Genomic DNA, 54,398 nt, shown 5'->3' with positions numbered 1-54,398 from the left:
CGTTGCAGCAGGGCGTGCGCAACCAGGGCGGTGGCCATGCCAACCACGCCCTGTTCTGGGACGTGATCGGCCCGAACGCCGGTGGCGCTCCGGTCGGCGCGCTGGCCAAGGCCATCGACGAGCAGCTCGGCGGCTTTGAGAAGTTCAAGGAAGAGTTCACCAAGGCCGCCACCACCCAGTTCGGCTCCGGCTGGGCCTGGCTGAGCGTGACCACCGACGGCAAGCTGGTCATCGAAAAGACCGGCAACCAGGAAAGCCCGCTGATGGAAGGCCGCACCCCGGTGCTGACCATCGACGTGTGGGAACACGCCTACTACCTGAAGTACCAGAACCGTCGCCCGGAATTCATCGGCCAGTTCTACAACCTGATCGACTGGAACGCCGTGGAAGCCCGCTACCAGGCCGCCATTGCCTGAGTTGCAGGTGCTGCGTAGTTGAGGACAAGGCCGGGATTTCCCGGCCTTGTTGTTTTGCGGGCCGGCTTTTGCCGTCAATCGCACGCGCTGGCTCAGGGCGCGGCCGGCAGTTCCAGCTCGACCACGATGCCCAGCATCTGTGGCGGCTGTGCGGCCGGCGTGTTGGCCGGGTCGTCGCCGGGCGGGGCCGGGCCATGCAGCTCGAGCACGGTGCTGGCCTTCAGGCGCAGGCGCTCCGGCGGGTACAGCACATCCAGGCCATGGGCCTGTTCCGGCCCGAGTGACTTGCGCGCCGTGCCCAGCCCGGGCATCAGTTGCAGCAGTTCGGCATGGCGCGAGCCAAAGCGTGCAACGACCACGTTGGCCAGGGCCGGATCATGGCTGGCCATCCAGTCACGCAGATCGCTGGCCTGGCGCTGGCGGCGCTGCTGCAGACGCTGGCCGCTGGCCAGGCTGGCGCTGTACAGGTTGATGGCCTGTGTGCCGATTTGCAGGCGCCAGTAGCCGGCCGCCACCGGCGCACTGCCATCCTCGCCATGCAGCAGGCTGGCACCGTCCTCGACGATGGGCCGGCGGCTGAGCATGGCCAGGCCCTGGCGCGTGGCCAGGCTGGGCGGGTCGGCACTGACAAAGTCACAGTGCATCTGCAGCGGCACGGCCAGGTTGCAGATTTCCGGCGCTTGCCGGTCATGGCTGCGCACCTGCTGGATCAGCACCACATCAACGCCGGCATGGCCGAGCAGCTCGATCACTGCCTCGCGCTGCCCGGGCCAGACGCTGGCCGGCAGGGACAGGTTGGCCACGACCAGTGAATCTGGCTGGGCAACGGCCGGCAGGCTGGTCCACAACCAGCAACTGGCCAGCAGGCAGGTGAACGGGCTTGGGCGCATGTGGGAGCAGGGCAGACAGAGGCGGGCAGTATCGGTTTTGCCGGGTGCAGGCAATGTGCAATCGGCGGCGAAGCCGGTGCCGATATGCGGTAGTCTTTGCAGCTTCGAATTTCCAGGATCGCCAGTTCCATGACGACCCCCGCAACCGTGCCGGCCGCAACCGGCAAGATGCCGCGCCAGATCCCGTACATCATTGGCAATGAAGCCTGCGAACGCTTCAGCTTCTACGGCATGCGCAACATCCTTGTCCAGTTCCTGATCACCTCGCTGCTGCTGCAGGAGATCACCGCCGAAGGCCGTGCGGCCGAGGCCAAGGACATCATGCACAGCTTCATGATCGGCGTGTATTTCTTCCCGCTGCTCGGTGGCTGGCTGGCCGACAAGTTCTTCGGCAAGTACCACACCATCCTCTGGTTCTCGCTGATCTACTGCGCCGGCCATGCCGCATTGGCCTTGTTCGAGGACTCGCGCACCGGTTTCATGGTGGGCCTGGGTCTGATCGCGCTCGGTGCCGGCGGGATCAAGCCGCTGGTGGCCTCGTTCATGGGTGACCAGTTCGACCAGTCCAACAAGCACCTGGCCAAGGTCGTGTTCGATGCCTTCTACTGGATCATCAACTTCGGCTCGTTGTTTGCCTCGCTGCTGATCCCGCTGGCCCTGAAGCATCTCGGCCCGGCCTGGGCGTTCGGCATCCCGGGCATCCTGATGTTCATCGCAACCTTGATCTTCTGGCTGGGGCGCAAGAAATACGTGCTGGTGCCGCTGCCGCCCAAGGACCCGCATTCGTTCGGCAATGTGGTCCGCACCGCGCTGTTTGCCCAGGCACCGGGGCAGGGCCGTGCCGGATTGTGGCTGGCCGTGGCCGGCGTGCTGGCGGCGATGGGCTCGATGCTGCTGGTGCCCAAGCTGGGCATCGTGATCTGCCTGTGTCTGGCCCTGGTGGCGATCCTGGCCGGCATCGGCGGTGGCGCCATGCTGCAGCTGGAACGTGCCCGCGGCGTGCACCCGGCCGAGGCGGTCAATGGCGTGCGCTCGGTGATGAAGGTGCTGGTGATCTTCGCCCTGACCACCCCGTTCTTCTCCCTGTTTGACCAGAAGGCCTCGACCTGGGTGCTGCAGGGCCAGCAGATGGTCATGCCGTCCTGGTTCACCGCCTCGCAGATGCAGGCGCTGAACCCGTTGCTGGTGATGATCCTGATCCCGTTCAACAACCTGGTCCTGTACCCGATGCTGCGCCGTTTCGGCATGGAGCCGACCGCGCTGCGCCGGATGACCGCCGGTATCGCCTTCTCCGGCCTGGCCTGGATCGTGGTCGGTGGCATCCAGGTGGTGATGGATGGCGGCAGCGCCCTGTCCATCTTCTGGCAGATCCTGCCCTACGCACTGCTGACCTTCGGTGAGGTGCTGGTCTCGGCCACCGGCCTGGAGTTCGCCTACAGCCAGGCCCCGGCGACGATGAAGGGCGTGGTGATGAGCTTCTGGAACCTGACCACCACCATCGGCAACCTGTGGGTGCTGCTGTCCAATGCGGCCGTGCGCAACCAGGGGGTCACCGACAAGATCGCCAGCACCGGCCTGAGCGAGGCGGCCTTCCTGATGTTCTTCTTCGCCGGCTTTGCCTTCATTGCCGCCATTGCCTTCGGTCTGTATGCACGGACCTACAAGGCCGTGGACAACTACCGCGCCGCGTAAGGAAGCCGAGCATGCAATCCCCGTTTACCTGGCTGATCATTGCCATCACCGCGCTGGTGAGCTGGCAGGCATTCAACAACCGCCGGCTGGTTGACCGCCTGATCCTGTGGCCGCCGGCGATCAGCCGCCACCGCCAGTACGACCGTCTGATCGGCTACGGCTTCATCCATGCCGACTGGATGCACCTGATCTTCAACATGATCACGCTGTTCTTCTTCGGCGGCCTGATCGAGCAGGTGATGACCCGGCTCAGCGGCTCGATCCTGACCTTCCCGCTGTTCTATCTGGCCGCGCTGGTGGTTTCCATCCTGCCCACCTACCTGAAGAACAAGGACAACCCCAACTATTTCAGCCTGGGCGCGTCCGGTGCGGTGAGTGCGGTGCTGTTTGCCTACATCCTGCTGGCGCCGTGGACCTGGATCTTTGTCATGTTCATCCCGGTACCGGCCATCGTGTACGGGGTGTTCTACGTTGGTTACAGCATCTGGATGGACAAGCAGGGCCGGGACAACATCAACCACAGCGCCCACCTGGCCGGTGCCGCTTTCGGTGTGCTGTTCATGCTGTGCATGGAGCCGGGCATCTTCGCCATCTTCCTGCAGAGCCTGATGAGCCCGCAGCTGCCCCGTTTCGGCTGAGAGCCTTCGCCTCCGGTCTGAAAAAGCACAAGGCCTCGTCTCTGACGAGGCCTTGTTGCAGGGGGCGACGATGTCAGCGCGGATCGGCCGGCGGGTAGGTCTCAAGCAGGCGGGTGTAGACCTCCTGGTCGATCAGCGCAAAGTCCTGGCTGTCCGCCGCGCCGCTGACGGTGAGCTGGAACAATCCCTCCAGCAGGCTATGGTTGTGATCGGGCAGGTGGGTCTGGTTGCTGCTGTCCATGGCATCCCCGGTTCGGCGGTGGTCGGGAAAATGGAGCAAGAAGCGTGCCAGCCATCCAAAACGTTGAAACAGCGACTTACGGACGCGCACACTGGGGCAAACGTCCAAAAGTGACGCAGCACGGCTGCCAACTGGACTGTGTCGGTGTTCACATCGTGGCGCAGGTCCGGGGCAGATACTGCTGCGATCCACCCACTCCCACCTGTGTATTACCCGGCCATGAGCGATATCGAGCACGACTTGGAGCAACACCGTTTCAGCCTGCAACACCAGGGGCATCAGGCCTGGGTGCAGTACCAGCTGCACGGCAGCCAGATGGACATCACCAGCACCCATGTGCCGGACGCGATTGCCGGCCAGGGCATTGCCGGGCAACTGAACCGGCACGCGCTGGAGCATGCGCGCAATGCCGGCCTGTCGGTGGTTGCCAGCTGCAGCTACACCCAGGCCTGGGTGCGTCGGCATCCGCAGTACCAGGACCTGCTGGAAGACTGATCCACAACGTACACGGAGGTTGTATGAACAAGTATGCAGGGGCAGGGGTCGGGCTGGTCAGCGCATTGCTGCTGATGGCCTGCAATGGCCGCGATGAAGCGGCCGACAGTGCCACGTCCGCTCCGCCGGCGGCCGGCCCGGTGGCGGCCACGCCGGCCGAGGGGCAGATGGTGGATGTCATCCAGACCTCGCCCACCCAGATCATCGGCATCAGCTATCCGCATGATGCGGCTGTGCCGGCGGGCCTGGTCAAGGTCATGCAGGACTATGCCGACCACGCCCGGGCCGAGCTGCAATCGGCGCTGGATGGCCTGGGCAATGACACCCCGCGGGTGCCGTACGAGTTGAGCCTGAGCTTCACCGTCAGTGCCGACACGCCTGATCTGATGGCCATATCGGCCGATGGCAGCCGTTACACCGGGGGCGCCCACGGGCAGCCGTTGGTGGCCCGTTTTGTCTGGCTCAAGCAGGAAGGGCGTTTGTTGCCCATCGACGAGTTGATCAGCCAACCCGACAGCCGCACCGCGATCGCCGACTATGTGCAGCAGCGGCTGGTGGAGCAGATGGAAAGCCGTCTGCAGGCTGACAAGCTGTCGGCAACGGAGCAGGCCGAACTGCTGCGCAGTGCGCGCCGGATGATCAGCGAGGGAACCGAGCCGGAGGCTGAAAATTTCAGCCAGTTCCTGCCGGTGATGGATCGCCAGGGCCGGATCAGCGGCCTGCGCTTTGTGTTTCCGCCCTACCAGGTCGGCCCGTATTCGGACGGCACCCAGAGCATGGAAGTGCCGGTGGACGTATTGTTGCCGCATCTGGAGCCCAAGTACCGGCACCTGTTCGCCAACAGCCCGGCCCCGGTCTGAGGCCGCCAGCGGCGGGCCCGGTTGCAGTGGCGCAGTTGCACGCTGGGCAGGCCGGATGAGCGCCACATGCAAAAGGCCACCCGCGCAGCGGGTGGCCTTTTTGTTTGCTGCCTGACGTTGGCTCAGTTGCCGCTGGTCAGGCCACGCTTTTCCAGCAGCGGCTGGATCTGCGGCTCGTGGCCGGCAAAGTCGCGGAAGATCTGCATCGCATCGGCGCTGCCACCACGCGAGAGCAGGGTCTTGCGGAAGTGGTCACCGTTGGCGCGGGTCAGGCCGCCGTTTTCCTTGAACCACTTCTGGGTGTTGGCATCGAGCACTTCAGACCAGATGTAGGCGTAGTAGCCGGCCGAATAGCCGCCCATGATGTGGCTGAAGTAGGTGGTGCGGTAACGCGGCGGTACCGGGGCGTAGTAGATGCCGGCATCTTCCAGGGCCTTGCGCTCGAAGGCAATCACGCCATCGGCAGCCGGCACCTGGTCGGCGCTGATCTGGTGCCAGGCCTGGTCGAGCATGGCCGCGCCCAGGTATTCGGTGGTGGCAAAGCCCTGGTTGAACTTGGCCGCGGCCACCACCTTGTCCAGCAGTGCCTGCGGCATCGCGGCACCGGTCTGGTGGTGCTTGGCGTAGTTGGCCAGGATGGTCGGCTCGTCGGCCCACATCTCGTTGACCTGGGACGGGAACTCGACGAAGTCACGCGGCACCGAGGTGCCGGAGAAGCTGGGGTACTTCACGTCGGAGAACATGCCATGCAGGGCATGGCCGAACTCGTGGAACGTGGTGGTCACTTCATCCCAGGTCAGCAGGGTCGGCTGGCCGGCCGGCGGCTTGGGAATGTTGAGGTGGTTGGCCACCACCGGCAGGTCGCCGGTCAGTTCGGACTGGCTGACATACGAGTTCATCCAGGCGCCGCCGCGCTTGGAAGCACGGGCATACGGGTCGAACAGGAAGATCGCCAGCTGGCTGCCGTCCTCGTTGAACACGTCATACACGGTGACATCCGGGTGGTAGACCGGCAGGTCGGTACGCTGCTTGAAGCTCAGGCCGAATTCCTTGCCGGCGGCGAAGAACACGCCGTCTTCCAGTACGGATTTGATCTCGAAGTACGGCTTGAGCTGGGATTCGTCGAAGTTGTACTTGGCCTGGCGCACCTTCTCGCTGTAGAAGGCCCAGTCCCACGGCTGCAGCTGGAAACCCGGCTGGCCGGCAGCCTGCTGCTCGGCATCGATCATGGCCTGCAGGTCGGCGGCTTCACGCTGGGCATTGGCCACCGCGGCCGGGGCCAGCTGGCCGAGCATGGCGTTGACCGCTTCCGGGGTCTTGGCGGTCTGGTTGCCCAGGCCGTAGGCGGCAAAGTTCGGCTGGCCCATCAGGGCGGCCTTTTCTGCGCGCAGGGTCATGATGCGCGAGACCAGGGCGGTGTTGTCGAACTCGCCACCCTTGGCGCCACGGTTGACCGAGGCCTCGTGGATGCGCTGGCGCAGGGCGCGGTTTTCCAGGTTGCTCAGCAGCGGCTGGCCGGTGGTGTTGAGCAGGGCGATGACATACTTGCCCTCCAGGCCACGGGCCTTGGCCGCTTCGGCGGTGGCGGCGATCTGGCCCTCGGACAGGCCGGCCAGTTCGGCCACATCGTCGACCACGATGTAGGAGGCATTGACCTCGTTGAGCACGTTGAGGTTGAACTTGGCCCCCAGCTCGGCCAGCTCGGCGTTGATGGTGCGCACCTTGGCCTTGTCCGCTTCGGACAGCTTGGCACCGCCGCGCTCGAAGTTCTCGTAGTAGCGCTCGACCAGGCGCACGCCTTCGGCATCCAGGCCCAGTTCGTTGCGCTTGTCATACAGGGCGGCAATGCGCTCGAACAGCTTGCCGTTCAGGCCGATCGCATCGCGGTGGGCGGCGAACCTGGTCGCGTACTGGGTCTGCAGCGCCTTGCGGGTGTCATTGGTGTCGGCACCGGCCAGGGCCGAGAACACGGTCATGGCACGGTTGAAGATGGCGCCGCTGTTTTCCAGCGCAATGATGGTGTTGTCAAAGGTCGGCGCGGCCGGGTTGTTGACGATCGCATCGATCTCGGCCAGTTCCTGGGCCATGCCGGCGTCGAAGGCCGGGGCGAAGTCGCTGTCGGCGATCTTGTCGAAAGCCGGGTAGTGCAGCGGCAGGGTGCTTTCGGCGAAGAACGGGTTGGCGGCCGGTGCGGTGGCGGCGGTCGGGGCGGCCAGGGTGTAGGCCGGGGCCGACAGGCCCAGCGACAGGGCCAGGGCAAGCGCAAGACGGGTGGTCAAGGCGGAATCCTCGAATGACTGGACCGTCGAGGTTACCCGATGGCGGTGGACGTCTCATCATGACCGATGGCACAGTTTGCCGCCCGATCGCCCGCCGCGCCGACAACGGCCATCTTCCGCACAGGTACCGACAATGGCCATTGCCCACGATTTCACCCTGACCGCCCTGGACGGCACGCCCCTGCCGCTGTCGCGCTGGGCCGGCCAGCCGCTGTTGCTGGTCAATGTCGCCAGCCGCTGCGGTTTCACCCCGCAGTACACCGCGCTGGAGGCGCTGTGGCAGCGTTACCGCGAGCGCGGTCTGGTGGTGATCGGCTTCCCCTGCAACCAGTTCAGGGGCCAGGAGCCGGGCGATGCGGCGCAGATCCAGCAGTTCTGCCGGCTCGATTACGGTGTCAGCTTCCCGCTCAGCGCCAAGATCCAGGTCAACGGCCCCCAGGCCGATCCACTGTGGCAGTGGCTCAAGGACCAGCGTCGCGGCGTGCTGGGTACCCGCTCAATCAAGTGGAACTTCAGCAAGTTCCTGATCGGCCGCGATGGTGCGGTGGTCAGCCGTCATGGCCCGGCCACCACCCCGCAGGCGCTGGAAGCACGCATCCAGGCCTTGCTGGGCTGAACCTGGCCACCCGGCGGGATACAACAACGGCGCCCTCGGGCGCCGTTGTTGACTGAGTCGTGACCCGGGCCGGCCTGATCAGGCCGGTGTGGCCAGGCCGAATTCGCAGGCCAGGTCCTGCGCGGTGATCTGCACCTTGGTCGGGTCGCCGTGCTCGATCATCGCCCGCTGCAGGGCCAGGCGGGTGGCGGCGGTCACCTGCGACTGCAGGTCACGGCCGGACTTGCCTTCGCTGGCCGCGGCCAGCGCGGGCAGCAGGGTGTCCAGCTCGAAGTCCAGCGGCTTGCCGGCCAGCTGCAGGCGCAGGATGGCCTGGCGTGCGTCCAGGTCGGGCAGGTCGATCATGATCTTGCGCTCCAGGCGCGAGAGCAGGGCCGAATCGATGCTGTCCGGGTGGTTGGACGCGGCCAGCAGGAATACCTGGCCCTTTTTGGTGCTGATGCCGTCCATTTCCTGCAGCAGCTGGGCCACGATCTCGGTGGTCATCACATCGCCGCGGTCACGCGAGCGGGCAATGGTGTCCAGCTCGTCCAGGAACAGAATGCACGGGGCCTGGGTGCGCGCCTTTTCGAACAACTGCTTGACCTTCTGCCCGGAGCTGCCCAGGTTGCCCGACTTGATGTCCGAGGACGAGGCGGCCATGAACGACAGCCCCGACTGGCTGGCCAGCACGCGCGCGACCTGGGTCTTGCCGGTGCCCGGCGGCCCGTACAGCAGGATGCCGCGCGGCACCGGCATGTTCATCCGGGCCAGTTCCTCGGCATGCACCAGTTCCTTGCCCAGGCTTTCAAACTCGCGGCGGGTGGCAGCCGGCAGGATGATGTCATCCCAGCCCAGTGCTTCCACCGAGGTGGAGGACTTGCCGCGCAGCTGGGCCACGGCGGCAATGAAGTCCTCATAAGCCGGCTGGCCACCGGTGTGGGTGGACATCACCTTGGCCACCAGGGTGGCCAGGTCACGCCCGGACATGCCGCTGGTCTCGCGTACCAGCTGGGCATCGGTCGGGTAGGGCAGGCGCGCCTTGGCGAACTCGGCATTGAGGATGCGCTCGCGGGCCTCGGCATTGGGCGCGGGCAGTTCGATGGCGGTGGTGAAGCGCGACATGACCGCATCGTCGATCAGCTCGCGGCGGTTGGTGGCGCCGATCACCAGCACATTGCCGCTGCCCTGGTTGAAGCCATCCCATTCGGCAATGAAGGTCTGCACCAGCTCGTTGCCGAAGGCATCGGTATCGCCACCGCCACGGCGGGCAAAGGCGCTTTCGCATTCGTCCACGAACAGGATGGTCGGTGCCTTGCTGCGGCACTCCTCCCACAGGCTCTTGACCTTGGGCCCGGTCTGGCCGATGTATTCGGCCTTCAGGTCGGCAATGGTCACGGCCTTGAAGTGGCAGTCAACGTGCTCGGCCAGCTTGCGCGCGATCAGGGTCTTGCCGGTGCCCGGCGGGCCCCACAGCAGCATGCCCTTGGGCAGCGGCGGGATGCCGGCGGCAAAGCGGTCCACCAGCTGGATGATGGTTTCCAGGGTGTCGGCCGGCATGGCCACGTCCTGCCAGTTCTTCTCCACCTTGAGCAGCGATTGCAGGCGGGTCTGCACCACGGCCAGGCGCTGCTGCTCACGCTGCAACGGTACGCAGGCCTGCTGCAGGGCGGCGATGGCCCCGGCATGGGCGTTCAGGCCGGCGCTGGCCAGCTCGGCCACGCCGCCAGCCACGGCAGACAGCTCATCGATCTGACGGATGGGGCACAGATCAGCGGGCTGGTTGTTGTAGGGCAGGCAGACCAGGGCCAGCGGGTCCTTGTCCAGCTCGTCGGTGAAACCGACGAACACGGCATTGGAATAGTCGTGCTTGTTGTTCAGTGTCCAGGACAGCGAGGGATCGGCCGGGTTGGATGCCGGTACCCGCACCGCCGGGTAGGGGTGCTTGCGGCCATCGGTGTACTTGTCGCCAAAAGCCAGGGCCTGCAGACGGTAGCCGGCCAACTGCCGCAGCTGGGCCAGGCTGCTGGAGGCGCGGCGCTTGATCAGGCGCGAACGGCCCAGCCAGACCAGGCCGGCATAGGCCAGCAGCGGAATCAGGGCGTCGATGTAATACCCCGGGGCATACAACAGCAGGTCCAGCTGGAGCAGGCGCAGTGGCGTGCCGAAGAAGTACATCGCCGCGGCCAGGGCAATCCACAGCAACAGGCTGCGCTTGCCACTGACGGCGGCGGTCAGGGTCAGCGCCGGCAGCAGGCTGTTCCTGCTGGCGTCCTTGCGGATTTTCTTTTCCTGGTCGGCCAGGGCGGCATCCCAGGGCGCGCGCATGGCCACAACGGCCTGCTCGGCGGCGCGATAGGCGGCATCCACGCCGGCCTGGGCCTGATGGATGGCCTGCTCGCAGCGGGCTTTTTCTGCGTGGAGTTCAATGCGCTGATTTTCGACAAAACCGGCGCGGGAGCTGCTCGATCCCATGACAACTATCCCCTGAAGAAAATGGGCCGGGTCTTCATGACCCGGCCCATTCACTATAAGAGGTGCGGCGATTTTCGTTAAGCGGCCGTTGGTCTTACTTTTCGACGAAGGCGCGCTCGAACACATAATGGCCGGGCTGGCCGATACGCGGGGAAACCTCGAAACCGCGGGCATCGAGCACACGGCGCAGGTCGGCCAGCATCTGCGGGCTGCCGCAGATCATGAAGCGGTCGTTGGCCGGGTCAAAATCCGGCAGACCCAGCGCACGCGGCATGTCGCCATTTTCCATCAGCGTGGTCAGGCGGCCCTGGTTGATGAAATCCTCGCGGGTGACGGCCGGGTAATACAGCAGCTTGTCGCGCACGATGTCGCCCAGGATCTCGTCATCGGGCAGGGTCTTTTCAAAGTACTCGCGGTAGGCCAGGTCTTTTTCAAAACGCACGCCGTGGCAGATGATCACTTTTTCAAAGCGCTCATAGGTTTCCGGGTCCTTGACGATGGACAGCCACGGCGCCAGACCGGTACCGGTACCCAGCAGGTACAGGTGCTTGCCCGGGTGCAGGTCGGTGATCAGCAGGGTACCGGTCGGCTTCTTGCCCACCAGTACCTTGTCGCCGGGCTTGAGGTGCTGCAGGCGCGAGGTCAGCGGGCCGTCGGCCACCTTGATCGAGAAAAAGTGCAGCTGCTCTTCCCAGTTGGCACTGGCGATGGAATAAGCGCGAAGCAGCGGGCGGCCGCCTTCGACCTCGTTGTCCAGGCCGATCATCACGAACTGGCCGTTTTCGAAACGGAAGCCGGTATCGCGGGTGGTGGTGAAGCTGAAATAGGCATCGGTCCAGTGGTGGACCTCAAGCACGGTCTCGTAGCCGTAAGCAGCAGACATGGTTTGATTACACGGTGAGTCAACCCGGGGATTCTACCCCAAGCCCTGCACCAGTCCTTGCCAGCCGTTCAGCGATAGCCCTCGGCCTGCAGCTCGAACAGTTCGGCGTAGCGGCCACCGGCGGCCATCAGCTCATCGTGGGTGCCCGACGCCTCGACCCGGCCATCGCCCAGCACCAGGATGCGGTCGGCCATGCGCACCGAGGAAAAGCGGTGGGAAATCAGCACCGCGGTACGCCCGTCGGAAAGCTCCTTGAAGCGCTGGAAGACCTCGAATTCACTGCGCGCATCCAGCGCGGCGGTGGGTTCGTCCAGGATCATCACCTGGGCGTCGCGCATGTAGGCACGGGCGATGGCGATCTTCTGCCACTGCCCGCCGGACAGGTCCACCCCCTGGCGGAAACGGCGCCCGACAATCTGCTCGTAGCCATCAGGCAGGCCGGCAATCACTTCGTCGGCCATGCCGCGATGCGCCGCCGCCTCGATCCGGGCACGGTCATCCATGGCATCGACCTGGCCGACGCCGATGTTCTCGGCCGCGGTCAGGTGGTAACGCACGAAGTCCTGGAAGATCACCCCGAGGCTGGCGCGCAGGCTGTCGATGTCATAGTCGCGCAGATCGCGGCCATCGAGCAGGATGCGACCCTCATCCGGGTCGTACAGGCGGGCCAGCAGCTTGACCAGGGTGGTCTTGCCGGCGCCGTTCTCACCGACCAGGGCCAGCACTTCACCGGCGTGCAGCTCGAAGCTCAGGTGGCGCACCGCCCACTTGCTGGAGCCGGGGTAGCAAAAGCCCACGTCCTGGAACACAAAGCCTTGCCGGATCGGCGCCGGTACCGGCAGCGCATCGGGCCCGGAGTCGATTTCCGGCTGGATCGCAAAAAACGAGAACAGGTCATCCAGGTACAGGGCCTGGCTGGCCACCTGGGAAAACCCGACCAGCAGTCCTTCCAGCAACTGGCGCAGGCGGGCGAAGCTGCCGGCCAGGAAGGTCAGGTCGCCGACCGAAAACTCGCCACGCACGGTGCGCCAGGCGATATAGGCATAGGCCAGGTAGTAACCGGCCGTGCCCAGCGCGGCCAGGGCGCTGCCCCACAGGGCGCGGCGGCGGGCCAGGGCGCGGTTGGCCAGGTAGAAGCGTTCGGCCAGCACCCGGTAGCGCGCGATCAGGAACTGGTGCAGGCCGAAGATCTTCACTTCCTTGGCCGTTTCCACGCTGCCACCGGTCTGGCGGATGTACTCCAGCTGGCGGCGCTCCGGGGTCCAGTGGAAATTGAGCGAATAGCCCAGGGTGTTGAAGTGCGACTCACCGATGAAGGCCGGCACCAGGGCCAGGGCCAGCAGCACGATCAGCCACGGCGCGTAGACCACCAGGCCCACGGCCAGGCTGATCACCGTGATCACATCCTGCACCTGGCCAAACAGCTGGCTCATCAGGCTGGAACGGCCCAAAGTCTGGCGCCGGGCGCGCTCCAGGCGGTCCTGTTGTTCCGGGTCTTCCAGGTCTTCCAGGTCCAGGCGGGCGGCGTGCTCCATCAGCGCCACCGAGCTGGTATTGGTGAACAGCTCGCCGAGCATGGCATCGGCATAGCTGACCAGGCGGCCGAGCAGGTCGGCGGCGATGGCCAGGCCGAATTCGGCGGCCAGCAGCCACAGCAGCGGGGTCAGCAGGCCGCTGGCCAGGGCCTGCTCCAGCGCCGGGAAGTCACCGGGCAGGCCGGCCAGGCGCACCGCCTCGTCGATGATCAGCTTGCCCACATACAGCATGCTCACCGGCAGCAGGGCGCGGATCAGGCGCAGGCCCAGGCTGGCCAGGGTCAGGCCGGCACTGGTGTTCCAGATCATGCGCAGGAAGGGCGGGATGTTGCGCAGGGCGCCGAAGCGCTGGCGCAGGCTGGTGCGGTCGTTGCTGGCTGTACTCATGGTCCCGATGATAAGCAGATGCCCCGCTCAGTTGCCCGGTACGGCACGCTTGCCGCTGCGGCGCGGGGTTGTCACTGGAGCCGGGGCCTGTTTGTTGCTGGCCAGAGCGGGGGCCTGCAGGGTGATCAGGTCGGTGATCGCACTGACCCCCTCCACGTCACCGACCAGGTCCTTGATCGTGCGCCGGGTCGCCGCTTCGGCCACCACCCCGCGCAGGGTCACCCGGCCGTCATGGACCAGCACGCTGATCTGACGCCCCGGTACCACGGTGCTCAGCGCCTGCAGGATTTCATCGGCAATGCCGGTATCGGACAGATAGGCAGTCATGAAACGCTCGCTGGCCACTGGGGCGGCAACCATCCCGCAGCCGGTGTGAGCATGTTGTCGCCATGCTGTTGCCGTGGTTTAACGCGCCGGTCCGTCCGGCGTGGGGGGCTCGTCGTTGTTGCCCTGCAGGGCAATGGGTAGATGCCATCCATAGTGCATGGCCATCACCCGCAGGCCAAAACACAGGCCCGCGCCGGCCAGGGCGCAGGGCAGGGCGGGCAGGTTCAGCCAGTAGCCCAGCGCCACCACCGCGGCGCCGGCCAGGGCGGCGATGGCATACAGCTCGGCCTGCAGCACCAGCGGCACACGGGCCATCAACACATCGCGGGCGATGCCGCCGCCAATGCCGGTCAGCATGCCCAGGGCGGCGGCCATCGGTGGGGCAATGCCGTAGTCCAGCGCCTTCTGGGTGCCAGCCACGGCGAACAGGGCCAGGCCCATGGCATCGAACAGGCGCACCGGGTAATCGATGCGCTCGATCAGCGGTGCCCAGAAGAAGGTGACGATGCCGGCCACCAGGGTCGTGGCCGGATAGCGCCAGTCGCTGATCGCCGCCACCGGGGTGGCACCGATCAATACGTCACGGGTCATGCCGCCGGCCACGGCGGCGGCAAAGGACAGCACCAGCACGCCGAAGATGTCCAGTCGCCGGCGCACGCCCAGGGTGGCACCGGAAAGGGCAAAGGCGAAGGTGCCGATCAGGTCCAGGGTCAGTACGAGGGTTTCCATCGCGCCATTGTGCCCGCGCCGCCGCCCGCCGGCAGTGGACAGGCGTCCAGCCGCCAGATCCGGCCAGCCGCTGCGGCGCAGGCCGGCGATAGGGCGCAGTGATCGTGCTGATCAGCCACGGTGCGGGCAAGTGCTGGCAATCAGGCGTAGAATCAACGGGTTTTCCACTGCAAGCCTGATGCCCGCCGTGAGCCAGACCAACGCCAACCGCGACCCCCACCTGCCGGTTTCGATCAAGCAGGAAGACCTGATCCAGTCCATTGCCGACGCCCTGCAGTACATCTCGTACTACCACCCGGTCGACTACATCAAGAACCTCGCCGCCGCCTACGAGCGCGAGGAGTCCCCGGCCGCCAAGGAGGCGATGGCCCAGATCCTGATCAACTCGCGCATGTGCGCCGAAGGCCACCGGCCGATCTGCCAGGACACCGGCATCGTCACGGTGTTCCTGGAAATCGGCATGAACGTGCGTTGGGACGACGCCACCATGGGCGTGGAGGACATGGCCAACGAGGGTGTGCGTCGTGCCTACAAGCACCCGGACAACAAGCTGCGCGCCTCGGTGCTGGCTGATCCGGCCGGCAAGCGCACCAACACCAAGGACAACACCCCGGGTGTGGTTAACGTCAAGATCGTCCCGGGCAACACCGTGGAAGTGATCGTGGCAGCCAAGGGCGGCGGCTCGGAAGCCAAGACCAAGTTCGCCATGCTCAACCCGTCCGATTCGATCGTGGACTGGGTGCTCAAGACGGTGCCGACCATGGGCGCCGGCTGGTGCCCGCCGGGCATGCTGGGCATCGGTATCGGCGGCACTGCCGAAAAGGCGATGCTGCTGGCCAAGGAAGCGTTGATGGAGCCGATCGACATCACCGAGCTGCAGGCCCGTGGTGCCTCCAATCGCGCTGAAGAGCTGCGCCTGGAGCTGTATGAGAAGGTCAATGCGCTGGGTATCGGTGCCCAGGGCCTGGGCGGCCTGACCACGGTGCTGGACATCAAGGTCAAGGATTTCCCGACCCACGCGGCCAACCTGCCGGTGGCGATGATCCCCAACTGCGCAGCCACCCGCCATGCCCACTTCACCCTGGACGGCAGCGGCCCGGTCATGCTGGACCCGCCGTCGCTGGAAGACTGGCCCAAGCTGACCTACGACGCCTCCAAGGGCACCCGCGTCGACCTGGACACCATCACCCCGGAAATGGTTGCCAGCTGGAAGCCGGGCCAGACCCTGCTGCTCAACGGCAAGCTGCTCACCGGCCGTGACGCCGCGCACAAGCGCATGGTGGACATGCTCAACAAGGGCGAAGCCCTGCCGGTGGACCTGAAGGGCCGCTTCATCTACTACGTCGGCCCGGTTGATCCGGTGCGCGACGAGGTGGTCGGCCCGGCCGGCCCGACCACCGCCACCCGGATGGACAAGTTCACCGAGCAGGTGCTCGAGCAGACCGGTCTGCTGGGCATGGTCGGCAAGGCCGAGCGCGGCCCGGCCGCCATCGAGGCGATCAAGAAGCACAAGTCGGCCTACCTGATGGCCGTGGGTGGTTCGGCCTACCTGGTGTCCAAGGCGATCAAGGCCGCCAAGGTCGTCGGCTTCGCCGACCTGGGCATGGAAGCGATCTACGAATTCACCGTGCAGGACATGCCGGTGACCGTGGCCGTGGATTCGACCGGTGAATCGGTGCACCAGACCGGGCCGAAGACCTGGCAGGCCAAGATCGGCAAGATCCCGGTGGTCGTTGTCTGAGCCTGACTGCTGCATCAAAAAAGCCCGGGCATGCCCGGGCTTTTTTGTACGCCTTGATTGGCCGCCGCAGCCGACTCAGATGCCGGAAAAGTAGATGTCCACGTAATCGGTACCCGACCCGCAAGGGCTGTCCATCTGCTGCAGGCGCCAGTACTGGCGGATGCCGCGGGTGGTGAAATGCATGCGGCCGCTGCGCACGCAGGTGCCGCTGCCCGGCCCGTCCATGTCCTGCAGGGTGATGGCCCCTTCAAACACAAAGCCATCCTCGACCAGGGCGGTAATGTGGCCGGCAATATCCAGCCGTTTGTCTTCGCCCAGCTGTGTGCCCATCACCGACAGCACCCCGTCAGCCGGATCGATCCGGACCGTGCCGGCCTTTTCCAGATCATCCCAGCCGATCCATTGCACGCTGAGTTTGTGCTCGCCCAGCAACTGCTGGCGGGCATAAGCATCCAGCGGCCGCGAGGCCGGCACCGCCGGCTCCAGGGCCAGTGCGGTCAGCGGGGACAGGGCCAGGCCCAGGGCAATCAAGGATCGGTAAAAGCCATTCATCAGACACACTCCTTGTGACAATGCCAAACAACCAGGAAGCGCTGGGCAGTTGCCCGGCGCCGTACTTCAGAACCACTCCAGCAGCGATACGCCCACACCGACATAGGTGGCCTTGTGGTTGTAGTCGATCAGGCTTTCGCCGTAACCGTCGAATACCTGCACATGCCCACGCAGCAGCCGGTTGATCGGGAAGCCGTAATCCAACTGCAGCGCGCCATGCGAGCGGTCGCCGCTGCGCAGGGAGTGGCGCGCCATCAGCGAAACTTCGTGGCCGTCCTTGTGCCAGGTCAGGGTGGCGTCGCCGCGGCCCATGTAGTCTTCCATGTCACGGTTGTTGTCATCGGCCGCATCCTCCTTCAGCCGCCACCACGGGCGCAGGGTGAGGGCCCAGTTCTCGCGATCCAGGCCGACGTTGAGGATAGCGCGGTTCCACGAGCGCGACAGCGGGTCGGAGCGGCCGTTGGACTGGTGGTTGAAGTGCAGGGCGGTCATCCGCCCCTTCCAGCCCAGCAGCGAATAATTGTTGCGGAAGGCCAGGATTACTTCCGGTTCGTAGTTGGTCTCGCGGAAGGGGCGCGAATCATCGCTGTTGTAGGACTGCCAGCGCGAGGACTGGGTATAGCCAACCCAGAGGTCGCCGTTGTCGTCGAACAGGTTCTCGGCCACCTTGGTCTTGAAGGAGAGCTGGAACTTCAGCTCGGTGCTGTCCACTACCTGGGCCTGGGGCACCGTGTTGTTGGGATTGGGTGAGGAGGGCCGGGTGTTCTTGTCACTGGTCCAGAACGCCGGCAGCAGATAGACCGGCTTGTAGGCGCGCAGCTGGAAGGTGCCCAGCTTGGAATCACGTGCCAGTTCCCAGCGGCTGTCCAGCAACGAGCCCTTGCCGGCATTGGCCTCGGCATCACTGAGCCCGATGTCGTTGGCAAACAGCTCGCGCACCCGTTCACGGGGCGTGGCCGGTGTCTGCGGTGCGGTGACCTGGCGCTCCTGGCGGGCCTGTGCGGCGGCCAGATCGGCCTGCTCGGTGGTGTTGGCATTGCGCCCGAACACCGTGTCATAGCAGGCCAGGCGCGCGGCATCGGCGGTAAGCGAATGACAGGCTTCGGCCGAGGCCGGCAGCGGGGCGGCCTCCTGGGCGTTGGCCAGACAGGAGGTGGCAAGCAGCAGGGCAGTGGCAAGCGGGGCGGGGCGCAGGAGCATAGGCAGGATTTCCATATTCAAAGCTGGGATTTCAGTGGGGCGACCACGGTTTCCATGAACTTCTCGCGCAGCGGGCGGCGCTCCCACATGGCCAGGTCGTATACCTTGCCATGGGACCAGTCACGTTCAAATACCGCAGTCATCTGTGCGGCGAAATCGTGGTCGTAGATGTTCAGGCTGGCCTCGTCATTGAGCCGGAACGAGCGCACATCGAAGTTGGTCGAGCCTACCGACACCAGCTCGTTGTCGATCACCAGCATTTTGACGTGCAGCATGGTCGGCTGGTATTCGGCAATCTGCACCCCGGCGGCAAGCAGTGGCCCCCAGTCGGCGCGTGAGGACAGGCGCACGGTGTCCGAATCGATATGTTCGCCGGGCACCAGGATGCGGATCTTGACCCCGCGCCGGCGGGCTTGGAGCAGGGCGTGGATCAGCAGTTCATCAGGAACGAAGTACGAGGCCTCCAGATCAATCGAACCGGTGGCCGCAGTGATCGCCATCAGGTACATCAGGTGCATGCTCTCGCTGCCGCCTTCCGGCGAGGCCAGGAACAGGTGGGCCGGGCTGTCGCCTGCCGCTGGCAGGGTGGGAAAGAAGGCCTCGCCGGTCAGGGTGGTGCCGGTCATCTTGATCCAGTTGTCATTGAAAGCGGCCTGCAACTGGGCCACGGCCGGGCCTTCGATACGGAAATGACTGTCGCGCCAGTGGTCCGGGTCCTGGCCCTTGCCACTCCATTGATCGGCGATACCCACCCCGCCGGTGTAGCCGATGCGTCCATCGATCACCAGCAGCTTGCGGTGGGTGCGCTTGTTGACCCGGTCCAGGTTGTACCAGTTCAAGGGGCGGTACTTTTCCACCCGCACACCGCCTGCGCACATCTGATCGACCAGCGCATCGTCCATTTTCACGCTGCCCAGCCAGTCCACCGTCACCAGGACACTGACCCCGGCGCGGGCGCGCTCGGTCAGGGCGTCGGCAAACTGCTGGCCAACCGCACCGGACCAGTAGATATAGGTCTCGAAGGTGATGCTGCGCTGGGCCGAGGCAATGGCAGCGAGCATGTCGGGGAAGATCTCATCACCATCCTGCAGCGCCGTCACCTTGTTGCCCGGCAGGATTGCCGGGCCCAGCAATACCCCCATCTCGCGCTTGAACTGCGCATCGGCCACCGCGTGGGTATGTGGCATCAGGCTGATCAGCGCTTTTTCGGAGGTGGAGAAATTGCGCGCCAGCAGCATGGCCACGATGGCCGCTGCCGCACTGCCCAGCACGATCTTCCAGCGTTTGCGCAGCACCTGGCCGATACCCATGGACGCCATCCCGGTAGTGGAGTGGCCACACTCTAGGGAGCGGTGCTGCGCCAGCAATGTGAAAGCGGTGGCCTTACAGCCACCAGGCCAGGGCAAAGATGCCGAGCATGGCCATGACCAGGCCCAGCTTGAGTGCCACCGCAATCACCAGGCCCAGGAAGGTCGCCAGGCCAACCTTGGTGGCCAGGCCCAGACGCCGGCTGTGCAGGTATTCACCGGCCAACGCGCCCACAAATGGCCCGATCAACACCCCCCACGGCAGGAACAGCAGGCCCAGCAGGCTGCCCAGCAGCGCGCCGGCCATGGCCAGACGGCTGGCTCCCAGCCCCTTGGCTCCCAGTGCCGAGGACGCCACATCGACCACGATCGACAGGATCGTCAGCACGCCCAGTACCACCAGGGCGACCCAGCCGACATGGGCAAAGCCATCGACCCAGGCGGCCAGCAGCAGGCCGGCAAACACCAGCGGCACGCCCGGCAGGGCGGGCAGTACCACGCCGGCAATGCCCACCAGGACCAGCAGGCCGGCAATCAGATAGAAGATGAACGAAGTATCCATGATGGAACCTGGTTATGCCCAAAGGGGGTTGACAGATTGTGATCGAAATTATTGCTTTTTGAATTTAGCGCTGTTAATTTTTTGGCGCTGGGCTTGGTCGGGGCGTTTCACACGACCCGGGTGGGGGCCGGAATACCGAACTGCACGATCGATTCCTCCTTGCAGTAAGCCGCAGTCGATGTATCTACAACACTTGTTCGCTTAATACTGGAAGTTGGAGAGAGAGAGATGGCAGATCGTGAGACGGGGACGGTGAAGTGGTTCAATGATGCCAAGGGTTTTGGCTTCATCAGCCGCGAGAATGGCGAAGACGTGTTTGTGCACTTCCGCGCCATCCAGATCCAGGGCTTCAAGAGCCTGAAGGAAGGCCAGAAGGTTTCCTTCACCGTGGTCCAGGGCCAGAAGGGCCTGCAGGCTGACGCTGTGCAGCCGGCCTGACATACCCGGATGCTTGCAAAAACAAGGCCCGCATTGCGGGCCTTGTTTGTTTGCCTGTGTGCTTGATCGATCAGCGCGGGACGACGCGGCCGTTGACCACGCGTACCTGGCTGTTCTGGCCAAAGCCTTCCACCGACTTCTGGTTGACCACTACCACGCGGCCATCGTCCATGCGCACGGTGACGTCATAGCTGGCACCGGTGGTGTTCTGCTGGATGCGGTTGCCGGCCACGGCGCCTGCGGCGGCACCGGCCACGGCGGCCACATTCTTGTTGCCACGGCTGCCGCCGGTGTGGTCGGCAATTTCATGCGCGGCCACCGCACCCACCAGCCCGCCCAGCACCGCGCCGGTGGCGGTCGGGGCGCTACGGCCGGAGTCGAGCACCATGATCCGGGTCACCGTGCCGCAGTCATTGCAGACCTGGCTGCTGTAGCCACCGTTGTTGCCATAACCACTGTTGCCGTAGCCGCTGTTGTAGCCACCACCGCTGGCACAGCCGGCCAGGGCGACTGCCGCCAGGGCGGCCGGAAAGAATACGGAGAGCTTCATGATGACTCCTTGGCAAAGCGGTGCAGGGGGGATGGCTGCATGGTGTCGACAAGCAGATGAATGCAGGGCGAATTTGTCTGTCAGGGCTTGAAGACCTGGTGGCAACCGCTGCAGGTCTGGCCGATGGTCTGGGTCAGCTTGGCCAGGTCCTGGCAATTGGACGGCGGCGCCTGCAGGGCGGTGTTCAAGGTCGAGCGCAGGTCCGAGGCATGCTTCTGGAACTGGGCATCGCCCTTCAGGTCCGGGAAGGCGGCATCGATGTCATTGGTCAGGGCGCGCAGGGTCTGCAGCGGCTGCAGCACGTCGGCCGGGGTGCAGCGGTTCTGTTCCTGGGCCTGGCGCAGCGCGGCGCTCTGCTTGGCCATGATGGTCATCAAGGCGCCCGGGTAGGGATCCTGCCGCTCCTGCCAGGCACGCATGATCATCACCGTGGCAATGATCCCCAGCACCAGGCCGAAGATCAGCACGAACAGGTAGCGCGAGGCAGCGGAAGGGGTCTTTTTCGGGGTGGTGGCGTCGGCCATGGCAGGGTCTCCGTGAATGTGCGCCGATGGTACTGCGGCAGGCCGACATCGGCACGTTAAAATAGATCGATGAACGAGATTTTGCGCGAACGCTTTGCCGGCATCGACCGGTTGTACGGGGCTGGCACGGTCCAGCGTCTGGCTGCCTGCAAGGTGGCAGTGGTTGGCATGGGGGGCGTGGGCTCCTGGATTGTCGAGGCGCTGGCGCGTACCGCGGTGGGTCAGTTGACCCTGATCGATGCCGACGATGTCTGTGTGTCCAACACCAACCGTCAGCTGCCGGCACTGGAAGGCGCTTACGGGCGCAACAAGGCGCAGCTGATGGCCGAGCGTTGCCGGGCCATCAACCCGCTGTGCCAGGTTGATGTGGTGGAGTCCTTCCTGACCCCGTCCAACCAGGAGCAGTTGCTGGGCCAGGGCTTTGACCTGGTGATCGATGCCTGTGACAGCTTCCGGGTCAAGGTCGAGGCCATTGCCTGGTGCCGCCGGCGCAAGATCCCCCTGCTCACCATCGGCGCGGCCGGTGGGCGTACCGACCCGACCCAGGTGCGGGTGCGCGACCTGTCGCGCACCGAACATGATGCGATGCTGGCCCTGATCCGCAAGAAGCTGCGCAGCGAGTTCAACTTCCCGGCCAACCCCAAGCGCTATTTCGGCATCCCCTCGGTGTATTCGCTGGAGAATGTGAAATACCCGCAGGCCGATGGCAGCGTCTGCGGCATCCGCCCGGAGCTGGGCCCGGATGGTGCCTTGAACCTGGATTGCGGTGGCGGCCTGGGCGCGGCCACCCACATCACCGGTGCGTTTGCCTTTGCCGCGGTGGGCAAGGCCATCGAGATGCTGATTACCCCGAAAAAGACCGCTTAAGCGGCAGCCGGCAAGCCGAACAGGCGGCGCGCATTGGCACTGGTCAGGCTGGCCAGTGCTGCCGGGCTGGTCTGGCGCAAGCCGGCAGCAAATTCGCAGATGGTGGCCAGGCGCGCCGGCTCGTTGCGCTGGCCCTGGCAGCAGGCGTCAGGCTGGTCGGGGGCGTCGGTTTCCAGCAGCAGCTGCCAGTCGGGCAGGGCGGCCACCAGTTTGTGCAGGCGATTGGCACGGGCGTGGGTCATCGGCCCGCCGATACTCACATGCACGCCCAGATCGGCCAGCTGACGGGCCTGCTCGATGCTGCCCGAATAGCTGTGCACCACCGCGGCCACGCCGCCGGCACGTTTGAGGGCCAGGATCACCGCCTCCACCGCCTTGCGCGCATGGATGATCAGCGGCAGGCCCGTCTGCCGGGCCAGATCGACCTGGGCATCGAAGTAATACTGCTGCTGGACCGGATCCCATGCCGGGGAGCTGAAATCCAGCCCACACTCGCCGATGGCAACCGCATCGCCATCGGCAAGCACCTGCTCCAGCGCGGTGACGTGCGCCTGCCGGTGCGCTTCCAGGAACATCGGGTGCAGGCCGTAGGCCGGGTGGATGCCGGGCTGTTGCCGGCAAGCCGCACGCACGTCGGGCCAGCGCGCTGCCGTGGTGGCCGGCACGACAATCTGCCCGACCCCGGCCTGGCGCGCGCGCGCAATCACCGCCTGCCGATCGGGAGCAAAGCGCGGGTCATCCAGATGGCAGTGTGAGTCGACCAGATCCAGCATGGCTCAACGCTTGGCGTCAATGACCGGGTCCACCGGCGGCTTGCGCTTTTTCCAGTTGGCCAGCAGCAGGGTGCCCAGGCCGAACAGCACCTCATCGAGCAAGGGGATCGGGTCGGGTATCAGCAAGGTGACCAGGAACAGGATGCCGGTCAGGGCGAACAGGGTCGGGAAGCGCAGCTTGCCCGCCCAGCTGAGCAGGCCCAGGGAGAACACGTTTGGCATGCCGGAAAACTCTAAATGGGGAGGGTGGGGGCACTATGCGGCCAGAGCAGCTGTGATTCCATCCACAAATGCGCCAAATTTCTGGCGTCAGTTCAGTTTATTCATGTTGCAATCGGCAGTCTGGATTTCGCTTGTTAAGGTTGGATGAGTATGAGCAACAAGAACACCATGATTCTGGCCGTCGGCGGCGCCTTGCTGGTCGGGGGCATTGCCACCGCCGCCTTTCTTGCCGGCGGTGCCAGCAAGCAGGCTGACCTGGCCGGCACCAGCACCGGCCTGAGCGATGCGGTTGACGGCGTCGACCCCGCCTCGTTGCCGGCCGGGGCCGAGCTGACCCAGGCCGATGTGGTGGCGGTGTCGCCAGTGCGCAAGGCACGCCAGATCACTGCGACCGTGACCGAGAGCACGGCGGTGGTGCAGACGGTCAACAGCACCCGCCAGGAACAGCAGTGCCAGGACGTGGTGGTGCAGGAGCGCGCGGCCGAACGTGATGGCAATGTCGGTGGCACCGTGGCCGGTGCGGTCATCGGCGGCCTGGTCGGCAACCAGATCGGTGGTGGCAATGGCCGCAAGGCCGCGACCGTGGCCGGTGCCGTGGCCGGTGGCGTGATCGGCAACCAGGTCGACAAGCGCCATGTCGGCGGCCGTGTCACCGAGCGCACCGAGCGCCAGTGCCAGACCACCGATGTGCCGGTGAGCGAAGACAAGGTTGTCGGTTATGACGTCACCTACCGTACCCCGGATGGCATCGTGGCCACCCGTCGCATGGACAGCAAGCCGGGCCAGACCATCGTGCTGGATGCCGACAGTGAAGTGACTGCCTACGATGTGACCTACCGCCTGGACGGTGCCGAGCACCAGGTGCGCCTGCCGCAGCGCCCGCAGGGTGACCAGCTGACCCTGGTCGATGGCCAGGTGCCGGGCGCGATCCAGTAAGTGCATCGCACCATTGCGGGGCCGCCAATGCGGGCAGTTGCCGGCAAATCCGGTCACAATGCCTGCCTCCAGTAGCAAGTGGCCTCTGGCCATTGGATGTAAGGCATGTGTGGATTGGCAGGGCTGTGGGCACCGGCCCCGGGATGTGATCAGGCGCAACTGGCGCGCCTGGGGCAGCAGATGGGCGATGCGATCGCCCATCGCGGCCCGGACGATGCCGGCGTGTGGGTGGATGCAGGGCAGGGACTGGTGTTGTCCCACCGCCGCCTGAGCATCCATGATCTGTCCCCGCTGGGGCACCAGCCCATGGCCAGCCGCGATGGCCGCTACCAGTTGGCCTACAACGGCGAGATCTACAACTTCCAGTCCCTGCGCCAGGAGCTGCTGGGGCTCGGGCATCAGTTCGCCGGCCACTCCGATACCGAGGTGCTGCTGGCGGCCATTGTCCAGTGGGGGCTGCAGGCCACCCTGGAGCGCAGCAATGGCATGTTCGCCATCGCCCTGTGGGACAGCCAGCAGCAACGCCTGGCCCTGGCCCGCGACCGGGTCGGCAAGAAGCCGCTGTATTACGGCTGGGCCGGGTCCAGCCTGGTGTTCGGCTCCGAACTCAAGGCCCTGTGGCAGCACCCGGACTTCGACAACCCGGTCAATCCAGATGCGCTGGCCCAGCTGCTGCAGCTCGATTACATCCCCGCCCCGCACAGCATCCATCAGCACTGCTGGAAGCTGATGCCCGGCTGTGTGCTGTGGCTGGATGCCGCTGCCGTGCAGGCCGGCCCCGCCGGGCACCGGCCGCGTCTGGCGCAGCAGCCTTTCTGGTCGGCCAGCGCGGCCATGCAGCAGGCCCTGGCCAACCCGTTTACCGGCAGCTTCGAGCAGGGCGTAGAGGCGGTGGACAACCTGCTGCGCGATGCGGTGGACCTGCGCAGCGTGGCCGATGTGCCGGTGGGGGTGTTCCTGTCCGGTGGCACCGATTCGGCCCTTGTGGCCTCGATGATGCAGGTGCGCGGCCAGGGGCGGGTGCGTAGCTTCAGCATCGGTTTTTCCGGCTCCAGCCATGACGAAGCGCCGCTGGCCAGTGCGGTGGCCGATCATCTGGGCACCGAGCACACCGAGCTGTATGTCGACGGCGCCGATGCCCTGGCCGTGGTGCCGCAACTGCCGGCCATGTTCGATGAGCCGTTCGCCGATGCCTCGCAGGTGCCTACCGCCCTGGTGGCACGCCTGGCGCGCAGCGAGGTCACCGTGGCCTTGAGTGGTGATGGCGGCGATGAACTGTTCTTCGGCTACCTGCGCTACAGCCGTGCCCTGCGCAACTGGTCGATGCTGCGCAAGGTGCCGGCGCGGCTGCGCCGCCAGCTTGGCGGTGGTGTGGGCGAAGCCGGGCGTACCGGTGGCCTGGCCGCGGTACGCGCCGAACTGGATGCCTTCGGTATCGGCGATGTCTACCGGCACCGGGTGCAGCGCTGGCGCGACCCGCTGGCCGTGGTGCGCGGGGCCGGCGCCGATGCACTGGACAGCATCTACCAGCAGGCCGATCCGCTGCACGGCGCCGGAACACCGGCCGATGCGATGATGCTGGCCGATTTCGCCTGCTATCTTCCCGACGACCTGCTGGTCAAGGTGGACCGCACCAGCATGGCCGTGGGCCTGGAGGCACGTGCACCGCTGCTGGACTGGCGTCTGGCGCAGCTGGCCTGGTCGATGCCGCTGAGCTTCAAGCATGACGGCCGGCAGTCCAAGGCCCTGCTCAAGCAGGTGTTGTGCCGCTACCTGCCGCAGGGCATGGTCTACCGCCCCAAACGTGGTTTCGGTGCGCCGGTCTCGCAATGGCTGGGCGGGGCCTTGCAGCCCTGGGCCGATGCCTTGCTCGATCAACAGCGCCTGCAGCGCGAGGGCTACTTCGATGCCGCGGCGATCAGTGCGATCTGGCGCCAGTTCAAGGCTGGCCAGCGCAAATGGCATACCCATCTGTGGGGTGTGCTGATGTTCCAGAGCTGGCTGGAGCACTGGCAGCAGTGCCGTCAACACGTCCGCGATGCCCGTCACCCCGGCTTGTGACCGGCCGCCGGACAATGCCCGCCACCCTTGGAAGGAGCTTGCAGCATGTCAAACCCGAACATCCTGATCATCGTCGGCAGCCTGCGCAGTGCATCGATCAACCGGCGCCTGGCCAAGGCTCTGGCCGTGCTGGTGGCCGATCGTGCAACGATAACCTGGGCCGACCTGGCGACGCTGCCGCACTACAACCAGGACCAGGACGCCAGCCCCACCGCAACGGTGAGTGCGTTTCGCGAGCAGGTACGCCAGGCTGACGGCCTGTTGTTTGTCTCGCCCGAGTACAACCGCTCCATCCCCGGTGTGCTGAAGAACGCCATCGACATCGGTTCGCGTCCCTACGGGCAGAGCGTGTGGGCAGGCAAGGCCGGTGCGATCTGCGGTGCATCCCCCGGTGCCACCGGTACGGCGATGGCGCAGCAGCACCTGCGCAACGTGCTCAACCACCTGGATGTGGATCTGGTGCGTCAGCCGGAGGTGTTCCTGAAGCTGGACGATGCACTGATCACCGACGATGGGCAGATCACCAATCCGTCCACGGAAAAATTCCTGGGCGGTTTCGTGGACAAGCTGCTGACCCTGGTGCAGCGCCCACAGGCCTGATCGGTCTCCGGAGGCCCGGCAAGCGCCGCGCCGGGCTTTGGGCGATAATGACCGGCCGACCGGCGCCTGCGTGGGCCGGTCTTGAGAGCAGCCGGAGGCACCACCACCTCTGGCCGTGCCTCCCATTGCTTCTGCCAGGAAATCCCACCGCATGTCCCGTACCGGATCCCGCTCTGATCGCTTCCCCCGTAATGAACGTGGCAACGACCAGCGCATCGACCAGCTGCGGGTGCCGCCGCATTCGGTGGAAGCCGAACAGGCGGTGCTGGGTGGCTTGATGCTGGCCCCGGAAGCCTATGACCGGGTCAACGAACAGCTCACCGCCGAAGATTTCTACCGCCGCGACCACCAGCAGATCTATACCGCGATCCGTGACCTGTGCGAGCGCGGGCAGCCCTTCGATGCGGTGACCCTGGGGGAATGGTTCTCCAGCCAGGGCAAGCTGGGAATGGTCGAGGACGGCGCCTATCTGGTCGAACTGGCCACCACCACGCCGTCGGCAGCCAATATCGTGGCCTACGCCGAGATCGTGCGTGACAAGGCGGTGCTGCGCCAGCTGATCCAGGTCGGCACCGACATTGTCGACTCCGGCTTCCAGCCCGAGGGGCGTGACAGCGGTGAGTTGCTGGCCACGGCGGAAAAGAGCGTGTTCGCCATTGCCGAGCAGGGTGCCAAGGGGCGTACCGACTTTGTGGCCATGCCCGGCGCGCTGAAGGATGCCTTCGAGGAGCTGCGCAACCGCTTTGAAAACGGCGGCAACATCACCGGCCTGCCTACCGGTTACAACGATTTCGATGCGATGACCGCCGGCCTGCAGCCGACCGACCTGATCATCCTGGCCGCGCGTCCGGCCATGGGCAAGACCACCTTCGCGCTGAACATCGCCGAATATGCGGCGATCAAGTCGAAGAAGGGGGTGGCCGTGTTCTCGATGGAAATGAGTGCCTCGCAGCTGGCGATGCGCCTGATTTCCTCCAACGGCCGCATCAATGCCTCGCGCCTGCGTACCGGCCAGCTCGAGGACGAGGACTGGGCGCGCGTGACCGGCGCGATCAAGATGCTCAAGGAAACCAAGATCTTCATCGACGACACCCCGGGTGTATCGCCGGAAGTGCTGCGTTCCAAGTGCCGCCGGCTCAAGCGCGAGCACGACCTGGGCCTGATCGTGATCGACTACCTGCAGCTGATGAGCGTGCCGGGCAACAGCGAGAACCGCGCCACCGAAATTTCGGAGATTTCGCGATCGCTCAAGGGCCTGGCCAAGGAGTTGAACGTGCCGGTGATTGCCCTGTCCCAGCTCAACCGCTCGCTGGAAACGCGTACCGACAAGCGCCCGGTGATGGCCGACCTGCGCGAATCCGGCGCTATCGAGCAGGACGCGGACATGATCGTATTCATCTACCGCGACGATTACTACAACAAGGAAACCTCGCCGGACAAGGGCCTGGCCGAGATCATCATCGGCAAGCACCGTGGTGGCCCGACCGGCTCGTGCAAGCTGAAGTTCTTCGGCGAGTACACCCGCTTTGACAACCTGGCCCACGACTCGGTCGGTTCGTTCGAGTAAGCACGGCTGCTCAGTCGGCCTACAGGCTGGCGGTGCATTGCTGCAGCGAGAACTGCAGTTGCAGAACCGCTTGTTCCACCTGATTGCGCACCTGGCCGATGCGTTGTGGGCTGGCATCCGGCTCCAGTACGGCCAGTACCGCCACCTCGTACCGCTGCGGCGGTTGGCTGAAACTGTGTGCCTGGGCAACTGTCAGTGACTTTTCGCTGTCGTAGAAATTGCGCTGTAGCGGAAACAGGGCCTCTGCCGGACCGCGCGGGGCGACATTGGTGAAAAACTCAGCGACCACCGGCCCCATCGTGCTGGTGGTGGCCGCGGAATAATGGCGCAGATCAATGGCGGCGTTTTCCACGCGTGCCAGTTGCCGCTGATGCTCCTGCTCCGCATCCCGTCCCGCGGGCATGATGGAACTGGTTACGTAAGCAGTCAGCTGCGGTGGCTACTCAACGCGTGCCAGGGCGATGGTGCCGTCAGCCAGCAGGGAGGTGGTTACACTCGCAGCCTGGTCCGGCTTGTCAAATTGCACGCAATAAATCCCGGGAAACTCCAGCCGCCCGTTCCAGCCGCCCGGCGCCAGCTCGGCGCGGGCATTGTCGATGAACTGTACCGATTGCCTGGCTGCTGCTGCGATGTAGGGGTTGCCGACGGCGTTCAATGGCAGGGCAAGTGCAAGGGCAAGGACGAGTAGATCAGCACGTCCTATGTGGTTGTCCTGGCTTGAAGTTAACATGGCCTGCCGTGCCCGCCCCTCAGGCTTGATCAGCGCAATGTCTCACGCACCGACTGCAATCATCTGGTTCCGGCGCGACCTGCGCCTGGCCGACAACCCGGCCTTGCAGGCCGCACTGGATGCCGGGCTGCGGCCATTACCGGTCTACATCCATGCGCCGGAAGAGGAGGGGGCATGGGTGCCCGGGGCAGCATCCAATGCCTGGTTGGCACGCTCACTGGCTGCACTGCAGGCTGAGTTGCGCCAGCGCGGCAGTGACCTGCTGATCCTGCGCGGCAGCAGTCTTGCCTGCCTGCAGGCACTGCTTGCTGCAAGCGGCGCGCAAGCGGTGTACTGGAACCGTCGTTACGAGCCGGCCATCAGCAGCCGCGATACCGGCATCAAACAGGTGCTGCGTGACACCGGCTGCCAGGTGCGCAGCTTCAATGGCCGCCTGCTGGCCGAGCCTTGGCAGCTGATGACCGGGCAGGGCACGCCGTACAAGGTATTCACCCCGTACTGGAAGGCGCTGTCAGCACAGTTGCGTTTGCCAGTGTCGATGACCGCGCCGGACTTCTTGCCCGCAGTGCCGGCATTGGAACTGCCGGCCGGCCTGCACTGTGCGCTTGAGTCCCTGGGGCTGGCCCCGTCCTTGGGCTGGGACCGCGGATTCTGGGAGCGTTTCCAGCCCGGTGAGGCGGGGGCCATGGAAGCACTGGAAACCTTCACCGATGGTGCTTTGGCCGGCTATCTGGGGCAGCGGGATCTGCCGGACCGGACCGGTACCTCACTGCTGTCGCCGCACCTGCATTTTGGTGAAATTGCCCCCTGGCGAATTGCGAATTCAGTCAGTGAATTACGTAATTCGCATGCTGAGGCCGATGCAGCAGGCTATATCCGCCAATTGGCGTGGCGCGATTTTGGCCATTACACCCTGCATCATTTCCCACACAGCAGCCAGACAGATCTGAACCCGCGTTTCCAGCGCATGGCCTGGAACCCGGCAGAGCAGGATTTCCTGCAGGCCTGGCAGCAGGGCCGCACCGGGGTGCCGATTGTGGATGCCGGCATGCGCGAGCTCTGGCACACCGGCTGGATGCACAACCGGGTGCGGATGATCGTGGGCAGCTGGCTGTGCAAGCACATGCGCCTGCACTGGCTGCACGGCGCACGTTGGTTCTGGGACACGCTGGTTGATGCCGATCTGGCCAACAACAGCCTGGGCTGGCAGTGGATTGCCGGCACCGGGGTGGATGCTGCGCCGTATTTCCGCATCTTCAACCCGGTGACCCAGGCGCAGAAGTTTGATCCGCAGGCGCGTTACATCAGCCACTGGGTGCCTGAACTGGACCGCCTGCCAGTGACCGGGCGATTCGCGCCGTGGCTGCACGGGGGTGTTGCGGGTTATCCGCGCCAACCCATCGTGGACCTGGCGGCGGGCAGGGCGCAGGCCCTGTCGGCGTATCAGGCCACCGCCCATTCATAATTTCGCCCGGAGAAATATGAACGGGCGCCTGAGCGTTTCCTGATCATCACTGGACGATTTCACCTACATGATTATTCTGGCTGCCTGACTGAAAGGGCCGAGGCCCGTGGAGCGCACATGAATACTGCAATTCGCAACATCACCTTGGCCCTGGCAAGCGCCGCCGTGCTCTCGGCTTGCGCCACCACCGGCGGCTCGTACACCTACAGCGATGCCAGCGGCAACCAGACCCAGCAGCAGAACAAGACCGGCCGCAATGCCGCCATCGGCGCCGGCCTGGGTGTCCTGGCCGGCCTGCTGTCCGGCGACAGCGCTACCGAGCGTCGCCAGCACGCCATGGTCGGTGCCGGTATTGGTGCCCTGGGTGGCGCGGCCATCGGCCAGTACCAGGACCGTCAGGAGCGCGCACTGCGTGAGCGCACTGCCAACACCGGTATCGAAGTGGATCGCCAGGGCGACAACATCACCCTGAGCCTGCCGGACGGCATCACCTTCGATTTCAACAAGACCACCCTGAAGCCGCAGTTCTACGGTGCCCTCAACGGTGTGGCCTCGACCCTGAGCGAATACAACCAGACCATGATCGAAGTGGTCGGCCATACCGATTCGATCGGTACCGATGCCGTGAATGACCGTATCTCCAAGGAGCGTGCTGACGCGGTGGCCAACTACCTGCGTGGCCAGGGTGTGCAGAGCGCCCGCATCGAGACCTTGGGCGCTGGCAAGCGTTACCCGATTGCCGACAACAACACCGATGCCGGCCGTGCTGCCAACCGTCGTGTTGAAATCCGCGTGGTACCGTTCACCGGGACCTGATTGCCGCCCCGGCGCAATCGCATCGCATGAAAGGGCCGCCAGCGTGCGGCCCTTTTTGTGTGCCGGTCTTTCTGAGAGCCGTGGCAGCAGCTTTATCCACGCAACATTTGAGCAATGGGCGAGGGTGGTAACTGGTTGCTGCCGAGTTGACCAGTGCCGGGACGCAATCCATGGAGCGATGTGCCGGGATCAAAGAACACTGAGGCCTGCGACAAGGGTGAGGCCTCAGTGTGATTGGCCATCGGATTGCTCGGCTTCATCACTGACTACCGGTGTCTTTCCGCGCTCGCGGGACTATACGGACTAGAGGTGGGCAGACCCAACCTTGGCAGTCTGATCTGATAGTCTCGCCATAACAGGGGGGGATCATGGAACGATTCGTTGTCATGTTGCTGCTTTGCATTGCGCCAGCAGCTCAAGCCCAGCACGTCTACAAGTGCACGCAGGGCAAGTCGGTGTCTTATCAGTCCGAGCCATGCGCTGGCGCGGCAGATCGGGTCTGGCACGCGCCACCAGAGGTCATCGACCCGGCAATCCAGCGTCAGAACCAGTACACCCAGCAGGAGATGGATAGGCGCGCCCGCGAGCAGCGCAGCGGCTACCGGGCTCCGTCCCGGGCAACGGGTGCTTCCATCGGCGTATCCCGTAATCAGTCCGCTTGTGACAGTGCCAAGGCTCGGCGTGCTGCCGCTTACGAGCAGCTCGGCACCCGGCGCACGTTCGAACAGTCCCGATTCTGGGACAACCAGGTCTATGACGCGTGCAAGTGATCCTGGGTCTAGAGGCGCGGCGCCCATGCAGCACACGCAATCCCAGCGTGGCCTTTCGGCCCCGTTGTCATATCCGTCAGCCGGATCGGCCGAACCGTTGCTCGTGCCAGTTGGCCAGGTCAACGATGACACCTTGACCTTCTGGCCGCCGAAAGCTGCGCGTTTCGTGCCGGTGGTGTCGGCTTTCTGCCTTGACGCGAAACCTGCGCGGCGCAGCTCCAGGGAGTCTCGCTACATGAGACCAAGCAGCCGCTGGACCGTGTTCTTGTTCATTCCTATCAACGCGGCCACCTTGCGATAGCCAAACGATGGCTCTGCCTCGGTTATCTCCTTGATTGGCTCAGCCAGTTCGGCGTTGACCTTTGCTGGCGCTGGGGTGGGCTTGTAGTACGTCGTGCGACGGGCTACCCCAAAACCAGTGGCATAGCTTGGTCATTGGTACTGTCAGGCCTTCTTCCTACAGACCCTGCTGGATCGAGCGCATCAGCTCTCGTCCTTTCCCAGCAGGGAGGCCAACTTTTTCGGGCGCGGATCTCCAACATGGCCTCGCCGTACGCTTCCTGCAGGTCCTTGAGCTGGCGCTCGTATTGCTCGCGCACATCCTCCGGCTTGGCCCGCAGTGCGTTCTCCATCCGGCGTTTGCCATCCTCGACCCAGCTTTCGATCTCGGCCGGGGTCAGATCGAATTGACGGTTGGCTGGCCGCCGCCACCGTCGTCTTGCCTTGGATGATTTCAAGGACCAGCGCCGACTTGCGCCGGGCCATCCAGCGCTTGATCTCTTCTTCAATCATTTCGCTCATCGGTGTCTCCGTCGGGAAAACTAACGCCTGAGCAGGTTTTCAGTGGGTCATCACAGATCCAACTACATCCCCAACAGCGAAGCAGACTCTTTCTACTTAAGTAGCGCTGTGAGCAATCGGACAAGAGCTTCTTCATATGTACGTGTCTCATGGTCAGCGTCGCAGGCGAGTGCGGCGCGGTCGAACATCGCCGAGACAAGATCGCCCAGTGCATTGACTTGTGCCGGATCGAGTCGTGCGCCGACGGCATCCTGGATCCCGGCACGAAGTTCATGGCCACCGGCTTCGAGGTCGATGCGCCGCATTTCCTTCGGGCCGAGCACGGCAGGGCCGTCCAGCAGCAACAGGCGCACCCGGCCGGGTACACGCATGGCCATGAAGTAGGCATGCGCGCCCTTTAGCAGAGCATCAAGGGGGGACTTTGCGTTGACTGAACCCCTCGCGATTTCGGCGGCGACATCTGCTGCTTCCTGCTCCACCACCCCCTGGAAGACTGCCAGCTTGTCCTTGAAATGGTGATACAGCGCACCACGGGTCACGCCGGCCCGTTCCACCAGTTCCGGTGTTGCAGTAGCCGCGTACCCATTCTCAAGGAAAAGGACACGGGCGGCAGTCAATAGGCTGCCCCGGGTTTCCTGTCGACGATCAGCATTGCTCCGCCTTATTTGCATGCATGCAGCCTGTATGTTACTTAGCAAGGTGCGTACACAATGTATGTATTTGCCACAGGAGGCAAGTGATGAAGATCTCCCAGTTCTATCCAGTCCTTATGGTCAGCGATGTCGCCGCCGTGGCGGCGTTCTATCAGATGCACTTCGGATTCAAGCCGCTGTTCACGGCGGACTGGTACGTACACCTGCAATCAGTTGATGAGCCGGCGATAAACCTAGCCATCCTCAATGGGGGGCACGAATCAGTTCCCCAGGGATTCCGAGGTCGGACAGCAAATGGGATGCTGCTGAACTTCGAGGTAGAGGATGTGAATGCCGTCCACGCGAGGTTGCTGGCGCAGGGGCTTCCGATGCTGTGCGAACTCAGGGATGAGGCTTTTGGGCAGCGACACTTCATCACGCAAGATCCCGCCGGAACCCTGATAGACGTCATTACGCCGATACCGCCTTCGGCCGAATTCCTCGATGCTTATATGGAGGAGGCAGTGCCGCGATAGGTGGTGTGCCGGCTGGTCGTGGCTTGCCGCCCAGCCGGCGTAAAGTTCATAAAAGCTTTGGAGGCGCGAACGTTCCGACGATCATGGCTTTTCAGTGGCGTGTTGATCCTCACGACATTGGGCAGCCCGGCATTAGGTAGGGCGCAGAGCGTCATGCGACCCAAAGCGGACATCGTCAATCGCCAACACTGCAGTGCTCGACCATCGGTACTCCCAACCAGATAGCCCGCGGGGTATGGCGTTGCGGGTCTTCGACCGCAGGAGCCCATCCGTTGTCTTCAGCGAGGTCGCTCCCCGTTGGACAGTTCCGATTCCAGGAGCAGAAGATATCTTTCCTTCAGACCAGAAAGTTGGCACCAGCAACCAGGATGCTCGGTGTTCAAATCACCGTGTCACTGTACGTGGCCTGTTCCTTCAGCCAGGTGATGACCGTCGATGCCCCACTGCGCACATTGCGGTGCAGTGGAAGCACGATCCAGTACGCTGCTTCGAGCGCTACAACAGCATTTTTAATCGGTCTTACGAGTGCGCCCGAGGCGATGTCATCGAGTGCAAGCCGATGACGCGCCAGCGCGACGCCCTGACCCTGCACCGCAGCCCGAAGCACGAGGTCCGAGGATGAGAAGCGGGGGCCGGCCGACACATCCAGCGACGCAGGGCCATGTAACTGTCGCCATGCCTCCCACGACGCATGCGGATCACGGTCGTGCACTAGCCGCGCGCCGAGAAGATCGGAAGGCTGCGTGGGCTGGCCGGACGCTTCGAACCGCGCAGGGCTCATGACTGGATATAGGATTTCGTCCATGAACGGTTCGCAATGCACGTCGGGCCAAGGTCCGCGGCCCATGCGGATCGCCAGGTCGATGTCGCCGGTCTGCAGATTGTCGATCTTCTGATCTACGACCACGGACACTTCGAGGTGCGGATGCGATTGTTCGAGCCGCGGCAGGCGCGGAAGCAACCAGCGCGCCGCGAACGATGGAGCGGTCGATATGGTCACCGAACGCCCAGATCGTGACTCCTGCACTGCGGTGACCGCGCGTTCGATATCGCGGAAGCCCGCCATCGCGACTCGGCCCAACGTCTCGCCCTGGGGCGTGAATGTGATACCGCGCCGGCCTGCGGCGTCGCTGATCAAGCGCACGCCGAGCCAGGCTTCCAGTTCCGCGAGGTGGCGGCTCACCGATGAGTGAACGATGTCTAGCTCGCGCGCGGCCGAGCGAATCCCGCCGTGGGCGTAGACCGTGGCGAACGCACGAAGTGCATTGAGTGGCATCTTCATAATGGACTCGATAATAGACCATTAGTTGCGCTACCGAGACCATCCTGGCGATACACAATTCCGCATCAGGCTCACGCCAATGCGGGAAGAAACATGGGAATGCTGGTCGATGGTCACTGGGTGGACGCCGATTCGACAATTGTCGATGGTCGCTTCGTAAGACCAGATAGTGTGTTCTGCGAAGATATCGGCGACGTTGCAGAACGGCTGCGCGCGCAACCAGGCCGCTATTGGCTCATCGCCTCGTCAAGTTGCCCGTGGTCGCATCGCACCCTGCTGGTGCGTGCGCTCAAGCGGCTGGAAAGCGCTGTGCCGGTGCAGATCGCTGGCGGCGAGCGGACGCAGGGCTACGCGGTCGCCGGCGGTGCGCCATGGGCCGTCCCGGGGTTGGCCTTGCGGATCCGGCACCTACATGAGCTCTATCGTCTGTCGGCGCCCCGTTACACCGGCAGGGCAACAATGCCGGTGCTCTGGGACAGCCACGCCTGCAAAATCGTCAGCAATGAATCAGCCCGCATTATCCGCGCGCTCGACGCGGCCGATACAGGGGCCGCGTCCGCCTTCACGCTCACTCCGCCAGCGTTCCGCGACCAGATCGATGCCCTCAACGCTGAGCTCCAGGTCGGGCTTTTCAACGCCGTCTATCGCGCCGGGTTCGCACAACGACAGGATGCCTACGAAGAGGCAGTTGAGAGCGTGTTCGCCACGCTCGACCGATTGGAACGGCGCCTTGCGAACGCACGCTATCTGTTCGGTCCGATCACCACGGAGACGGACTGGCGACTGTTCCCGACGCTGGTCCGGTTCGACGCTATCTATCACGGCCACTTCAAATGCACACGCCGTCGATTGATTGACTATCCGCACCTTTGGGCATACGCGAGAGACCTGTACTCATGGTGCGGTGTCGCGGCCACGATTGACCTGGACGCGATCCGCGAAGGTTATTACCGGCACGATCGAAACCTCAATCCGTTCGGCATCATCGCCGCAGTACCCGACGCAGACTGGTCGGCTGCACACGGTCGCGAGCGCTTCGGGCCAGCGCGGGTGGCGCTTGCCTCTGGACAGGAGGTTGAGATCGATCCTTTGACGCTTCAACGTGGAGAGCCAGACCGATGAGTGCTCTCTTGATCGGTGCAGGTCTAATCGCGGTCGCCACCATCACTCCTGGTCCCAACAATCTGCTGGTCATGCGCATCGCCGCGCGATCCGGGTTCATGAGCGCGCTGCCAGCGATGGCCGGTGTCGTCGCCGGTGGGTTGGCCATGTGGGCGCTGGTGACGGCTGGCGCCAGCGTCGCATTCCAAGCCCAGCCGCGCCTATATACCGTAATCACCATCGCCGGCGCCGCGTATCTGTGCTGGATGGGGGCCCGCCTGATCGTGGGAACGTTCGCCGCATCAGGCAGGTCGCTGCCTGCTGAAACCAGTGTCCGGCCCAACAGCGCCATGGCCTTGTTCGGCTTCCAGTTTCTCAATCCAAAGGGCTGGGTGCTAGTACTGACTGTAACCGCTGCCGTAGGAAACGGCGCCGCCCACCTCCAGACTTCTCTAATGCTGGCAGCGCTGTTCACGGTGATCCCCGCGCTTTGCCTGGCGCTCTGGTGCGCGATGGGCATCCTGATGATGCGCTACTTGGACACACACGCGGCACGCAACTGGATTGATCGGTTGATGGGCGCGCTGCTCTTCGTATCGGCACTGATGCTTGTGCTCGTTCCGGTTGACATGTCACATCGGTAATCGCAATCCGGACCTGGTGATATACCCGGTTCCCTTCAAGGAGATTCAGTAATGCATCATGACGTGTACGCGCCCATTGATCGCCCCCCGGCGGTGCTGCCCGGCAAACGGATCTTGGCCATCGCAGGCAGCCTTCGCCGGTCCTCGTGGAATCAGCTATTGCTCGAAGCCGCTACCGCGTTTACACCCCCCGACATGACCGTGAGCATCTTTCGTGACCTGGGCGCGATTCCAATGTTCAACGAGGATCTGGAACAGGAAGCCGGCGGCGCGCCCGATGCGGTCATGCGCCTTCGACGCGAAGTCAGCACCGCCGACGGTCTGCTGTTTGCAACTCCTGAATACAACCAGTCGTTGCCAGGGGTTCTTAAAAACGCGATCGATTGGGTGTCCAGGAACGCGCCCGAGAACGTGCTGGCTGGAAAGCCGGTTGCCATCATGGGGGTGACATCTGGGCGCTGGGGAACCCGCCTCGCGCAGCATGCACTGCGTCAGACACTACATGCGACCGAGTGCATGATCATGCCGAAGCCGGCACTCTTTATCAGCGATGCGGCCCGGCTATTTGATAGTTCAGGCCAATTGATCGATGAGGCCACGGGCAATGCACTACAAGCGGTGCTGGCATCCTTGGGGCAGTTGGTCGATCGCGTGCGATTGCCGTAGTCAGGATGAGCATCTTCCAGTGCGGGATCGTGCGGCGCGGCCAATGCTCGGCCGCAGCCCAATCCCCTCCCTAATGAATGAGGTTTTACATGTCCAGACTTGCCGCCACGTATGGGGCTTTACATGCTATTTCGTTGTTGTGCATCCCGCCGACGCTTCACGCCGAAGCGTTGAAAGAGGTGAAGCGGCCTTCGCTAGAAACGATAAAGAGCATCATCCTCGACGACACTCCGCAGGTACGCGTCGATATGATCGACCATGAACGCATAACTGCAAAGCGAATAGATATCGTAGGTGATGACGGCATCATCCGGATGACGCTTTCAGCCAAAACACCACCACCAATCATCGACGGCATTCAGTACAAGCGCGCCTTCGGTGTCGCCGGGATGATCCTGTACGACGCTGAGGGGAGTGAGCGCGGCGGCTTCGGCGTTGCAGATACGCCGGGCGGGACCACTGCTGTACTAGCTCTGGACCACCCGGCGATGGATGCAGCGGGCTGGCGCGTTTCGCCGGATGGCTCGGTGATGTTCGTCATCAATCAAGCTCCCGCACTGATCCGCGAGCCGGGTATTGGCAATCGACTCATACCTGGCGTAAACACTCCCACGCGCATCAAGCTGAGTGTCGGCTCCGATGGCACGCCGGCAATCGCCCTTGCAGATGGCGACAACCAGCCCAGAGTACGGATCACTGTGACGGAGGAGGGACACGGCGCCATCGAATTCCTGGACGCCACCGGAAAGGTTATCCATGTATTGGCACCGGAACGTGATTTGAAGCGATAAATGTTTGTCGGTTGGCTTGGTGTGGAATCGACGCCCCCCCACCTTCAGTAGCAGGGCTGTTCGGTGTTCGGTCAGCTGCATGATCGCCGGCAACGCCACCCCCTGGCGGCTGGCCTCGGTCACGAACCCCGACCGCAGGCTGTGCCCACCAAAATCCCCCTCCAGCCCGGCCAGGCGTGCCCGTCGCTGTACGATCTCGCCCACTGCGGCCGGGGACAGGGCAGGGCCGACGCGCTGTTTCCACAACCGCCGGAAAATCGCCCCCTCGGTGATGCCGGCCCCCTCCAGCCAGTCCTGCAGGGCGAGGGCGGCCCGATCCAGCACCGGCTTGTCCGGGGTCGAGCAGGCCGTAACCCCGGCCTGCTGGGTCTTGCTGTGCTCCAGCCGGTAGATATAGTCCGCCTCGCCGATCCGGCGCAGGTCGCGCAGATCGGCCGCGGCGATCTCGCTGCGCCGGCGCCCACCGCTGGCAAATCCGAAGCAGAGCAGGGCGCGGTCCCGGATCCCTTCCAGACTGTCATCGCAGGTGGCCAGCATCGCCTCCAGCTCGGGCAGGGTGATGGCGGTCTTCTTGCGCGGGCGCTCACCGCGCTTGACCGCGGCCCGCGGCGCGCGACTGAGCACGGTCCGAATAGCGGGCTGCTCACAGGGATTGGCCACCTGCTTAAGTCGGTGCGCGGTGGACAGCACGGCAACGCGATGGCGCACGGTAGCCAAGGTCCACGGACCGAACCGGCAACGATTTGCAGTCGTTGCTTGGGCAAGCCGGGCCGTCAATCTCGTGGTTCATCACGGTGTTCAAGATCGATGCTGCAATGGCAGTCGTAGGCGTGGGCAGCGCGTTCTACATCATTCGTCGCGTCGGCACTTTAGGGATTTGGTGATATGTGGGTACTCAATGAGGGCGTGCCTCGTTCGGGCAAGTCATACGACTGCGTTGTCCATGCATCCCCCTGCATGCTGTCGTCAGCCGCATGATAGCCAGCCGGGCAGTGGGGGTGTAGGGGCACAGCCCCTACGGATACGCTCCACGCATCGTTGTCATATCCGTCAGCCGGAACGGCCGAACAGTCGAGGACGACCTTGACCTTCTAGCCGCCGAAAGCTGCGCGAGGCTGCACCCTTGGCGAATGACATAATATACATTTCCCCCTGCGGCTCGAATCCATAAGCCTTTGATTCTTGGGGAAATCCAGACAGGCCCACAGCGCATAATGCCGCGCAGGCCATAGCTGCCAACTTGCGCCAGACGGCCTTTTCTTCCCTGCTGATCGCCCTGGCTTCGCCGACTATCCCAAGCACTTTCGCAAGAGGGATACCGCTCAATCCGGCTATGGTTGCGCACACAACAGGGTCTGGCGATCTGCTGCCATGCCTGTAGCCGGATAGCGCTTGCTTGCTCACTCCAAGCCGTCCTGCCAGCTCCACTTCTGTACGCACCCCGCATACTTCCTTGCACTTGTCAAGGAGAAAATTAACGTCCATTGAGTACGCACCCTGTTGACTATCAGTACTCACCCAGCGTACAACGTCACCCGTACGCAGGCTGCGTACACCCACCCCCGGCCTCATCCCCGGTCGGTGCGGTGGGGTCAGGGTAGGGGGTGGAGAACACGAACATGGCAATGGGGATGTTGCTGCTGTCGCTGTCCTGCGGGCTGGTCGCCCTGGGCATTGCCCGAATCGTCCGAATTCTTTCTGAGCGTCGAGCCGACCGGCTCCGCTCCGACCTCCGCGCAATTCAGATGGTCACTGCTGCACGCATGCGCTACCGCATCGGGGGTGTCCAGTGATGCGCGTCCTCGTTGCTTGTGAGTACTCCGGGCGTGTGCGTGATGCCTTCCGTGCCCTTGGACATGACGCCATGTCCTGCGATCTCCTTCCCACTGAGGTTGCAGGCCCGCATTACCAGGGCGACGTATTCGATGTGATCGGTGACGGTTGGGACCTGCTCATTGCACATCCGCCGTGCACCCATCTGGCTGTTTCCGGTGCCCGCTGGTTCAAGGAAAAGCAGCAGGAACAGGCCGATGCCCTGGACTTCGTGCGCCGTCTTCTTGATGCGCCCATTCCTCGGATCGCGCTTGAAAACCCTGTTTCTGTCATTTCCAGCCGCATCGCAAAGCCTTCGCAGGTCATCCAGCCCTGGCAGTTCGGCCACGGCGAAACCAAGGCAACTTGCCTCTGGTTGAAAGGCCTGCCGCTGCTCACCCCGACCGATGTTGTCTCAGGTCGTGAGAATCGGGTGCATCGTATGCCTCCCGGCCCGAACCGCTGGAAAGAGCGTAGCCGCACCTTCCAGGGGATTGCGTCTGCCATGGCTGATCAGTGGGGGCGTGTATGACCCGCAACCCCAAGCTGTTCGTCAGCCGGGACCAAGTACTGGCCCGCTTCACTCAGCCGGTGGAAACCGTGCCGGGCTTCTCGCTGGATGCCCAGGTCGCGGCATCCCTACAGCCGTTCCCGGCTGTTTCCTACGAAATTGAGCAGCGCATCGGTGATGGCGCTTGGGAGCGTAAGTGCCGTTACGGCGACGATTCCGAGCGTGCCGTGGGCCGCGTGCGCTACTGGAATTGGCTGCTGCGTGGGCGTCGTACGTACCGCGTGATCTGCGTCTGTGGTGCGTCCCGCTCTGTGTATTTCGGCGGGGGTGCACATGTCTGAGGTGGCCGGCGCTGTGGGACTCCCCTCGTCTAACAGGGGAGTCAGTGAAACTGAACGAGTGGGAACGGTGATCGACTGGGTGGCTGCCGCCTTCGATTTGACCGCTGCCCTTGACGCTCGAGGTGTCCTGGACAACGAGCGGGAAATCCTTGACGACCTCAACGGCACCGGCAACTGCGCTGCCATGGTTGCCGAGGCTCTGGCCGGCCTGCTGTTCCCGGGCCTGTATGAGCTTGGCGACGTGTCGCGTGGCCGCTTCTACAACTGGCGCGTATCGCTTCGCGCTGCCGGTGAGCATGTCGGCCTGTTGGAGTTCGGTGGCCTCAACACCGTGCGCCAGGACGGCACCTACACCGCCCGCGTTGAGCTGACCGGCGACGGTTGCCGCATCTACGAGACTGCGAGCAGTGGCGATGACCATGCGGAGCGGTGGTCGTCGCTCGCTTCACTGCTCGGTGCACTGGATGCACGTCTGACCCGCGTGGATATCGCTGCCGATGATTTCGCTGGCAGTCACCCGGTGCAGTGGGCCATTGACCGCTACAACGATGGCGACTTTGACCGCCGTGGCCAGCGGCCCAAGGCCCGCCTGATTGATGACATGGGCAACAAGACCGGCAAGACCTTCTACGTGGGCAGCCGCAAGAGCGAAAAGCAGTTGCGCGTCTACGAAAAGGGCAGGGAACAGGGCAAGCCTGATAGCGAGTGGGTGCGCTATGAGGGGCAGTTCTCGGCAAGCAATCGCTGCGAGCTGTCGTTGCTCATGCTGACCGACCCGGCCCCGTATCTGGTCGGTGCATACCCGGTGCTGGATTTCGTTGGCGGGGTAGGTGAGCGCCTGCGCATCGCCACGGAAAAGCTGCTCGCCAACGCTGAGCGCGCCGTGCGCCATTTCCGCCGCCAGTACGGGCCAATGATCAACGCAATGCTGCACGCCGCTGGCGGTGATGAGGCGACGTTGTCCCGCCTTGTCCTGGGCACGGCCCGCAACAAGCTGCCCCCGTGGTGCTCGCGTCCTGAGGATGCGGCCCAACTGCTGTCAGTGATCCTTTTCGCCCCGACTGGGCATATCGAAGCGCAGAAAGCGCAGGAGTAAAGACCATGAGCCTGACCATCGAAGTTCGCGAGTCGAACATCAGCACCAAGCGTGGCACCAGCCGCAAGACCGGTCGCGAATACGCGATCCATGAGCAGGGTGCCTTCGTTTCCCTGCCGACCGGTGAAACTCGCCGCGTGACGTTGCAGCACGAAGAAGGTGACCAGGCACTGCCCGTCGGCAAGTACGAGCCGCTGCCGTCTGCCTACTGGGTCGGCGATTTCGGTGCCCTGTCGATCAGCACCCGTGCCAAGCACTGGGCGCTTGCGAAGCCGGCACCGGCCAAGGCCTGACCCATGGGCCTGTGCGTGCACCTTGACCAGTCCGGCGTGCTGATCCCCACCGGTCAGCCTGTCGGCGAGTGCAGCGGCTTCGTCCTGCTGTCGGCCAGTGAGCACGCTGTCTACGGCCTCATCAATCAAGCATTCGCGATGCCCACGCCAGCGCAAGCGGCGAGCTGGTTTGTCGGTTCTGCCGGCGTGGTCATCGGTTGGTTTGTCCTGGCACGGATCACCGGCACCGTGTCTGGATTCTTCTCTGGCCGGTAACTCAATGAAAGGAGCTTCAAAATGGATTTCTCGGGCATTCTGGATGGTCTGTCGACCACCACCGCTGTGACCGCCGTCGTTGGTGCCGGCGCCCTGATCGCTGCTGTCGGCTTCGCCTCCTGGGCAGCCAAGAAGGTGGCCGGCTTCTTCGGTCGCTAATCACCTTGGGGGGGCTTCGGCTCCCCCTCGGCTTTTGTGAGGGCGTATGGATTTCCAGCAGATCATTTCCAGCATTGAACCGGCGTTTGCCGGCTTGGCGATCCTCGCAGCGGCTGCGCTGTGGGCACAGATTGAGTTCGCTTGCTGGGCTGCTCCCAAGGTCGCCCGGTTCTTCGTTGCTCGCTACAGGAGGGGGCGCTGATGATCATGTGCTTGTTCTGCGGTCTGCTCGGCATTGCCTGCGGCCATGCCGTCGCGATGGGGTTCACGCTGTGAACCTCCCGCGTATCTTCGCCAGTGCTTTCGCCCGTCGTCTGGCCGTTGTCCTGGTCGCGCTGGTTCTAGGCTGGCTTGGCATCGGCACTGCTCGTGCAACCAATGTCTGCCCCCCCGGTGGTTCTTGCGATGCAGGCACCGCATATGCAGATTGCATGTCAGGCCTGCAACAGTATTTCAATACTGCCCTAACTCCTTCTGAAAAGGCGAACGTCACCGGCCTCGTTTGCGAGTACACCACCGGATATTCTGGTGCCACTGGATATGCGTGGTATTGGGGTAAAGCCATCATTCCATCCTCATACTACGATTCTGGCGTCAGGTCATACTTTCTTGCCACTAAGACTTGTTCGCTACGACCGCCTACATCTGGCGGCTTTGCCCGCGTAGCGGCTGATGCTGAACCAGCATCCTGTGACAATGGCTGTGCGGTTCGTCCAGGAACACAAGCATCTTTAGGTGTCCAGCTCGGCAATGGACCCATGTTCTACAACATGGACGGCTGGTTGCCCACCGGCGACGTTTGCACTCCTGAGCCGCAGGACAACGGCGGCGGTAACGACGGTCAACCCTGTGTCCAGCAAGGCAATCTGACCCAGTGCCTCAAGCCTGATGGCCGCACCTGCGCCCAGGCATCAAACGGCAAAGAGTTCTGCTGGGCAATTGATGAGCATGGCATCAAGGCCAGCGGCAACGAGGCCACGACGAAGGCCCCGGAAAACGTTGCCCCGAAGCCGCCTTCATTGCCCCCGGCCAATGGTGGCGATTGGGTGCAAAGGGCTGTCTCACAGATCACAGCAGCTATCGCGGGTATCCCGACTACCTCCACGGTCACCAATTACACGTCTAGCTTCGGCACGTCAGGGCAGGGCGCATCGGGTGGCGGTGCCAGTGGCGAGGGTAAGGGCGGCTCTGGCTCCGGGTCTGGCCTCGGTGGCGGCTCCGGCTCGGGTTCTGGTTCCGGCGATGGTGATGGAGACGACGATGGTCCCGGTTCACCGGGGGGCCAGGTCGGTGACCTCTACACCTCCGATGGCAAGACTGTCTCTGACATCTTCAGCACGTTCCGTCAAAGGGTAGGGGATAGCCCGCTCATCGATGCGATCACCAGTTTCTTTAGCGCCGATGGCGGCGGCTCTTGCCCGGTGTTCACCATCAGCGCAAGCACGTACTGGGAGGCCATGAGCTTTGATGGCCATTGCTCCGGCGATTTCCTCGCCGCGCTTCAATCCATCGGCTGGGTGCTTATGGCCGCTGCCGCGCTGCTTGCAGCGTACTGGGCGTTGTCATGATCGCGCCGCGTGCAGGGTGGTTGGATGATCTCACCAACTGGATCAGGGGCCTGATCGAGAAGCTGTGGGAGGCTATCGAAGCCTTCTTCACTGATCTGATAGTTGCCGCACTGGAAAAGATGCTGGAACTGGTTGCCCTGGCATTTGAGTCCCTGCCGGTGCCCAGCTTCATGACTCAGCACAGCATCGGTTCGCTGCTCGGCAATGCCGGCCCGACCGTTGGCTGGTACGTCGAAACCTTCAAGATCAGCGAATGCCTGGCACTGATCGCCGCAGGCGCGGTGTTCAAGGTGACCCGCAAGATCGTCACGTTCGGGAAGTGGTGACATGCTCGTTTTCAACGAAGGCGTGCCGCGTGCAGGCAAGAGCTATGACGCTGTAAAGGCCCACATCCTGCCGGCCTTGCAGAAGCGGCGCAGGGTCTTTGCCCGTCTCAACGGGTTGGACGTCGAAGCCATCGCGAAGTACCTCAAAATGCCCGTGCAGGAAGTGGGCGACTTGCTGGAGCTGATCGATACCAAGGACGTTAGGGAGCGTTTCACCTGCTACCAGGACGAAACCGGCAAGTGGTGCATCCCGGACGAGTTCAAGGATTCGCTGGTTGTCATTGACGAAGTGCACGAGTTCTATGTAAATCAGCGGCAGCCGCTGCACGAAAGCGTTGAGAACTTCTGGGCACTGCTGGGCCAGAATGGCGGCGATGCCGTCATCATGACCCAGTGGATCAACCGCGTGCATCAGGCCATCAGGGCGCGCATTGAGCGCAAGAACACGTTCCAGAAGCTGACCGCTGTGGGCATGAAGGGGCGCTATCTGGTGACCTATCACCACGCAACCAGCCCCGGCAAGTATGAGGTGGTCGGCAGCAAGCGGGAAAAGTACGACAAGGCCATCTATCCGCTTTATCACGGCTACGCGCCGGGATCAGAAAACACTGAGGTCTACGACGAGGGTGGCACCAATGTCTGGTTGGCCATGGCCCCGCGTGCCATCGCCGCTGTCGTTGCGGCCGCTATCGGTGCCTGGGCATTTCTCGGCTTCTTCTTCGGGTCATCCGAAGATGAAGCGCCGGTCGAGCAATCTGTCCTGGCATCAGAAGGCGTGCATAGCTTCGATCTGGACGGGAACTACGTCCAGACCGAAACCGCTGCCGGCGTCGTCAATGTGGCGCAGGCGGTAACGGCTCCCGAGCCGCCTGATCCGTTCAAGGGCCTGACGCCTGAGCAGCGATATGTTGCCGAGCTGGCAGACCGGGGCAGGGTGCGCCTTGCTGCCCGTGCCGAGGTGGCGGGCAGGGTGCGCGGCTGGGTCGAATGGGTGGATGATTCTGGCAATACGCTCGAATCCTTGGACGTTGAGGCTGTGACCGAGCTGGGCTATTCGGTGTCCTGGACAAAGTTCGGCGTCAAGTTGGAGGCCGGCGACCACGTGATCATTGCCACGGCTTGGCCGCGGATAAGCAACGTCCGCGACACTGAGCACAGGCTCTACAGGTTGGACGGCAACGGCGGCGGCGCTGGGATTGCGAGCGTAGCGAGTGACCCCGGCGCTGCTGCCGGTGCGGGAGTGACCGTTGGCTATGCGCCAGGGCAGAGGGCAGATGTGTTCCCGCGCTCGCCGGGCTATGCGTCAGAAAGTTGGACAGGCCCAACATCCACGCTTTGATCAGTTCGAGCACCGAATGTTCGGGATGTTTTCCCATCCGCCGGGTATCCGCCTAAATGCTGTCCCTTGGATGCACTTGATGTTGCCGGCCTCTTCTTCCTTAACGACTTCATCCAACCGGTCCCTGATGTAACGCTCCTCGGCTTGTCGCCTTTGTTCCTGTAAACCCGCAAGCCTCACCCTGCGTTCTTCATCTGCGGCTGGATCGGTTGGTGGGGCCTTGGGTTGGGCCTTATCGAACCGTTCCCGCCAAGCAGCTTGTGTCTCCATGTGCTGCTTCAGTCCAAGCGCTGCAAGCACAGCAACGGCTATGCCAACCAGCAGTAGCAATGGGAATCCCGATCGCTTTTTCCCGATCGGTTCCAGGTATTCCGGCCGTACGCGCTCAACTTCCTTGTCCATGCATCCCCCTGCATGTTGTCGTCAGCCGCATGATAGCCAGCCGGGCAGTGGGGGTGTAGGGGCACAGCCCCTACGAATACGCTCCACGCATCACCCGCGCATTGGAACCATCGGCCCCCTGGGCAACTGGCCCAAACGCACTGTCAACGGCCCAAACCATCTGCCACCCTCGAAAACCAAGCAAGGGGCCTTCCGGCCCCTTGTTGTTTCCATACCAAATGGATCCAAAACGGTATGGTCAGCCGGAACGGCCGAACCGTTGCTCGTGCCAGTCGGCCAGGTCAACGATGACGACCTTGACCTTCTGGCCGCCGTAAGCTGCGCGTTTCGTGCCGGTGGTGTCGGCTTTCTGCCTGGACGCGAACCCGGCGCGCCGTAGCTCTTGTGAGTCTCGCCACATGAGACCGAGCAGCCGCTGCGCTGTGATCTTGTCGCCGTCTGGCGATATGAGGTACCGGCCCGAAGCGCTCCAGCGCCAGCCGGCCCAGTCGTGGTTGCCCATGTTGTCCATCACGTTGCCAGTCTCATCTTGAGGGGGCCGGCAATCATGCTGCCCAGGACGACCTTGATGAGGTACCAGTAGTAGCGCCAGCGCGAGGCTGCACCCTTGGCGAATGACATAATATACATTATGCGAAGTTATCTATTCGGGCTCGAAGCTGCGTCCAAGCTGGCGCTGTGGATGATTCCAATGGCACCGAATCCGGCGATCGGATGGGCTTGCTCCTGTTCCTCACCGCGGCTTGGCAGATGGTCAATCAGCAACTGGATTGCTGCAGCTTGACCCTCTGTGTCATCCGCTTCGGATTGTAGAGCTGAAGCTGCCGCCTTCAGCGGTGATAGCGCGCATGGCGCCATCGGAAGTTCGCCAGGCTCTGGCAAAGTCTGCACGCCAGGTATCCAGTTGTACCTGAATCACTGCTGCCAGCTTGCCTGGGATTCAAGCGGCGGCATCATGCCCTTGGACCTTGGACCTTGGACCTTGGACCTTGGACCTTGGACCTTGGACCTTGGACCTTGAACCTTGCGTCACAGGGAGACGTCCTGGGCATCGCCGATCCAAATGGCTATGCGGCAGCCTGGGCTTGCTCTGGAAAATTTGAAATCTGCGTGTATGGCAGGGTCTTGGCCCTGCAGAATCCACCAGAATCCAACGGGCCAATCGTGTCGATTGTTGCCGTGTGCCCCTGGCCAACCGGGTGGATGTGGGCGGGATCCGGGCAACCTGGAGAACAGGTCCTGCTGGCGGCGCAAGCATCTGGACGCAGCTGTGGAAGAGTTTTCCGGGTGATGCAGTCGCACGGTGAATCGGTGCTGGCGATGACGCCACGGTGTGTGCTCTGCGGGCCGAGGGTTGCAGGCCCTCGGTTGATCTGGATGTGTAGTCAATGATCGATTAAAAGCCTATGTAAAACATTTATTTGCATGGCTTTTCTTATGTTTTTAGTGAAAAAATTGGATGTGCTGCCAAAGGCTTGGCGCATCATTCGCTACTCGTCATGACCACTGGCGGTGATGTGGCGGCATGCAATCAGCTCCACGGACCTGGTTGTAGCGGTAACGTGGGATCTGCGGTGGTTCAATGGGATCGAGATACTACGGGCAAGCAAGGCCACCGCGACCGGTTGAGCCACCTCGATCAGTGCTCAGGACGAGCAAATTCCAGTGCACGGCGGGTCCTGTTTTTCCTGTCATATAGGTGTGATAAGTGGTCGTTATCAACTATAATTAGTACATGAGAAATGACCTAGAACCTACTGAATTCAATGACAATTTGAACTCATTGGCAACGCAGGATCTTGATTTCCTCGACGCAGGTGCTGAACGCGCCGTGGCCCAGTTCCTGGAGCAAGGTACGCCGCCGAACACCATGCGCAGCTATGCCGCTGCCTTCAGCTATCTGCAGGCCTGGTATGCACTGCGCTTTGGCGCCGACATCAGTGCACAAGCCATGCCGGTGGCTGCGGCAATCCAGTTCGTGATTGATCATCTGCCACGCCGCGATGAGGAGCGGGAGCTTGCCCTGGAGTTGCCCCACTCCATCGATCGTCGTCTGGTGGCCTTGGGGGTGAAGCGGGAGCACGGTGCGCTGAAGACCAACACGGTCATCCATCGGCTGTCCGTATTGGGCAAGTACCACCGCCTGCGCGGCTGGGACAGCCCTACCGACGATGCCCGTTACCGCACGGTGTTGCGCAGCGCACGCAACACCCAGGTACACGAAGGCGAACGCGTCACCAAGAAAACCGCGGCCACTGCCGATCCCCTGCAGGCCATGCTGGCCACCTGTGATGACGGCCTGCGCGGTCTGCGTGACCGCGCCCTGTTGCTGGTTGGCTGGAGCAGTGGCGGCCGTCGCCGGGCCGAACTGGCCGGCATCTGCTGCGAAGATCTGATCCGGCAGCCCAATGGTGATTACGCCTTGAGCCTGGGCCTGGGCAAGACCGAGCGCGATGGCCAGGTCCGCCACAAGCCCATTCGGGGTCAGGCTGCCCTCGCCCTCCAGGCCTGGTTGCAGGCCAGCGCCATCGCTACCGGGCCAGTCTTCGTGCGTCTGCAGCGCGGCGGCAAGCCGGGCAAAAACGGCCTGAGCGGCAACCATGTCGCCCTGATCGTGAAGCGTCGTGCTGCCTTGGCTGGCCTGCCCGGCGACTGGGCGGCGCACAGCCTGCGCTCGGGCTTCATCACCGAGGCCGGCCGCCAGAACATGGCCATTCCCGATGTGATGGCCATGACCGACCACCGCTCGGTCAACACCTTGATGGGCTATTACCAGGCCGGTGAGCTGCTCAGATCGCAGGTCAGTACCCTGCTCGACTCGGCCTCGGGCGACACAGGCGAAGACTGAGACAGCTATCAGATCTGCGGCAGGCGCGCTTCCAGTTGGGCCAGGCGTTCGGCGATGGCCGAGAACTGTTCGGCCTGCAGTTGCAGGATCACCAGCTGCGCCTTGGCTTCGCCCAGAGCCTGGCGCAGCGTGGCTGCATCGGCCAGGGCGCGATCGCGCTCGGCCAGGGCCGTATCGCGGTCGCTGTAGCAGCGCTGCACGTGCGCCTGGGCACCCTGTTCCTGCTGCTGGAAGGCGGCGATGCGTTCGGCCAGCGCTTGCTGCTGCTTGGCAAGCTCGTCATTGGCCGCTTCGATGCTGCGCTGATGGGCCGCTTCGCGTGAGCTGGCGGCGCGCTGGATTTCCTCCAGTGCCGCAGCGGTCAGTGCTGCGATGGAGCCGCCGTCAGTGCTGGCCGATACGCCCTGACGCTGCGCCGGGGCGCTGGCGTCTGCATCGGCAGCGCGTTGGGCCAGGTCAGCGCCATAGCAGGCAAACCAGCTGCCGATGAAGTTGGAAATGACCGGCGGTGAGCCGCGCTGCCCCAGTTCGGCACGCACATTGATATGTGTCGGCGCCTCGCCACGGGCGATGACGGCCTCGATGGCCTTGAATGCATCAGCGCGGTCAATGCGGGTGACGCGTGGCATGGCAGTTCCTGCGAATTATGAATCGTGAAGGTTAACGTAACCCAGCGGGCAGTGAATATGTGCGCATTTGTCGAATTACGTAATGCAAATACGATACACGCATGTGAACGCCTTGTCATGACGCTCCGTCGGTGTTCCCCGGTATCTGGCCACTGGACGGCGCCGATGTTTTGACACACGCGATGGCACGCAACTTGCCCGGTAGGAGCGTCCCGCCTGTGGAGTGCCCCCGTGAAGACCGCCTCGTCGCCCCGCCCCGTCGCATCCGTCAACGTCAATCACCGCCCGCTCAGCCTTGCTGTCGCTGCCATGATGGTCAGCGCGTTGACTGGCTGTGGCGGCGGTGGCGCCAAGGAAGCCCCCGTCAGCGGCGCCATCGTCGGCAATGGTTCCGGTGGCAGCCCGGCACCCGCTCCGGCACCTGCTCCGGCACCTGCTCCGGCTCCGGCTCCGGCACCTGCTCCAGCTCCTGCCCCTGCTCCCGCACCACCCAGCGCAGGAACCTGCTCTTACCTGCACAGCAGCAACCCGGACAATCTGCCCAGCTGCAATTACAGCGGCGCGGCCGACAACCTGCGCATCCCTACCGGGGTGGGGGCCGCACAGGCTGCCGGTTTCACCGGCGCAGGCGTGCAGGTGGCCATCCTGGATACGGCCAGCGCGGCTGATTACGCGCCTTTGGCCGGGCGCATCAGCACCTATCAGGACTTCACCGCCAAACCCGCCGACACCAGCGCTGCCAGCAAGAGCGGGCATGGCGCCCTGATGGCAGCGCTGATTGGCGGCCAGTCCACCAGCCAGTTCAATGGTGGCGCTGCGCCGGACGCGCAGCTGCACCTGGGGCGGGTATGCGCCGAGGATGCCTGCAGCAGTGATGCCATCACCAAAGGCGTGGCGCACTACATCGCCTCCAATGTGCGCCTGTTCAACCTTTCCCTGGGTACCGCCGGCTCGATGACCAGCGCACAGGCTTACAGCGCCATGGCCGAGTACATCGTGTCCGGCGACGCCCTGTTGGTGGCCGCCACCGGCAATGCCGGGCGCGCACAACCGGACAACCCGGCGGCCCTGCCCGCCTACCTGCCGCAATACCGCAACAACTGGCTGGCCGTGGCCAATGTGCGGATCAACAGCACGGGCCAGGCCGCCGGCCTGCACGCGCTGTCCAATGCCTGCGGCGATGCCGCCAACTTCTGCCTGGTTGCGCCGGGTTCGCACCAGGTCCAGCCGGTGCCCGGCACGGCCTTTGCCGACAGCCAGTATGTGGATGGAACCTCTGCCTCGACTGCGGTGGTGACCGGCGCGGCTGCCCAGGTATGGCAGGCGTTCCCATGGATGAGTGCCAGCAACCTGCAGCAGACCCTGCTCACCACCGCCACCGATCTGGGCGATCCCGGGGTGGATGCCACCTACGGCTGGGGCATGCTCAATACCGGCAAGGCCGTGCAGGGCCCGGCCCAATTCACCCAGGACTTCGTGGCCGAGCTGCGTGATGGCCAGACCGGGGTATTTGCCAATGCCATCTCGGGCACAGGCGGGCTGGTCAAGCGTGGCAATGGCCAGCTCAGCCTGCTGGCCGACAACACCTATCAAGGCCTGACACGGGTGGAGGGCGGCAGCCTGGTGCTGGGTGGCGACCTGGCCGGCAGCCTGCTGCTGGCCAAACAGGGCCAGTTGCTGGCTGCCGGTGGGCAGATCGGCGGCAATTTCACTGCCGAATCCACCGCCACCACCAGCATCAGCCTGGGCAACCCGTTGACCGTTGCCGGGCAAGCCCAGCTGGCCGGCAAGCTGCACCTGCGCCCGGAAGCAGCGACTTACTCGGTGGGCAGCAATGAAACCCTGCTCCAGGCCGGCAGCATTGCCGGCACCTTTGACAGTGTGAGTTACGCCAATGACCTGTTCTGGGAGGCAAGCCTGAACTACGAAGCGCAGCGCGTGGTGGCCCAGATGCAGCGCACCAGCGCCACGGTCAGCAGCTTGTCGCTGGCCGCACCGGCGGCGGTGGTCAATGGTGCCGGCATGGCCGACACCCTGATCGACGGCCTGGAGCGCAACAACCTCCCGCCGACGGGAAACAGCCCGGGGGCGGCCGTGGTATCGGCCACCAGCAGCCTGATGCTGGCCGACAACCAACTGGCAGCGACCTCGCTGGCCACTCTGTCAGCACCCTTGCTGGGCATGGAGCATCGCGTCAGCCTTGATCAGGACCTGTACCAGCTTGGCCTGCTGGCTGACCGCAACGCGGTCGACGGCCTGGACCAGCCCGCGCTGTGGATGGACGGGGTTTACCAGGCCGGCGATCTGAACCAGCCCGGCTATGGCACTGGCCACTGGCATCTGGATGGCTTCAAGGCTGGCATCCGGGCACCGATCGGCGATACATCGCACTCCTGGGGCCTGGGCCTGTCCATGCTGGAAATGGACATGCGTGCACCAGGCAGTGACCGCAGCCAGGCCAAATACGGCCGGGCCAACCTCTGGTGGCAGGGCCGCTGGCCGCAATGGCAACTCAGTGCAGTTGCCGGGCTGGGCCGCAACCGGGTGGACAACGCTCGCCAGATCATCGCCGGTGACAATCAGGAAGACCTGCACAGCCGGCGTCGCGATCGCAGCAGCCAGTTACGCGTCGATGCTCGCTGGACTGCGCATGCCTGGCTGCATCCCTATCTGGCCGCAGGCCTGGTGCAGCACCGCCAGGGCGCTTTTGACGAGCGTTCCGGGCTGGGTCTTGGCCTGCGTGCGGATGCGCAGCGCCGCGACCTGCCATTTGCCGAAACCGGCCTGCGTGCCAGCCGGGATGCCGGTCGCTGGCAGTGGAGCGGCACCCTGGCCTACCAGCGCCTGCTGGGTGGACGCGACCTGGGTTATCACGCCGCTTTTGATGGTGCCGATGCCATTGCCGTGGATGTGGCCGGGCTGGGCATGGCCGCAGAGCGTTGGCGCCTGCACCTGCAGGGACGCTGGCAGGTCAACGAGCACCTGCATGTGCAGGCCGGTGCACATGGCCAGTGGTTGTCCGGAAACCAGTACAATCACGGCCTGGATCTGGGGCTTGAGTGGCGGTTTTGACCCGGATCCTGGCCGACTTCAAGCTTTGTGAAATTTTTTGTGAAAAAAAGCTTGTGCAAGGTGAAATCTCTGGCTATTATTTCCTTCTCGGCAGCGATGCACGGGGCCATAGCTCAGCTGGGAGAGCGCCTGCATGGCATGCAGGAGGTCAGCGGTTCGATCCCGCTTGGCTCCACCACTTTTCAGACACTAGGCCTGTCTGTTAGGTAAAGAGAACAGTTTCATTAGACGTCCCCATCGTCTAGAGGCCTAGGACATTACCCTTTCACGGTAACGACCGGGGTTCGAATCCCCGTGGGGACGCCACTTCTCTTGTACTTGTACAAGAGCGCTTGGCAACAAGCACCCTTTCGTGGGGCCATAGCTCAGCTGGGAGAGCGCCTGCATGGCATGCAGGAGGTCAGCGGTTCGATCCCGCTTGGCTCCACCACTTTTCGGACACTAGGCCTGTCTGATCAGTTGGAACGTTTTTTAGACGTCCCCATCGTCTAGAGGCCTAGGACATTACCCTTTCACGGTAACGACCGGGGTTCGAATCCCCGTGGGGACGCCACTTCTCTTGTACTTGTACAAGAGCGCTTGGCAACAAGCAGCCTTTCGTGGGGCCATAGCTCAGCTGGGAGAGCGCCTGCATGGCATGCAGGAGGTCAGCGGTTCGATCCCGCTTGGCTCCACCACTTTTCGGACACTAGGCCTGTCTGATCAGTTGGAACGTTTTCTTAGACGTCCCCATCGTCTAGAGGCCTAGGACATTACCCTTTCACGGTAACGACCGGGGTTCGAATCCCCGTGGGGACGCCACTTCTCTTGTACTCGTACAAGAGCGCTTGGCAACAAGCACCCTTTCGTGGGGCCATAGCTCAGCTGGGAGAGCGCCTGCATGGCATGCAGGAGGTCAGCGGTTCGATCCCGCTTGGCTCCACCACTTTTCAGACACTAGGCCTGTCTGATCAGGATTGAAGTTTCAAGACGTCCCCATCGTCTAGAGGCCTAGGACATTACCCTTTCACGGTAACGACCGGGGTTCGAATCCCCGTGGGGACGCCATTGTTCCGCTTGGCAAGCCAAGGCAGGCTGTAGACATCCTGGACAGGATCTTCTCAAGCTTGAATGCCGCGGTATACTGAGCAGCACTTCAGCCGAAGTGGCGGAATCGGTAGACGCAGCGGAC

55 protein-coding genes, 8 tRNA genes and 3 pseudogenes (1 of these 66 running past the window's edge) are annotated in these 54,398 nt (G+C 63.7%); 41 read left to right on the top strand and 25 right to left on the bottom strand.

Going from position 1 to position 54,398, the window contains the following annotated elements:
- Window positions 1–416, top strand: the 3' portion of a protein-coding gene (locus ABB30_RS05150) for a superoxide dismutase (protein ID WP_057637241.1). It extends 196 nt beyond the left edge of the window; the window shows 416 of its 612 coding nt (coding positions 197–612); its start codon lies beyond the left edge, outside the window; it ends in the stop codon at window positions 414–416.
- A gap of 92 nt (window positions 417–508) precedes the next feature.
- Here the strand turns inward: ABB30_RS05150 and ABB30_RS05145 are convergent, their stop codons facing one another.
- Window positions 509–1,306: an endonuclease/exonuclease/phosphatase family protein gene (locus tag ABB30_RS05145; protein ID WP_057637240.1), complete on the bottom strand. Its 798-nt coding sequence runs from the start codon at window positions 1,304–1,306 to the stop codon at window positions 509–511.
- A gap of 129 nt (window positions 1,307–1,435) precedes the next feature.
- On the opposite strand from ABB30_RS05145, the gene ABB30_RS05140 reads away from it, so the two are divergent.
- Both ABB30_RS05140 and ABB30_RS05135 read left to right on the top strand, forming a co-directional pair.
- Entirely contained in the window at window positions 1,436–2,998 is a 1,563-nt protein-coding gene (locus tag ABB30_RS05140) for a POT-type proton-dependent oligopeptide transporter (protein ID WP_057637239.1), read from the top strand.
- An 11-nt stretch (window positions 2,999–3,009) separates the two neighbouring features.
- The gene (locus tag ABB30_RS05135; protein WP_057637238.1) at window positions 3,010–3,636 is read left to right on the top strand and encodes a rhomboid family intramembrane serine protease; all 627 of its coding nucleotides are present in this window, start codon (window positions 3,010–3,012) and stop codon (window positions 3,634–3,636) included.
- 73 nt (window positions 3,637–3,709) lie between these two features.
- Here ABB30_RS05135 and ABB30_RS16610 read toward each other — a convergent pair whose 3' ends face one another.
- Complete coding sequence (locus tag ABB30_RS16610) at window positions 3,710–3,877, bottom strand: hypothetical protein (RefSeq protein WP_169788480.1); 168 nt, start codon at window positions 3,875–3,877, stop codon at window positions 3,710–3,712.
- Window positions 3,878–4,096: 219 nt separating this feature from the next.
- Between ABB30_RS16610 and ABB30_RS05130 the strand changes: the two genes are divergently transcribed.
- Both ABB30_RS05130 and ABB30_RS05125 read left to right on the top strand, forming a co-directional pair.
- Window positions 4,097–4,372: a GNAT family N-acetyltransferase gene (locus ABB30_RS05130; protein WP_057637335.1), complete on the top strand. Its 276-nt coding sequence runs from the start codon at window positions 4,097–4,099 to the stop codon at window positions 4,370–4,372.
- A gap of 23 nt (window positions 4,373–4,395) precedes the next feature.
- Entirely contained in the window at window positions 4,396–5,232 is an 837-nt protein-coding gene (locus ABB30_RS05125) for a DUF3298 and DUF4163 domain-containing protein (RefSeq protein ID WP_057637237.1), read from the top strand.
- 122 nt (window positions 5,233–5,354) lie between these two features.
- On the opposite strand, the gene ABB30_RS05120 is transcribed toward ABB30_RS05125, so the two are convergent.
- Window positions 5,355–7,511, bottom strand: coding sequence for a M3 family metallopeptidase (locus ABB30_RS05120; protein ID WP_057637236.1), 2,157 nt, complete (start codon window positions 7,509–7,511; stop codon window positions 5,355–5,357).
- Window positions 7,512–7,644: 133 nt separating this feature from the next.
- On the opposite strand from ABB30_RS05120, the gene ABB30_RS05115 reads away from it, so the two are divergent.
- The gene (locus ABB30_RS05115) at window positions 7,645–8,127 is read left to right on the top strand and encodes a glutathione peroxidase (RefSeq protein ID WP_057637235.1); all 483 of its coding nucleotides are present in this window, start codon (window positions 7,645–7,647) and stop codon (window positions 8,125–8,127) included.
- Window positions 8,128–8,205: 78 nt separating this feature from the next.
- On the opposite strand, the gene ABB30_RS05110 is transcribed toward ABB30_RS05115, so the two are convergent.
- The 5 genes from ABB30_RS05110 to ABB30_RS05090 all read right to left on the bottom strand — a co-directional run bounded on the left by ABB30_RS05110 (window position 8,206) and on the right by ABB30_RS05090 (window position 14,442).
- Window positions 8,206–10,581, bottom strand: coding sequence for an AAA family ATPase (locus ABB30_RS05110; protein WP_057637234.1), 2,376 nt, complete (start codon window positions 10,579–10,581; stop codon window positions 8,206–8,208).
- Window positions 10,582–10,675: 94 nt separating this feature from the next.
- Window positions 10,676–11,464, bottom strand: coding sequence for a ferredoxin--NADP reductase (locus tag ABB30_RS05105; RefSeq protein ID WP_057637233.1), 789 nt, complete (start codon window positions 11,462–11,464; stop codon window positions 10,676–10,678).
- Window positions 11,465–11,532: 68 nt separating this feature from the next.
- Window positions 11,533–13,386 (bottom strand): ABC transporter ATP-binding protein, encoded by a 1,854-nt coding sequence (locus tag ABB30_RS05100; protein ID WP_057637232.1) that lies wholly within the window; start codon window positions 13,384–13,386, stop codon window positions 11,533–11,535.
- Window positions 13,387–13,413: 27 nt separating this feature from the next.
- Window positions 13,414–13,713 (bottom strand): BON domain-containing protein, encoded by a 300-nt coding sequence (locus tag ABB30_RS05095; RefSeq protein ID WP_161808838.1) that lies wholly within the window; start codon window positions 13,711–13,713, stop codon window positions 13,414–13,416.
- 78 nt (window positions 13,714–13,791) lie between these two features.
- Window positions 13,792–14,442, bottom strand: a complete 651-nt coding sequence (locus ABB30_RS05090; RefSeq protein ID WP_057637230.1) for a trimeric intracellular cation channel family protein — start codon at window positions 14,440–14,442, stop codon at window positions 13,792–13,794.
- A 220-nt stretch (window positions 14,443–14,662) separates the two neighbouring features.
- Here ABB30_RS05090 and ABB30_RS05085 point away from each other — a divergent pair, with 220 nt between their 5' ends.
- Window positions 14,663–16,183, top strand: coding sequence for a fumarate hydratase (locus tag ABB30_RS05085; protein ID WP_245626430.1), 1,521 nt, complete (start codon window positions 14,663–14,665; stop codon window positions 16,181–16,183).
- A 75-nt stretch (window positions 16,184–16,258) separates the two neighbouring features.
- On the opposite strand, the gene ABB30_RS05080 is transcribed toward ABB30_RS05085, so the two are convergent.
- The 4 genes and pseudogenes from ABB30_RS05080 to ABB30_RS05065 form a co-directional block, all read right to left on the bottom strand.
- Window positions 16,259–16,735, bottom strand: coding sequence for a hypothetical protein (locus tag ABB30_RS05080; protein WP_057637228.1), 477 nt, complete (start codon window positions 16,733–16,735; stop codon window positions 16,259–16,261).
- A 66-nt stretch (window positions 16,736–16,801) separates the two neighbouring features.
- A pseudogene (locus ABB30_RS05075) lies at window positions 16,802–17,635 on the bottom strand (phospholipase A); the annotation flags it as partial.
- Between the two features lie 317 nt (window positions 17,636–17,952).
- Window positions 17,953–19,245, bottom strand: a complete 1,293-nt coding sequence (locus ABB30_RS05070) for a phospholipase D-like domain-containing protein (RefSeq protein WP_057637227.1) — start codon at window positions 19,243–19,245, stop codon at window positions 17,953–17,955.
- 73 nt (window positions 19,246–19,318) lie between these two features.
- Window positions 19,319–19,804 (bottom strand): DUF456 domain-containing protein, encoded by a 486-nt coding sequence (locus tag ABB30_RS05065; RefSeq protein ID WP_057637226.1) that lies wholly within the window; start codon window positions 19,802–19,804, stop codon window positions 19,319–19,321.
- A gap of 228 nt (window positions 19,805–20,032) precedes the next feature.
- On the opposite strand from ABB30_RS05065, the gene ABB30_RS05060 reads away from it, so the two are divergent.
- Window positions 20,033–20,242, top strand: a complete 210-nt coding sequence (locus ABB30_RS05060) for a cold-shock protein (protein WP_057637225.1) — start codon at window positions 20,033–20,035, stop codon at window positions 20,240–20,242.
- Between the two features lie 70 nt (window positions 20,243–20,312).
- Here the strand turns inward: ABB30_RS05060 and ABB30_RS05055 are convergent, their stop codons facing one another.
- Window positions 20,313–20,792, bottom strand: coding sequence for a glycine zipper 2TM domain-containing protein (locus ABB30_RS05055; protein ID WP_057637224.1), 480 nt, complete (start codon window positions 20,790–20,792; stop codon window positions 20,313–20,315).
- Window positions 20,793–20,872: 80 nt separating this feature from the next.
- Window positions 20,873–21,316 (bottom strand): hypothetical protein, encoded by a 444-nt coding sequence (locus tag ABB30_RS05050; protein WP_057637223.1) that lies wholly within the window; start codon window positions 21,314–21,316, stop codon window positions 20,873–20,875.
- Window positions 21,317–21,385: 69 nt separating this feature from the next.
- On the opposite strand from ABB30_RS05050, the gene ABB30_RS05045 reads away from it, so the two are divergent.
- A complete protein-coding gene (locus tag ABB30_RS05045; protein ID WP_057637222.1) occupies window positions 21,386–22,183 on the top strand; it encodes a tRNA threonylcarbamoyladenosine dehydratase in 798 nt (265 codons plus the stop codon).
- Here ABB30_RS05045 and ABB30_RS05040 read toward each other — a convergent pair.
- Both ABB30_RS05040 and ABB30_RS05035 read right to left on the bottom strand, forming a co-directional pair.
- The gene (locus tag ABB30_RS05040; protein ID WP_057637333.1) at window positions 22,180–22,953 is read right to left on the bottom strand and encodes a TatD family hydrolase; all 774 of its coding nucleotides are present in this window, start codon (window positions 22,951–22,953) and stop codon (window positions 22,180–22,182) included. The genes ABB30_RS05045 and ABB30_RS05040 overlap by 4 nt on opposite strands.
- A gap of 6 nt (window positions 22,954–22,959) precedes the next feature.
- On the bottom strand, window positions 22,960–23,178 hold the full coding sequence (locus ABB30_RS05035; RefSeq protein ID WP_057637221.1) for a DUF6116 family protein: 219 nt from the start codon (window positions 23,176–23,178) through the stop codon (window positions 22,960–22,962).
- A gap of 150 nt (window positions 23,179–23,328) precedes the next feature.
- On the opposite strand from ABB30_RS05035, the gene ABB30_RS05030 reads away from it, so the two are divergent.
- The 4 genes from ABB30_RS05030 to ABB30_RS05015 all read left to right on the top strand — a co-directional run bounded on the left by ABB30_RS05030 (window position 23,329) and on the right by ABB30_RS05015 (window position 28,342).
- The gene (locus tag ABB30_RS05030; protein WP_057637220.1) at window positions 23,329–24,114 is read left to right on the top strand and encodes a glycine zipper 2TM domain-containing protein; all 786 of its coding nucleotides are present in this window, start codon (window positions 23,329–23,331) and stop codon (window positions 24,112–24,114) included.
- A 105-nt stretch (window positions 24,115–24,219) separates the two neighbouring features.
- Window positions 24,220–26,175 (top strand): asparagine synthase (glutamine-hydrolyzing), encoded by a 1,956-nt coding sequence (gene asnB, locus ABB30_RS05025; protein ID WP_057637219.1) that lies wholly within the window; start codon window positions 24,220–24,222, stop codon window positions 26,173–26,175.
- Window positions 26,176–26,220: 45 nt separating this feature from the next.
- Complete coding sequence (locus tag ABB30_RS05020; RefSeq protein WP_057637218.1) at window positions 26,221–26,775, top strand: NADPH-dependent FMN reductase; 555 nt, start codon at window positions 26,221–26,223, stop codon at window positions 26,773–26,775.
- 151 nt (window positions 26,776–26,926) lie between these two features.
- Window positions 26,927–28,342 (top strand): replicative DNA helicase, encoded by a 1,416-nt coding sequence (locus ABB30_RS05015; protein ID WP_057637217.1) that lies wholly within the window; start codon window positions 26,927–26,929, stop codon window positions 28,340–28,342.
- 19 nt (window positions 28,343–28,361) lie between these two features.
- Here the strand turns inward: ABB30_RS05015 and ABB30_RS05010 are convergent, their stop codons facing one another.
- Together ABB30_RS05010 and ABB30_RS05005 are read right to left on the bottom strand one after the other, a co-directional pair.
- Entirely contained in the window at window positions 28,362–28,745 is a 384-nt protein-coding gene (locus ABB30_RS05010; RefSeq protein ID WP_057637216.1) for a hypothetical protein, read from the bottom strand.
- 36 nt (window positions 28,746–28,781) lie between these two features.
- Window positions 28,782–29,072, bottom strand: coding sequence for a hypothetical protein (locus tag ABB30_RS05005; protein ID WP_152980579.1), 291 nt, complete (start codon window positions 29,070–29,072; stop codon window positions 28,782–28,784).
- 37 nt (window positions 29,073–29,109) lie between these two features.
- Between ABB30_RS05005 and ABB30_RS05000 the strand changes: the two genes are divergently transcribed.
- The 3 genes from ABB30_RS05000 (at window position 29,110) to ABB30_RS04990 (ending at window position 32,123) form a co-directional block, all read left to right on the top strand.
- A complete protein-coding gene (locus ABB30_RS05000) occupies window positions 29,110–30,537 on the top strand; it encodes a cryptochrome/photolyase family protein (protein WP_057637214.1) in 1,428 nt (475 codons plus the stop codon).
- A 117-nt stretch (window positions 30,538–30,654) separates the two neighbouring features.
- Complete coding sequence (locus ABB30_RS04995; RefSeq protein ID WP_057637213.1) at window positions 30,655–31,353, top strand: YiaD family glycine zipper/OmpA-like lipoprotein; 699 nt, start codon at window positions 30,655–30,657, stop codon at window positions 31,351–31,353.
- Between the two features lie 368 nt (window positions 31,354–31,721).
- Window positions 31,722–32,123 (top strand): hypothetical protein, encoded by a 402-nt coding sequence (locus tag ABB30_RS04990; RefSeq protein WP_152980578.1) that lies wholly within the window; start codon window positions 31,722–31,724, stop codon window positions 32,121–32,123.
- A 483-nt stretch (window positions 32,124–32,606) separates the two neighbouring features.
- On the opposite strand, the pseudogene ABB30_RS15670 reads toward ABB30_RS04990, so the two are convergent.
- Together ABB30_RS15670 and ABB30_RS04985 are read right to left on the bottom strand one after the other, a co-directional pair.
- Window positions 32,607–32,924: pseudogene (locus ABB30_RS15670) on the bottom strand (DUF1153 domain-containing protein).
- Window positions 32,925–33,016: 92 nt separating this feature from the next.
- The gene (locus tag ABB30_RS04985) at window positions 33,017–33,541 is read right to left on the bottom strand and encodes a TetR/AcrR family transcriptional regulator (protein WP_211263451.1); all 525 of its coding nucleotides are present in this window, start codon (window positions 33,539–33,541) and stop codon (window positions 33,017–33,019) included.
- Window positions 33,542–33,663: 122 nt separating this feature from the next.
- On the opposite strand from ABB30_RS04985, the gene ABB30_RS04980 reads away from it, so the two are divergent.
- Window positions 33,664–34,092, top strand: coding sequence for a VOC family protein (locus ABB30_RS04980; protein WP_057637210.1), 429 nt, complete (start codon window positions 33,664–33,666; stop codon window positions 34,090–34,092).
- 379 nt (window positions 34,093–34,471) lie between these two features.
- Here the strand turns inward: ABB30_RS04980 and ABB30_RS04975 are convergent, their stop codons facing one another.
- Window positions 34,472–35,374 (bottom strand): LysR substrate-binding domain-containing protein, encoded by a 903-nt coding sequence (locus tag ABB30_RS04975; RefSeq protein WP_057637209.1) that lies wholly within the window; start codon window positions 35,372–35,374, stop codon window positions 34,472–34,474.
- A gap of 93 nt (window positions 35,375–35,467) precedes the next feature.
- On the opposite strand from ABB30_RS04975, the gene ABB30_RS04970 reads away from it, so the two are divergent.
- The 3 genes from ABB30_RS04970 to ABB30_RS04960 are packed head-to-tail and all read left to right on the top strand — an operon-like array spanning window position 35,468 to window position 37,785.
- Window positions 35,468–36,496 (top strand): glutathione S-transferase family protein, encoded by a 1,029-nt coding sequence (locus ABB30_RS04970; RefSeq protein ID WP_057637208.1) that lies wholly within the window; start codon window positions 35,468–35,470, stop codon window positions 36,494–36,496.
- A complete protein-coding gene (locus tag ABB30_RS04965; RefSeq protein ID WP_057637207.1) occupies window positions 36,493–37,119 on the top strand; it encodes a LysE family translocator in 627 nt (208 codons plus the stop codon). Before ABB30_RS04970 ends, ABB30_RS04965 begins: the two co-directional genes overlap by 4 nt.
- Window positions 37,120–37,170: 51 nt before the next feature.
- Entirely contained in the window at window positions 37,171–37,785 is a 615-nt protein-coding gene (locus tag ABB30_RS04960; RefSeq protein ID WP_057637206.1) for an NADPH-dependent FMN reductase, read from the top strand.
- A gap of 848 nt (window positions 37,786–38,633) precedes the next feature.
- Here ABB30_RS04960 and ABB30_RS04955 read toward each other — a convergent pair.
- Window positions 38,634–39,308 (bottom strand): annotated as a pseudogene (locus ABB30_RS04955) (site-specific integrase); the annotation flags it as partial.
- Window positions 39,309–40,195: 887 nt separating this feature from the next.
- Here ABB30_RS04955 and ABB30_RS16480 point away from each other — a divergent pair.
- The 11 genes from ABB30_RS16480 (at window position 40,196) to ABB30_RS04910 (ending at window position 46,276) form a co-directional block, all read left to right on the top strand.
- Entirely contained in the window at window positions 40,196–40,369 is a 174-nt protein-coding gene (locus ABB30_RS16480) for a hypothetical protein (protein WP_161808837.1), read from the top strand.
- 71 nt (window positions 40,370–40,440) lie between these two features.
- Window positions 40,441–40,920, top strand: a complete 480-nt coding sequence (locus tag ABB30_RS04950; protein WP_211263450.1) for a hypothetical protein — start codon at window positions 40,441–40,443, stop codon at window positions 40,918–40,920.
- Window positions 40,917–41,240, top strand: a complete 324-nt coding sequence (locus ABB30_RS04945) for a hypothetical protein (RefSeq protein WP_057637204.1) — start codon at window positions 40,917–40,919, stop codon at window positions 41,238–41,240. Before ABB30_RS04950 ends, ABB30_RS04945 begins: the two co-directional genes overlap by 4 nt.
- Before the next feature lie 67 nt (window positions 41,241–41,307).
- Window positions 41,308–42,336, top strand: coding sequence for a replication initiation factor domain-containing protein (locus ABB30_RS04940; protein ID WP_057637203.1), 1,029 nt, complete (start codon window positions 41,308–41,310; stop codon window positions 42,334–42,336).
- Window positions 42,337–42,341: 5 nt separating this feature from the next.
- Window positions 42,342–42,629, top strand: a complete 288-nt coding sequence (locus ABB30_RS04935; RefSeq protein ID WP_057637202.1) for a single-stranded DNA-binding protein — start codon at window positions 42,342–42,344, stop codon at window positions 42,627–42,629.
- 3 nt (window positions 42,630–42,632) lie between these two features.
- Window positions 42,633–42,884 carry a hypothetical protein gene (locus tag ABB30_RS04930; RefSeq protein WP_057637201.1) on the top strand — a complete coding sequence of 84 codons (252 nt, stop codon included), beginning with the start codon at window positions 42,633–42,635 and terminating at the stop codon, window positions 42,882–42,884.
- Window positions 42,885–42,905: 21 nt separating this feature from the next.
- Window positions 42,906–43,043, top strand: coding sequence for a hypothetical protein (locus ABB30_RS04925; RefSeq protein ID WP_057637200.1), 138 nt, complete (start codon window positions 42,906–42,908; stop codon window positions 43,041–43,043).
- A gap of 46 nt (window positions 43,044–43,089) precedes the next feature.
- Window positions 43,090–43,245 carry a hypothetical protein gene (locus ABB30_RS16475; RefSeq protein ID WP_161808836.1) on the top strand — a complete coding sequence of 52 codons (156 nt, stop codon included), beginning with the start codon at window positions 43,090–43,092 and terminating at the stop codon, window positions 43,243–43,245.
- A 556-nt stretch (window positions 43,246–43,801) separates the two neighbouring features.
- Window positions 43,802–44,611 carry a hypothetical protein gene (locus ABB30_RS16470; RefSeq protein WP_057637199.1) on the top strand — a complete coding sequence of 270 codons (810 nt, stop codon included), beginning with the start codon at window positions 43,802–43,804 and terminating at the stop codon, window positions 44,609–44,611.
- The gene (locus ABB30_RS04915) at window positions 44,608–44,937 is read left to right on the top strand and encodes a hypothetical protein (protein WP_057637198.1); all 330 of its coding nucleotides are present in this window, start codon (window positions 44,608–44,610) and stop codon (window positions 44,935–44,937) included. Before ABB30_RS16470 ends, ABB30_RS04915 begins: the two co-directional genes overlap by 4 nt.
- 1 nt (window position 44,938) lies before the next feature.
- The gene (locus ABB30_RS04910; protein WP_057637197.1) at window positions 44,939–46,276 is read left to right on the top strand and encodes a zonular occludens toxin domain-containing protein; all 1,338 of its coding nucleotides are present in this window, start codon (window positions 44,939–44,941) and stop codon (window positions 46,274–46,276) included.
- On the opposite strand, the gene ABB30_RS04905 is transcribed toward ABB30_RS04910, so the two are convergent.
- Both ABB30_RS04905 and ABB30_RS04900 read right to left on the bottom strand, forming a co-directional pair.
- Window positions 46,277–46,678, bottom strand: coding sequence for a hypothetical protein (locus tag ABB30_RS04905; RefSeq protein ID WP_057637196.1), 402 nt, complete (start codon window positions 46,676–46,678; stop codon window positions 46,277–46,279).
- Window positions 46,679–46,916: 238 nt separating this feature from the next.
- The gene (locus ABB30_RS04900; protein WP_057637195.1) at window positions 46,917–47,189 is read right to left on the bottom strand and encodes a DUF3653 domain-containing protein; all 273 of its coding nucleotides are present in this window, start codon (window positions 47,187–47,189) and stop codon (window positions 46,917–46,919) included.
- A 1,320-nt stretch (window positions 47,190–48,509) separates the two neighbouring features.
- On the opposite strand from ABB30_RS04900, the gene ABB30_RS04895 reads away from it, so the two are divergent.
- Entirely contained in the window at window positions 48,510–49,526 is a 1,017-nt protein-coding gene (locus ABB30_RS04895; protein ID WP_245626424.1) for a site-specific integrase, read from the top strand.
- An 8-nt stretch (window positions 49,527–49,534) separates the two neighbouring features.
- Here ABB30_RS04895 and ABB30_RS04890 read toward each other — a convergent pair whose 3' ends face one another.
- Entirely contained in the window at window positions 49,535–50,155 is a 621-nt protein-coding gene (locus tag ABB30_RS04890; protein ID WP_057637193.1) for a DNA-binding protein, read from the bottom strand.
- Window positions 50,156–50,386: 231 nt separating this feature from the next.
- Here ABB30_RS04890 and ABB30_RS04885 point away from each other — a divergent pair, with 231 nt between their 5' ends.
- The 9 genes from ABB30_RS04885 (at window position 50,387) to ABB30_RS04845 (ending at window position 54,274) form a co-directional block, all read left to right on the top strand.
- Complete coding sequence (locus tag ABB30_RS04885; RefSeq protein WP_152980575.1) at window positions 50,387–53,227, top strand: S8 family serine peptidase; 2,841 nt, start codon at window positions 50,387–50,389, stop codon at window positions 53,225–53,227.
- A gap of 102 nt (window positions 53,228–53,329) precedes the next feature.
- Window positions 53,330–53,405 (top strand) — tRNA-Ala (locus ABB30_RS04880).
- A 52-nt stretch (window positions 53,406–53,457) separates the two neighbouring features.
- Window positions 53,458–53,533 (top strand) — tRNA-Glu (locus tag ABB30_RS04875).
- 48 nt (window positions 53,534–53,581) lie between these two features.
- Window positions 53,582–53,657 (top strand) — tRNA-Ala (locus ABB30_RS04870).
- 47 nt (window positions 53,658–53,704) lie between these two features.
- Window positions 53,705–53,780 (top strand) — tRNA-Glu (locus ABB30_RS04865).
- Window positions 53,781–53,828: 48 nt separating this feature from the next.
- Window positions 53,829–53,904 (top strand) — tRNA-Ala (locus ABB30_RS04860).
- A gap of 48 nt (window positions 53,905–53,952) precedes the next feature.
- A tRNA-Glu gene (locus tag ABB30_RS04855) sits at window positions 53,953–54,028 on the top strand.
- A gap of 48 nt (window positions 54,029–54,076) precedes the next feature.
- Window positions 54,077–54,152: transfer RNA gene (locus tag ABB30_RS04850), tRNA-Ala, on the top strand.
- A 46-nt stretch (window positions 54,153–54,198) separates the two neighbouring features.
- Window positions 54,199–54,274, top strand: a tRNA-Glu gene (locus ABB30_RS04845).
- Window positions 54,275–54,398 lie beyond the last annotated feature (124 nt).

The organism is Stenotrophomonas ginsengisoli, from assembly GCF_001431485.1.
In the GTDB taxonomy this organism is placed as follows: Bacteria; Pseudomonadota; Gammaproteobacteria; order Xanthomonadales; family Xanthomonadaceae; genus Stenotrophomonas; species Stenotrophomonas ginsengisoli.
Note: the sequence above shows the minus strand (reverse complement) of the source record. Positions and strands in the feature narration are given on the sequence as shown.

Bases quoted from the DNA above. Each gene is read 5' to 3' on its own strand.
- ABB30_RS05000 (WP_057637214.1), top strand. From the start codon at position 29,110: ATGTCTCACGCACCGACTGCAATCATCTGGTTCCGGCGCGACCTGCGC.
- ABB30_RS05100 (WP_057637232.1), bottom strand. From the start codon at position 13,386: ATGAGTACAGCCAGCAACGACCGCACCAGCCTGCGCCAGCGCTTCGGC.
- ABB30_RS04990 (WP_152980578.1), top strand. From the start codon at position 31,722: ATGGAACGATTCGTTGTCATGTTGCTGCTTTGCATTGCGCCAGCAGCT.
- ABB30_RS04935 (WP_057637202.1), top strand. From the start codon at position 42,342: ATGAGCCTGACCATCGAAGTTCGCGAGTCGAACATCAGCACCAAGCGT.
- ABB30_RS04960 (WP_057637206.1), top strand. From the start codon at position 37,171: ATGCATCATGACGTGTACGCGCCCATTGATCGCCCCCCGGCGGTGCTG.
- ABB30_RS04925 (WP_057637200.1), top strand. From the start codon at position 42,906: ATGGATTTCTCGGGCATTCTGGATGGTCTGTCGACCACCACCGCTGTG.
- ABB30_RS05135 (WP_057637238.1), top strand. From the start codon at position 3,010: ATGCAATCCCCGTTTACCTGGCTGATCATTGCCATCACCGCGCTGGTG.
- ABB30_RS05020 (WP_057637218.1), top strand. From the start codon at position 26,221: ATGTCAAACCCGAACATCCTGATCATCGTCGGCAGCCTGCGCAGTGCA.
- ABB30_RS04905 (WP_057637196.1), bottom strand. From the start codon at position 46,678: ATGGACAAGGAAGTTGAGCGCGTACGGCCGGAATACCTGGAACCGATC.
- ABB30_RS05080 (WP_057637228.1), bottom strand. From the start codon at position 16,735: ATGAATGGCTTTTACCGATCCTTGATTGCCCTGGGCCTGGCCCTGTCC.
- ABB30_RS16610 (WP_169788480.1), bottom strand. From the start codon at position 3,877: ATGGACAGCAGCAACCAGACCCACCTGCCCGATCACAACCATAGCCTG.
- ABB30_RS04970 (WP_057637208.1), top strand. From the start codon at position 35,468: ATGGGAATGCTGGTCGATGGTCACTGGGTGGACGCCGATTCGACAATT.
- ABB30_RS05045 (WP_057637222.1), top strand. From the start codon at position 21,386: ATGAACGAGATTTTGCGCGAACGCTTTGCCGGCATCGACCGGTTGTAC.
- ABB30_RS05065 (WP_057637226.1), bottom strand. From the start codon at position 19,804: ATGGATACTTCGTTCATCTTCTATCTGATTGCCGGCCTGCTGGTCCTG.
- ABB30_RS05015 (WP_057637217.1), top strand. From the start codon at position 26,927: ATGTCCCGTACCGGATCCCGCTCTGATCGCTTCCCCCGTAATGAACGT.
- ABB30_RS05125 (WP_057637237.1), top strand. From the start codon at position 4,396: ATGAACAAGTATGCAGGGGCAGGGGTCGGGCTGGTCAGCGCATTGCTG.
- ABB30_RS05105 (WP_057637233.1), bottom strand. From the start codon at position 11,464: ATGTCTGCTGCTTACGGCTACGAGACCGTGCTTGAGGTCCACCACTGG.
- ABB30_RS04965 (WP_057637207.1), top strand. From the start codon at position 36,493: ATGAGTGCTCTCTTGATCGGTGCAGGTCTAATCGCGGTCGCCACCATC.
- ABB30_RS05005 (WP_152980579.1), bottom strand. From the start codon at position 29,072: ATGTTAACTTCAAGCCAGGACAACCACATAGGACGTGCTGATCTACTC.
- ABB30_RS05145 (WP_057637240.1), bottom strand. From the start codon at position 1,306: ATGCGCCCAAGCCCGTTCACCTGCCTGCTGGCCAGTTGCTGGTTGTGG.
- ABB30_RS05110 (WP_057637234.1), bottom strand. From the start codon at position 10,581: ATGGGATCGAGCAGCTCCCGCGCCGGTTTTGTCGAAAATCAGCGCATT.
- ABB30_RS05070 (WP_057637227.1), bottom strand. From the start codon at position 19,245: ATGGGTATCGGCCAGGTGCTGCGCAAACGCTGGAAGATCGTGCTGGGC.
- ABB30_RS04930 (WP_057637201.1), top strand. From the start codon at position 42,633: ATGGGCCTGTGCGTGCACCTTGACCAGTCCGGCGTGCTGATCCCCACC.
- ABB30_RS16480 (WP_161808837.1), top strand. From the start codon at position 40,196: ATGGCAATGGGGATGTTGCTGCTGTCGCTGTCCTGCGGGCTGGTCGCC.
- ABB30_RS05060 (WP_057637225.1), top strand. From the start codon at position 20,033: ATGGCAGATCGTGAGACGGGGACGGTGAAGTGGTTCAATGATGCCAAG.
- ABB30_RS05130 (WP_057637335.1), top strand. From the start codon at position 4,097: ATGAGCGATATCGAGCACGACTTGGAGCAACACCGTTTCAGCCTGCAA.
- ABB30_RS04950 (WP_211263450.1), top strand. From the start codon at position 40,441: ATGTCCTGCGATCTCCTTCCCACTGAGGTTGCAGGCCCGCATTACCAG.
- ABB30_RS04995 (WP_057637213.1), top strand. From the start codon at position 30,655: ATGAATACTGCAATTCGCAACATCACCTTGGCCCTGGCAAGCGCCGCC.
- ABB30_RS05090 (WP_057637230.1), bottom strand. From the start codon at position 14,442: ATGGAAACCCTCGTACTGACCCTGGACCTGATCGGCACCTTCGCCTTT.
- ABB30_RS05010 (WP_057637216.1), bottom strand. From the start codon at position 28,745: ATGCCCGCGGGACGGGATGCGGAGCAGGAGCATCAGCGGCAACTGGCA.
- ABB30_RS05035 (WP_057637221.1), bottom strand. From the start codon at position 23,178: ATGCCAAACGTGTTCTCCCTGGGCCTGCTCAGCTGGGCGGGCAAGCTG.
- ABB30_RS05030 (WP_057637220.1), top strand. From the start codon at position 23,329: ATGAGCAACAAGAACACCATGATTCTGGCCGTCGGCGGCGCCTTGCTG.
- ABB30_RS04975 (WP_057637209.1), bottom strand. From the start codon at position 35,374: ATGAAGATGCCACTCAATGCACTTCGTGCGTTCGCCACGGTCTACGCC.
- ABB30_RS05095 (WP_161808838.1), bottom strand. From the start codon at position 13,713: ATGACTGCCTATCTGTCCGATACCGGCATTGCCGATGAAATCCTGCAG.
- ABB30_RS16475 (WP_161808836.1), top strand. From the start codon at position 43,090: ATGGATTTCCAGCAGATCATTTCCAGCATTGAACCGGCGTTTGCCGGC.
- ABB30_RS05140 (WP_057637239.1), top strand. From the start codon at position 1,436: ATGACGACCCCCGCAACCGTGCCGGCCGCAACCGGCAAGATGCCGCGC.
- ABB30_RS04945 (WP_057637204.1), top strand. From the start codon at position 40,917: ATGACCCGCAACCCCAAGCTGTTCGTCAGCCGGGACCAAGTACTGGCC.
- ABB30_RS05115 (WP_057637235.1), top strand. From the start codon at position 7,645: ATGGCCATTGCCCACGATTTCACCCTGACCGCCCTGGACGGCACGCCC.
- ABB30_RS04915 (WP_057637198.1), top strand. From the start codon at position 44,608: ATGATCGCGCCGCGTGCAGGGTGGTTGGATGATCTCACCAACTGGATC.
- ABB30_RS04980 (WP_057637210.1), top strand. From the start codon at position 33,664: ATGAAGATCTCCCAGTTCTATCCAGTCCTTATGGTCAGCGATGTCGCC.
- ABB30_RS05050 (WP_057637223.1), bottom strand. From the start codon at position 21,316: ATGGCCGACGCCACCACCCCGAAAAAGACCCCTTCCGCTGCCTCGCGC.
- ABB30_RS04900 (WP_057637195.1), bottom strand. From the start codon at position 47,189: ATGGACAACATGGGCAACCACGACTGGGCCGGCTGGCGCTGGAGCGCT.
- ABB30_RS16470 (WP_057637199.1), top strand. From the start codon at position 43,802: ATGTTCTACAACATGGACGGCTGGTTGCCCACCGGCGACGTTTGCACT.
- ABB30_RS04890 (WP_057637193.1), bottom strand. From the start codon at position 50,155: ATGCCACGCGTCACCCGCATTGACCGCGCTGATGCATTCAAGGCCATC.
- ABB30_RS05055 (WP_057637224.1), bottom strand. From the start codon at position 20,792: ATGAAGCTCTCCGTATTCTTTCCGGCCGCCCTGGCGGCAGTCGCCCTG.
- asnB (WP_057637219.1), top strand. From the start codon at position 24,220: ATGTGTGGATTGGCAGGGCTGTGGGCACCGGCCCCGGGATGTGATCAG.
- ABB30_RS04910 (WP_057637197.1), top strand. From the start codon at position 44,939: ATGCTCGTTTTCAACGAAGGCGTGCCGCGTGCAGGCAAGAGCTATGAC.